This window comes from Streptomyces sp. NPDC091279 (assembly GCF_044757465.1).
Classification (GTDB): domain Bacteria; phylum Actinomycetota; class Actinomycetes; order Streptomycetales; family Streptomycetaceae; genus Streptomyces.
The window spans coordinates 1-57,671 of the sequence record NZ_JBIVVA010000004.1; the positions used below are offsets into that span (position 1 = coordinate 1).

Below are 57,671 nucleotides of genomic sequence, written 5' to 3' on the forward strand. Positions count from 1 at the left end.
GACGACACCTCACGAGCCCGGTGACACCACCCCCCAGGTCATGCCTTCGACAGGGGGACACAGTCATACCGGGCCCGGAGGCCAGCGGCCCTCTTACAGGACCGCGAAAAACATAACGGGGGCAGAGGCTGACAGTTGGGCCGAGTGGGCCGGTTCGGAGGCTTAGACCGAGTGAGCCGGTCCAATGAGCTGGGGCGGACGGCCAGCCCGAATTGGCCGATTCGAGGCGCAGGGCCTGATAGTTGGGCCGAGTGGGCCGGTTCGGGCGCCTAGACCGAGTGAGCCGGTTCAGCGAGCCGGCGTGGACGGCCAGTCCGAGTGAGCCGGACGCTCAACCTAAGTGAGCCGGTTCGAGCCGGGTGGGCTAGCGGGCCGATTCGAGGCGGAGGGCCTGATAGTTGGGCCGAGTGGGCCGGTTCGGAGGACTAGACCGAGTGAGCCAGGTCGCGCGACTGGGCTGAGTGCGCCGGGCAGAGCGCGCCGGGTCGATCGCCCAGTCCAAGTGAGGCGGATCGCGCAGCCGGACAGAGTAGGCCGAGCTGAGCGGCTCGCGTCGAGCAGACCGGAGCGGACGCCCAGCCAGAGTGAGGCGCCAATGGTCCAGCTGGCCAGGCCAAGCCAGGCAGGTTTGGGTTTGGTGGGCCGGGACGTTCAACACGAGTGGGTTGGGTTGAGCGGCCGGGTTGAGCGTGCAATGGTCGGCCCCAGTCTGAGTGAGCCGGGTCAGCCAGCCAGGTCGAGCGGGCCAGGGCCGAACCTCATCCCGAGTGAGCTGCGCCGGGCGGCTGTGTCGAGTGGGCCGCCTACGACGCCCGGCCCGAGCGAGCGGGTCCGAGTGGCCGGTGGAGCGGGTCGGCGCCGAACCCCAGCCCTAGCGAGCCGGGCCGTGTGGCCGGAACGAGAGGGCCAGAGCCGAACCCCACTCCGAGCGACCCGGTCCGAGTGGCCGGATCGAGTCGGCCAGAGCCGAACCCATCCCGAGTGACCAAATCCGGACGTTCAGATCAAGTAAGCCAACACCGCCCCCAGCCCGAACTGCTCCCAGCCCGATTGACCCCAGCCCAACAGCCCGCACAAGCGGGCCAACCCGACTGACCCGAGGCGATCGACTGAGCCAGGACGATCGAGTGGGCCGGGGTGGACTGCCCCGAGGCGAGTTGGCCGGGATGAACCCGCCCTCGGGATGAGCCCGCTCCCGGAACCGCCCTCGGGATGAGCCCGCCCCCGAAACCGCCCCAGGATGACCCGCCCCCGAACGCCCAGCCCATGCACCGGACCCGGCCCCCATAACACCCCCCACCCCCTCCGCACCCCCGGTGAACCAGGCGGGCCCCCGCTGTCATGCATCGGGATGAGTCAGGGCGCGGGGTGAGGGTACGCGGGGGAGTAGTCCAGAGCGGACATCCCGACGACACACCGGAGACGCAGATGAGCGAGCCGTACCCCGCCCCCGTTCCGCCCGGACCGACACCCGGCCCGGCACCGACCCCGGACCCGTATCCGTCGCCGGGACCCGAGCCCGCACCGCCCGGTCCCGCGCCGACCCCGCAACCGCCGCCGCGCCCCGCACCGGTACCGCCGACCCCGGAGCCCGCCCCGCCGGGTCCCGCGCCGACCCCGAATCCCAACCCCGATACGGGCCCGCCGCTGACCTGAGCGCCCTTGTCACGCGGAACGGTGTGTGGACGCCCGCCCGGGTATCCGCACACCGCTCCCGGCACGGGCCCGCCGCTGACCTGAGCGCCCTTGTCACGTGGAACGCTGTTGGATGCCCACCCGGGTATCCGCACCGCGCCCCTGGCGTGGGCCCACCGCTGACCCGAGCGCACCGTCGCGAGTAACGGTGTTGGACGCCGCACAGGTATCCGCACCCCGCTACTGGCACGGGCCCGCCGCCGACTTGAGCGGCCTCGTCACACGAAACGGTGCTGGATGCCCGCCTGGGTATCCAGCACCGTGCCCCGTCACAGTCCCGCTGCTGATCTGAGCGCGTCGTCGCCCGGACCGGCGTTGGACGTCCGCGCAGGCATCCGCACCCCGCCCCCGGCAAAGTCCCGCCCCTGACCTGGGCACCCCGCCGTGCGGAACGGCGTCGGACGCTCGCCCGGGTATCCGCGCCCCACTCCCCGCACGGGCCCGCCGCCGACTTGATCGGCCCCCTCACGCGGAACGGCACTGGACGCCCGCCCGGGCATCCGCACGCGCCCCGGCACAGTTCCGCTGCTGATCTGAGCGCCCCGTCGCCCGGACCGGCGCCGCACGCCCGCCCAGGCATCCGCACTCCACTCCCGCACAGTCCCGCCCCTGACCTGAGCGCCCCGCTGCACGGAAGGGCGTCGGACGCTCGCCCGGGTATCCGCGCCCCGACTCCCCGCATGGGCCCACCGCCGACTTGAGCGCCCCGCCGTACGGAACGGCACTGGACGCCCGCCCGGGCATCCGCCCCCCCGCCCCCGCCCCAGTCCCGCCGCCGACCTGAGTACCCCGCCGCACGGAACGGCACTGCACGCCCGCCCAGGCATCCGCCCCCCGCCCTCGCCCCAGTCCCGCCCCTGACCTGAACACCCCGCCACGCAGAACGGCGCCGCCCGCCCAGGCATCCGCCCCCCGCCCCGGCGCAGTCCGCCGCCGACCTGAGCGCCCCGCCGTACGGAACGGCATAGGACGCCCGCCCAGGCATCCGCCCCCCCCCGGCCCAGGCACGGGCCGCCCCGACACACCCCCCCGCCGGCCTCACCGCCCCGGCACGCGGAACGGCGGTGGATGCCTCATCTGGCATCCACCGCCGTTCCGCGCATCCGCTGCGCGGTGCCGTTACGCGGGGACCTCCGTGCGGTCGCCGCCCCACAGGGTGTGGAAGGAACCCTCGCGGTCGGTGCGGCGGTAGGTGTGGGCGCCGAAGAAGTCGCGCTGGCCCTGGGTCAGCGCGGCCGGCAGGCGCTCCGCGCGCAGGCCGTCGTAGTAGGCGAGGGCCGCCGCGAAGCCCGGCGTCGCCACACCCTGACGGGTCGCGGCGATCAGGACCTCACGCCAGTCGTCCTGGGCGTCCGCGATCTCCCGCGCGAACGTCTCGTCCGACAGCAGGCTCGGCAGGTCGGGCCGGGCGTCGTAGGCGGCGCGAATCCGGTCCAGGAACGCGGCCCGGATGATGCAGCCACCCCGCCAGATCGAGGAGACCGCACCGAGGTCGATGTTCCAGTCGTACTCGTCGCTGCCCGCAGCGATCTCGTGGAAGCCCTGCGTGTACGACACGATCTTCGACGCGTACAGCGCCTGCTCGACCCGGTCCGCGAAGGCCGCCGCCTCCGCCTCGCCCAGCGCGGTGGGCGTCGGCCCGGCCAGGTCACGGGACGCCTCGCGCAGCGCCGCGTGCCCGGAGAGCGAGCGGGCGAACACCGCCTCGGCGATGCCGGAGACCGGGACGCCGAGGTCGAGGGCGATCTGCACGGTCCAGCGGCCGGTGCCCTTCTGCTCGGCCTGGTCGACCACCACGTCGACGAACGGCTTGCCGGTGTCCGCGTCCACGTGGGACAGCACCTCGGCGGTGATCTCGATCAGGTAGGAGTCGAGGCGCCCGGTGTTCCAGGTGCGGAAGATGCCCGCGATCTGGGCCGGGGTGTATCCGGCCACGTCCCGCAGCAGCTGGTAGGCCTCGCCGATCAGCTGCATGTCGGCGTACTCGATGCCGTTGTGGACCATCTTCACGAAGTGCCCGGCGCCGTCGGGGCCGACGTGCGTCACGCAGGGCGCCCCGTCGGCCGCCTTCGCGGAGATCTTCTCCAGCATCGGGCCCAGCGAGTCGTAGGACTCGGAGGGGCCGCCCGGCATGATGCTCGGTCCGTTCAGCGCGCCCTCCTCGCCGCCGGAGACGCCCATGCCGACGAAGTGGATGCCCTGCTCGCGCAGTTCACGTTCCCGGCGGCGGGTGTCGGCGAAGTGCGCGTTGCCGCCGTCGATGATCATGTCGCCGGTCTCAAGCAGCGGCGCGAACTCCTGGATCACCGCATCGGTCGGCTCGCCCGCCTTGACCATGACGACCAGCCGCCTCGGGCGCTCCAGCGCCGCCACGAACTCCTTGGCGGTCTCGGCCGCGATGAAGTCGCCCTCCTGCCCGAACTCCTCGACCAGAGCGTGCGTCTTCGACGCCGTCCGGTTGTGCAGGGCGACGGTGTATCCGTTGCGCGCGAAATTCCGGGCGAGATTGCGCCCCATCACCGCGAGTCCCGTGACGCCGATCTGGGCTGAAGTGCTCATACGGTTGGCTCCTAGTGCATCCGTCGGCCGGTCACGCCGGTCGACATCGTCAGTATTGCCCCACCGGCCATCCTGTCGTGTCGCTCGACGGGGCGCATGTCCGGGGTACCCGATGTGACACAGGCAGATACGCGCGAACACCCCCTCCCGCCTCACCCTTTTCTCAACTCAGGTGCGTTTCCGGGCACTTGCCGGGGGCCGATGACGTGGGGAGGCCGATTCGCGGTCTTGTCACGGCCGGTCAGGGGCCCTAATTTTGGGCCCTTCCGACGCCTGTCGATGGGGGCTCCAGAGATGGCCGTACGCGGCCGGCACCGCCGGTACCAGCCCAACAGGATCAACCGCGCCTCACTCACGGTCACGGCGGGCGGTGCCGGACTGGCGCTGCCGCTCATCAGCGCGGGCACCGCGCAGGCCGCCGACATCACCACCTGGAACAAGATCGCCGCCTGCGAATCCAGCGGCGACTGGAACATCAACACCGGCAACGACTTCTACGGCGGCCTTCAGTTCACCCGCTCGACGTGGGCGGCGTACGGCGGCACCGCGTACGCGTCCCGCGCGGATCTGGCCACCAAGGACCAGCAGATCGCCGTTGCCGAGAAGGTGCTGGACGCTCAGGGGCCCGGTGCCTGGCCGGTGTGCTCGGCGCGGGCCGGACTGACCCGCGGCGACGCCACCCCGGACGTCCACCCGCAGGGCACCACCACCGAGCAGGTCGCCCAGAAGAACCAGCGAACTCAGCAGCCCCAGGCGGCTCAGCAAGCTCAGCAGGCGCGTAAGTCCTCCGTGCGGGACGTGCAGCCGCAGACCACGCCCCAGTCGCGGGCCGGGACCGCCGAGATGTACACGGTCGTGCACGGCGACAGCCTCTCCCGGATCGCCGAGGCCAAGGACGTCGACGGCGGCTGGCGGGGCCTCTACGCCGGGAACCGGACGACCATCGGCGCGGACCCCGACCTGATCCTGCCGGGCCAGCGGCTCGACCTGCACGGCAAGGCCACCTCGGCGCCCAAGTCCCCGCAGAAGAAGGCCAAGAAGCCGCAGAAGGCCCAGAAGGCCGAGAAGCCGGAGGTGAAGGAGCAGGAGAAGAAGAAGGCCGCGCCCGCCTCTTCCGGTCACGCGCTCGTCGCCCCGGTCGGCGGCTCCATCGGCACCCCGTACCACGCCTCGGGCTCCTCCTGGTCGAAGGGCTACCACACCGGCGTCGACTTCCCCGTGCCCACCGGTACGTCCGTGCAGGCGGTCGCCAGGGGCGAGGTCGTCAGCGCGGGGTGGGGCGGCTCCTACGGCTACCAGGTGGTCATCCGGCACGCCGACGGCCGTTACTCGCAGTACGCGCACCTCTCGGCCATCTCGGTGCGGGCCGGGCAGAGCGTGGGACAGGGGCAGCGGATCGGGCGTTCCGGCGCCACCGGGAACGTCACGGGCCCGCATCTGCACTTCGAGGTGCGGACCGGGCCCGCCTTCGGTTCCGACGTCGACCCTCTCGCGTACCTGCGCGCCGGCGGCGTCAGGATCTGACGCGTACCCGGTGCCGGTCGGTGGGCGGCACCGGCGGGAGGTAGGTGCCGCCGTAGAGCGGCCCGTAGAAGCGGAAGCGCCGGTGGTCGGGGACATCGTCGACGAACGGGTCGTCGTGCTCGTCGTCGAACGACGGTGTCCCGGGCCCCGGACGACCGGCCGCCGTGTGTTCCACGGCCGTACCGGACTCCGCGTCCCGCCCGTTCGCCCTGGCCGCGCGGGCCGGGACGAGCACCTCTGAGGGCAGCTCCGCCCGGATCTCGTCGCGGATCACCTCCCCACCCCGCCCCGGAGGTGTCCCGGGAAGCCGCTCGGCGGCCGGTGCCGTCGACTGGTCCGGGAGCCCGGGCAGCAGTGTCCCGGTGGACCCGGGGACGGTCAGGGCGTCGTCGTTCGCCGTCTCCGACCGGGTCCCTGCCTCCGTGCGCTGGATGCGTTCCGTGGTGAGCAGGATCAGGCCGCCCGCCGCGACCACCGCGCAGCTCAGGGCGAGCGCCGTGCCCGTGGAGCCGTACCGGAAGGTCTCGCCGAACATCGTGATGCCGACCGCGGCCGCCACCACCGGGTTCACGACCGTCAGTGTGGCCAGCGGGGCCGCGAGGCCCGCGCCCCGGTAGGCGGCCTGCGAGAGCAGCATGCCGGCCGTGGCGAAGACGCCTATCAGGGCCAGGGACGGCAGGTCCGCCGTGGCCACCCCGCCGGTCCAGTCGATCGCGACGGTCTTGGTGAACACCGAGGACATGCCGAAGGCGATGCCGGAACCGGTCGCCAGCAGCATGCTGCGCACCGCCGGATGCCGGTGGGCCGCCCGGCCCGCGATCATCAACGCCAGCACCGCGCCGCCGCTCACCACCGCCACCAGGACCCGCTGGACCGTGCTCAGCGAGAGCCCGTCGGAGGTGCCGACCAGGGCCAGCAGACCGGCGAGACCCACGGTCGCCATGACCGCCCCGCGCCAGGCCGTGGCCCCCGCCCGGCGGCCCACGAACAGCGCGGCCATCGGCAGCGCGCACACGATCGTCAGCGCACCGAGCGGCTGCACCAGGCTCAGCGGGCCGTAGGCCAGCGCGACCACGTGCAACAGCCCGCCCAGGCCGTTCAGCGCGACCGCCGCCCACCAGATCGGGCGGCGCAGCGGCGCGAACTGCTGCCCCGGCGAGTCCACCGCGACCTGCTCCTGGACGATCGCCCCGCCCGCGTACGCCACGGCGGACACGAACGACAGGAGCACGGACAACGCGAGGGCGCTCATGAGCGGCAGCTCCTCTGCGAGGGACAGGGGCGGTGACCCCGGCGCGGCGAACGTTCGGCCTTCATGAACAACACGATGCCCTCTCCCGCTGTTCCCGTCGTCAGCCCTGAGCAGGCAATGTGTCCTACTGCCGATGTAGTAGCGATCGGGCGCCGTCCTCCCCAGGTCGGGTGGACACGGGTGGAGATCCCTCCGTGTCATCGCCCGGAGGCCTTGGTACTACTGCTCTTCGTGGACCTCGACCCCGAACTCACCGCGCTGGCACCGCTCGGCGCCTTCTTCGTACTACCCACGGGCGCGGCCGCGACCACGTCGCTGCCGACGTTGGCCGACACCTACGCGCACCGGACGTCGGATGTTTACGGCGATCCCCTGGATTTCCGGGTCCGTAAGGTCGCCGACGCGCTGCACGCCCCCGAGCCGAGGATCGCCGCCTCGATCGCCCAGCAGGGCCTCGCCGCCCGCCTCTGGTCGGTGGCCCTCGGCAGCGCCGTTCTGTACGGCCGTATCCCCGATCTGGAGCCCGGGCTGCTGTGCTGGGACCCTGACGGCAGCGCCCCCGACGACCTGCGGCTGACCGAGCTGCGCCCGCTGCCGGGGGACGCGGCGCAGCTCGCGGACACCGTCCTGCACGGTCACCTCGAACCGCTGGCGGCGGCGCTGCACGCCCGTTTCCGGGTGGCGCCCGGGCTGCTGTGGGGCAACGCCGGTTCGGCGCTGGCCGGGGCGGCCCGGCAGCTGCACCGCTGGGCGCGCCCGCACGGCCGCACCGACGTCGCCGCCCGCACCCGCGCCCTCACCGTCCGCCTCTTCGCGCATCCCCTGCTGGCCGGTTCCGGCACCCTCACCGGTACGGAGTTCCGGCGCCGCAGCTGCTGCCTCTACTACCGGGTGCCCGGCGGCGGGCTCTGCGGGGACTGCTGCTTCACCCGGCCCCCGGGCCCTTCCGCGCACGGCGCATCTGGGTGACCATGAGGGAACTGCCGAGACACCAGGGGGCGACCGGTGCGCGTGGGACTGCTGACCCGGGAGTACCCGCCGGACGTGTACGGCGGCGCGGGCGTCCATGTGGAGTTCCTCGCACGGGAGTTGACCCCGCTGGTCGACCTGGAGGTGCACTGCTGGGGCGAGGGCCGCGGGGTCGGCGTCCGGCGTCACCGCTCCTGGGCCGCCCTCGACACGGCCAACGACGCGCTGCGCACCTTCTCCGTGGACCTCGCCATGGCCGCCGGACTCGAAGGCCGTGACCTCGTCCACTCGCACACCTGGTACGCCAACCTCGCCGGTCACTTCGGCAAGCTGCTGCACGGCATCCCGCATGTGATGACCGCCCACTCCCTGGAGCCGCTGCGGCCCTGGAAGGCCGAGCAACTCGGCGGTGGATACGCCCTGTCGAGCTGGGCCGAGCGCACCGCGATCGAGTCGGCCGACGCGGTGATCGCCGTCTCGGGGGCCATGCGCGAGGACATCCTCGCCAGTTACCCGGCGCTGGACCCGGCCCGGGTGCGGGTCGTGCACAACGGCATCGACACCACCCTCTACCGCCCCGACCCGCGCACCGACGTCCTGGACCGCCTCGGCCTGGACCGGGGCCGCCCCTACGTGCTGTTCGTCGGCCGTATCACCCGGCAGAAGGGCGTGCCCCAACTGCTGCGCGCCGTACGGGACATCGACCCGCGCGCCCAGGTCGTGCTGTGTGCCGGCGCCCCGGACACCCCGGAGATCGACCGTGAATTCCGCGCCTTGCAGCAGGAGTTGAGCCGGGTCCGGGAGGGTGTGCACTGGATTCCGCAGATGCTGCCGCGCCCCGAGGTCATCCAACTCCTCACGCACGCCGCCGCGTTCGTCTGCCCGTCGGTCTACGAGCCCCTCGGCATCGTCAACTTGGAGGCGATGGCCTGTGGCACGCCCGTGGTGGCGTCCCGGGTCGGCGGTATCCCGGAGGTCGTCGAGGACGGCGGGACAGGGCTGTTGGTGGAGCCCGGCGACGGTTTCGAGGCCGGGCTCACCCGGGCCCTCGACACCGTTCTCGGTGATCCGGAGGGTGCCCGGCGGATGGGTGAGGCCGGACGGGCGCGCGCGGTGGGGGAGTTCGGCTGGGACGCGGTCGCCCGGCGGACGGTCCGGCTCTACGAGGAGGTTCTCGGGCAGGGGTAGCGGAAGCCGGGCGGGTCTCGAACAGGCTTACTCCGTACGGCTCCAGGGCAGGCATGGGGAACCAGGGGTGACCAGGGTGAGGGGAGCGGCCGTGCGTCGTGGTGGACCTTCGGTACTCGGGATCGTACTGGCGGGCGGGGAGGGCAAGCGTCTGATGCCCCTCACCGCGGACCGCGCGAAACCAGCGGTGACCTTCGGCGGCACCTACCGCCTCGTCGACTTCGTCCTGTCCAACCTCGTCAACGCCGACATCCTGCGCATCTGCGTGCTGACGCAGTACAAGTCGCACTCGCTGGACCGGCACATCACCACCACCTGGCGGATGTCCAGTCTGCTCGGCAACTACGTCACCCCCGTCCCCGCGCAGCAACGGCTCGGCCCCCGCTGGTACTTGGGCAGCGCCGACGCGATCCTCCAGTCCCTGAACCTGGTCCACGACGAACAGCCCGAGTACGTCGCGGTGTTCGGCGCCGACCACGTGTACCGGATGGACCCGCGCCAGATGCTCACCCAGCACGTGGAGAGCGGGGCCGGGGTGACGGTGGCGGGGATACGCGTGCCGCGCGAGGAGTCGTCGTCGTTCGGCGTGATCACCCCCGGCTCCGACGGACAGTCCGTGGAACGGTTCCTGGAGAAGCCGCCCGACCCGCCCGGGCTGCCGGGCGACCCGGAGCGGGTGTTCGCGTCGATGGGCAACTACCTCTTCACCACGAAGGTGTTGATCGAGGCGCTGCACCGGGACGCGGAGGACGCGCGGTCCGTGCACGACATGGGCGGTTCGATCCTGCCCCAGCTCACCGACCGGGGCGAGGCCGGGCTGTACGACTTCAGCGCCAACCATGTGCCGGGCGAGACCAGTGGGGACCAGGGCTACTGGCGGGACGTCGGCACCCTCGACGCGTACTACGACGCCCACATGGACCTGATCGCCGAGCGCCCCGCGTTCAACCTGTACAACCGCAGCTGGCCGGTCTACACGCACTCCAACCAGCTCTCGCCCGCCCGGTTCAGCGCGGGCGGCATCGCGGGCGAGTCGATCATCAGCGCGGGCTGCCTGATCCGCGGGCAGGTGATGCGGTCGGTGCTGTCACCGGGGGTCCGGGTCGACCCGGGGGCGGTGGTGCAGGGGTCGATCCTGCACGACAACGTCCGTATCGGCCGGGGCGCGGTGGTGCGCGGCGCGGTGCTGGACAAGAACGTCGAGGTGCCGCCCGGCGCGACCATCGGCGTCAACCCGGAACGGGACGCCGACCTCTACACCGTCTCCCCGGGCGGCGTGATCGCCCTCGGCAAGGGCCGCCTCGTGACGTAGCCGCCGTGGGGACCGTCGTCCACCGTCCGGAAGAACGGCGTCGGCGTGCTCCGCCCTGCCCGCGGGCCTGGCCCGTGAAGGATCTCCCGTGGGTCACGGGACGCCCGGTCACCGGGCCTTTTGTCATGTTCCTGGACAGGGGCCCGGAGCCGTGCTCTGATGCCAACTCCCGTTCCCTGCAACGAGGCAAAGGCCGAAGCAACGAGCCGCCACCCTTCCTCATCCGTCAGTCAAGGAGGATTCGTGCGCATCGGATCACCCGGACCACTCAGGTCACTCAGACAACGCCTCGCCCTGCTGCTCGCAGCCGTACTCGGTGTCGCGGGGCTCAGCGCGACAGTCACCGCGGACGCGGCCGTCAACCCCGTCGAGGTCCATGGCCTCAAGGGCGAGTACTACACCCAATCGGCCCCCGGCGCCTTCGACTTCCACGCGCTCAAGGCGACCGGATTCGACCCGCAACTCGACTTCGACACCCTGGAGCCGCGCTTCACCTCCGCCACCGGACAGTCCGACGACGTCAACGTCCGCTGGACCGGCAAGATCGTCCCCGAGAGGACCGGCGCCACCACCTTCTCCCTGGTCGGCGACAACGGCTTCCGTCTCTGGATCGACGACAGCCTCGTCATCGACCACTGGGTGGACGACTGGGACAGTGAACAGACCTCCCGGCCGGTCGAGTTGACGGCGGGTCAGAGCTACCACATCAAGGTCGAGTACTTCGAGCACTACGGAGGCTCCAACCTCCACCTGCGCTGGACCCCGCCCGGCACCACCAAGTCCGCCGTACCGCAGTCGGCGTTCCGGCTGCCCGACGGCTTCGACTACGGCGGTGCCCTCGCCACCACCGTCCGCGCCGACGGCCGCACCCTCCAACTCGACTTCTCACGGCCCCTGTCCACGCCCCCGGCCGGTGTCACCGACCACCTGGACGCGGTGATCGGCGGCGCCACCTGGCCGCTGGCCGACGCCCGACTCGACCCGGCCGACCCCAGCTCGCTGCTGGTCCGCCTCAAGGAACCCGTCGTCGGCAACAGCACCGGCACGGCACCGGGACTCGCCGACGTACGCTACGACGGCGAAGGCGGCCTCACCCGCGAGGACGGCAACGTTGTCAGCTCCTTCTGGAGCAGCGGCGGCAACCGGTCGACGTACGAGCTGCGCACCCCGTGGGCCGACGACGTCTCCGCCGACAACGCCCATCCCGAGTACCCACGGCCCCAGTTGACCCGCGCCTCCTGGAAGAACCTCAACGGCTCCTGGCAGTTCGCCGCCGCCCGGGCCGGTGAACAGCCGCCGGTGGGGCGGGAGTTGGGCGAGAAGATCCTCGTCCCCTACCCGGTGGAGTCCCAACTGTCGGGCATCGAACGGCACGAGGACCGCATGTGGTACCGGCGCACCTTCACCGTCCCGGCCGACTGGAGGATCGGCACGGCCAAGCGCCTCCGGTTGAACTTCGGCGCCGTCGACTGGCAGGCCGAGGTGTACGTCAACGGCACCGAGGTGGCCCGACACCACGGCGGCTACGACAAGTTCAGCGCCGATGTCACCGACGCCCTCAAGCCGGGCCGCACCCAGGAACTGATCGTCGGCGTCCACGACCCGACGGACGCGGCCGACGGTGAGAACCCGCCGCTCGGCAAGCAGCGCCTGGACCCCAGCGGCATCTGGTACACCCCGTCCTCCGGGATCTGGCAGACCGTGTGGATGGAGCCGGTCGCCGCCGACCACGTCGACTCGCTCAAGCTCACCACCGACGTGACCGCCGGCACCGTGACCGTCCAGCCGCAGGGCGTGCGCTCCGGGCTGCCGGTGACAGTCACCGCCTACGACGGGAAACGCCGGGTGGGCACGGTCACCGGCCGCAGCGGCGGCCCGCTGACGCTGCGCATCCCGGACGCCCGCCTGTGGTCGCCGGACGACCCGTTCCTGTACGACCTGAAGGTGAGCGTCGGCGCCGACCGGGTCGGCAGCTACGTCGGGCTGCGTTCGATCGCCGTCGAGCAGGTGAACGGCGTGCCGCGCACCGTCCTCAACGGCAAGCCCGTCTTCATGATGGCCACCCTCGATCAGGGCTTCTGGCCGGACGGCCTGCACACCGCGCCGACCGACGAGGCCCTCGCGTACGACCTGAAGCTGCACAAGAAGCTGGGCTTCAACGCCGTCCGCAAGCACATCAAGGTGGAACCCGACCGCTGGTTCTACTGGGCCGACCGGCTGGGCCTCATGGTGTGGCAGGACATGCCGGCGATGACCGCGGGGGTGAACCCGTCCGCCGCCTCCCGCGCCGCGTACGAGCGCGAGATGAAGCAGCTGATCGACGAGCACATCAGCAGCCCGTCGGTCGTCATGTGGGTCACCTTCAACGAGGGCTGGGGCCAGTACGACGAGGCCCGCATCGCCGACCAGGCGAAGGCCTGGGACCCGACCCGGCTGGTCAACGGCATGTCCGGCATCAATCTGGGCGTCGACGGCGGCACCGGCGACATCCTCGACGAACACGGCTACCCCAGCCCCGCTCTGCCGCCGAACCCCGACGGCAGACGGGCCCTGGTCAGCGGCGAGTACGGCGGCCTGGGGCTCGCGGTGCCCGGCCACGCCTGGTCGGTGCAGCAGTCCTACGTGGACGTCGACCCCGCGACCTACACGGACGACTACCTCACCAAGCTCGCCGAGGTGCACGCCCTCGCCTGCCGGGGCGGCAACGGCGCCGTCTACACGCAGATCTCGGACGTGGAGGGCGAGTTGAACGGACTGGTCACCTATGACCGCAGGGTCGTCAAGCCCGATGTCCGGCGGATCGACGCGGCCCAGCGGGCGCTGATCGCGGACGCCTCCCGGGCCACCCCGGCCGGCTGCGCCTGAGCCGACCCGGTCCTGGGCGGTCGCGCCTGACCCCGGGCGGCGCCCGACGGCAGCCTCACCGCTGCCGCCGGGCGCCGCCCGTGCCGCGTCCCGCCCGGCCTCCGGGGGCGCGGGCTTCGCGACGCCGTCCGGCAGGGAACGACGTTCGATCGCGACGACGACGAGGTGGCCCCGGCCGTCCCCGGGTCGGCCGGACGGCTGACGTGCCGTGCGCGCCGTGCCGTCCCGGTGGCACGGTCGGCCCGCGCCCGTCGGAGTGGGGCGCCACGGACCGGATGACGCCGCCGGTACCGGGGAGACACCAGACGTCCCATGCGTCCCGTCCGCCCCAGACGAGCGGACGTAATCTGACGTTAACTGAGCGTAGCTTGATCGTACTTGACCGTAATCGACTCGGAGCGCTTGACTGCTTGCTCACCCCGTCGTCGACGCGAGGCAAGCAATTGACTTCCGACCTGCTCGCTCCTCTCGATCTGGCGTTCTGGAACATCGAGTCCGCCGCGCACCCCATGCACCTCGGCGCCCTCGGCGTCTTCGCGGCCCACTCGCCCACCGCCGGCGCCCACGCCGCCGACCTGCTCGCCTCCCGGGCCGCCGCCGTGCCCGGCCTGCGCATGCGGATTCGGGACGTGTGGCAGCCGTTCACCTTCGCGCCCCTCGCCTTCGGCGGCGCCACCCGGGAACCCGACCCGGACTTCGACCCCCTCGCCCACGTCCGGCTGCACGCCCCCACCGCCGACTTCCACGCCGACGCGGGCCGCCTCATGCAGCGCCCGCTGGAACGCGACCGGCCGCCCTGGGAGGCGCATGTGCTGCCCGGCGAGGACGGGGTCTCCTTCGCCGTCCTCTTCAAGTTCCACCACGCCCTCGCCGACGGGCTGCGCGCCCTCACCCTGGCCGCCTCCCTGCTCGACCCCATGGACCTGCCCGCCGCCCGCGCCCGCCCCGAGCCACCGTCGCGCGGTGTGCTGCCCGACGTGCGCAAGTTGCCGGGGCTGGTCAAGGGCGCCCTCTCCGACGTGGGCCGGGCGCTCGACATCGGTGCCTCCGTCGCCGTCTCCGGTCTCGGCGTGCGCTCCTCGGCCGCGCTCACCGCCGAGGCCACCGGCACCCGCCGCACCGCCGGGGTGGTCGTCGACCTCGACGACGTGCACCGCGTCCGCAAGAGCGTCGGCGGCACCGTCAACGACGTCCTCATCGCCGTCGTCGCGGGCGCCCTGCGCCGGTGGCTCGACGAACGCGGCGACGGCAGCGAGGGCGTCGCGCCCCGCGCCCTGATCCCGGTCTCCCGGCGCCGCCCCCGCACCGCGCACCCGCAGGGCAACCGGCTCTCCGGGTACGTGATACGGCTCCCCGTGCACGACCCCGACCCGCTCGGCAGGCTCGGCACCGTGCGCGCCGCCATGGACCGCAACAAGGACGCGGGACCGCAGCGCGGCGCGGGCGCCGTCGCCCTGCTCGCCGACCATCTGCCCCCGCTCGCCCACCGGCTCGGCGGCCCGCTGGTCGGCCAGGCCGCCCGGCTCTGGTTCGACATCCTGGTCACCAGCGTCCCGTTGCCCAGCCTCGGTCTGCGGCTCGGCGGCCACCCCGTCACCGCCGTCTTCCCCTTCGCCCCGCTGGCCCGTGGCCAGTCCCTCGCCGTCGCCGTCTCCACCTACCGGGGCGGCGTCCACTACGGCCTGGTCGCCGACGCGGCGGCCGTGCCCGACCTGGACCGGCTGGCCGCCGCGCTGCGCGAGGAGGTGGCCGCGCTGCTCACCGCCTGCGGCTCCTGACGAGACGGTTTGGTGACAGGGCCCGGCGCTGGCGTAAAATTCCCCGTTCGACAGCGGGTGCGATCCAGGCACCGCGACGGCAGACCAGGGAACGGCAGCGGCCATGACGGTGACAGACAACGGCGCGACGACCACGGAAGAGGTCGTGTTCGGGCCCGGCATCGACCCCGAACGGCTCGCCGTCTGCCTCGACGTGCTGGCGGAGCTCGACGACCTGGAGGTCGACCACCCCGACGCGATCGCCGTGCGCCGGGCCACCGCCGGTATCTACCGCACGGTCAAGCAGCGCCGCCGTCAGGAGCGCCGGGCCTCCAAGACCGCCCACGACAAGGCTGTCACCGAGGCCACCGCGACCGGCTCCGCGCAGCGCATCGACGACGAGACGGAGGGCATCCTGCCGTCGTCGGTCACCGAGGAGGGCCAGATCGCGGGGATACTCCAGCGGCCCCGCTCCTGCTACACCTGCAAGGCCCGCTACGTCGAGGTCGACTACTTCTACCACCAGCTCTGCCAGACGTGCGCCGCCGAGAACCGCGCCCGCCGCGAGGCCCGCACCGACCTCACCGGCAAGCGCGCGCTGCTCACCGGCGGCCGGGCCAAGATCGGCATGTACATCGCCCTGCGGCTGCTGCGCGACGGCGCCCACACGACGATCACCACGCGCTTCCCGAACGACGCGATCCGCCGTTTCAAGGCCCAGCCCGACAGCGCCGACTGGATTCACCGGCTGAAGATCGTCGGCATCGACCTGCGCGACCCGGCCCAGGTCGTCGCCCTCGCCGACTCGGTCGCCGCCGAGGGGCCGCTCGACATCCTGATCAACAACGCGGCGCAGACCGTCCGCCGTTCCCCGCAGGCCTACGGCGAGCTGGTCACCGCCGAGTCCGCGCCGCTGCCCGCCGGTGAGCTGCCCGCCGCCGAGGTGATCGGCACCTTCGGCTCCGGCGCCGTCGCCGCCCTCCCGGTCGCGGGCGGTGGCGCCCTCACCGCGCAGGACGTCACCGACCTCGCCCTGGTCTCCGGATCGGCCTCCCTGGAGCGCATCGCCGCCGGTACCGCCATCGACGCCGGTGGCCTGGTGCCCGACCTGCACGACACCAACAGCTGGATTCAGGCGGTGGAGGAGGTCACGCCCGTCGAACTCCTCGAAGTGCAGCTGTGCAACTCGACGGCGCCGTTCATCCTGATCAGCCGCCTGCGCGCCGCGATGTCCGCGGCCGGGGCCCGCCGGACCTACGTCGTCAACGTCTCCGCCATGGAGGGCGTCTTCGGCCGTGGTTACAAGGGCGCCGGGCACCCGCACACCAACATGGCCAAGGCCGCGCTGAACATGCTCACCCGCACCAGCGCCCAGGAGATGTTCGAGAAGGACCGCATCCTGATGACGGCCGTCGACACCGGCTGGATCACGGACGAGCGCCCGCATCCCGACAAGGTCCGGATGGCCGAGGCGGGCTTCCACGCCCCGCTCGACCTGATCGACGGGGCCGCCCGGGTATACGATCCTATTGTGCGTGGAGAACAGGGCGAGGACCTGTACGGCGTCTTCCTGAAGGACTACGCGCCCGGCAAGTGGTGAGTCGCCGTCCCTGACCGGTGACCCGATGCCGCCCGCGAATCCGGCCCTGCGGAGCAGCCGCGCCGGGAGCAGTCATGGCCAGTCCGGTCGACCCACACCGCATCGATCCGCGCGCCTTCGGTGACGCGCGCAACCACTACCCGACGGACGAACAGTTCTATGGCAACGACCGTCCCGCCGACCGCGTACTGCCGGAGGACCGGCCACGCGGCGGCGTCACGGGCACGGCGGCCCGACACCGCAGCACCTGGACCACGGTGGCCATCGTGGCGGCGATCGTACTGATCGTCCTGGCGGGCATCGCCCTGTTCCCCTGACGGGGCGGTCCCTCACCTAGGGACTCAGGGTGCCCGGCGCGGAGTGGGCAGGAGGACTCCGCCCGGGTACCTGTCCATTGTCCGGGGGCGGGAGGGTCCCTGTCACCGTTCTCCGGGACGATCTTTGCGCCCGCTGTGCGCCTCTAGGGTTGCGGTCGGCAAGCACAACGCACCGACACGACCCGGGAGTTGAAGTGGCGCACGACGTTGCCGCGCTGGCGGCGGAACTCACGGACATGGCCGCGGCCGATCAGCGGTCCTCGGCCCGGGCGAACAGCGATGACCCGGCCGAGCAGCTGGCGTGGCGACGGCTGACCGCGCGCCACGGCGACCGGCTCGGCGAGATCCTGGACGCGTACGGCTGGCCGACGGCGGACCTGGTCGGCGAGGAGGCCGCCCGTGCGGCGTGGCTGATCGCCCAGCACGCCGACCGGCAGCTCGACGTCCAGCGGCGCGCGCTGCGGCTGCTGGGGCAGGCGGTGTCGGCGGGCTTGGCCGGCCCGCGCGAGCTGGCCTTTCTGCACGACCGCACGATGGTCAACGACGGCCGTCAGCAGGTCTACGGCACCCAGATCGCCGGTGTGAAGGACGGGGCGCCGATTCCCTGGCCGTGCGAGGAGCCCGAGCGCATGGACGAACTCCGCGCGGAGGTCGGCATCGAGCCCTTCGACGCCTACGTCTCCCGGTTCGCGACGCCCTGACCCACCCTCCCGAGCGGGCAGGGCCTCGGCCCGGCGGAGTAGGACACCTGTCCGAGGCGGCAGGGCCGCAGGACCGAGGTGTTCCGGCCGGGGTGCGGATGAGATGGGCGCATGACTGATTCCGTGTCCCTGCCGGTGGCCGCCGTCCGCGAGCGCCTGGCCCAGGAGAAGAACGTGTGGCTGTGCACCGTCCGCCCGGACGGGTCGCCCCATGTGACGCCGGTCTGGTTCGTCTTCCTGCACGACACCTGGTGGATCGGCACGGACGAGGGCTCGGTCAAGGTCCGCAACCTCGCGACATCCCCGCGGGTCTCCCTGGCGTTGGAGGACGGCGGGCTTCCGGTCGTGGCCGAAGGGGAGGCGGCGTTGCACCGCGGCCCGTTCCCGACGGACATCGTGGACGCCTTCACCGCGAAGTACGACTGGGACGTCGCCGCCCCACGCACCCCGCACGAGGCCGCGTCCTGCTCGAAGTCCCCGTGGGGCGCTGGCTGTTGGCCGGAACGGCTCAATGACCGTGTGAGCACGGCCCGTCAATCCACCGCCCCCAGCCGGGAGTTGCGGGCCGCGAGGAGTTCCAGGACGGTGCGCCAGTCTTCCAGGACTCCGGCGTCGAAGCCGGTGTGGCGGCACTCCTCGTCGGCGTGGCGGAGGCGGAGGAGGTCGTCGTCGGCGTGGTCGGTGCGGTGGTGGGCGCGGACCAGGCGGGCGACCCGGGTGCCGAGCAGTCCGCGCACGGCGTCGGCCGCGCGGGCGGACGCCGTGACAGGGCTCTCCTCACCCCGGCACAGCAGCGGCCCGATGGCGTGCACCAACCCCGCCACCTGGAGTTCCTTGTCGGCGGGGCGTCTGCGCCGCAGCAGCGCGGCGGTCCGCAGCGCGTGCTCGTGCAGGTCCACCCGGCCGCCGCGCGTACCGGGGGCGTGCCACGAGCCCCGGCACGCGGACAGCAGATCCATCAGCTCTTCGACACTGCGCAGCTCCATGCGCCGGTCCCTTCGCCGGACGAGCCGTTGCCGCGCGTCAGCAGATCATGGCCGCCTTGCGATCCGGCCAACGGCACCTGAACGGTCCGACCCCCGGACCGGGCTCGGGACGTGCGGGCGGAGCCGCCGCTGTGCGCCGTTCGAGTGAACCTGGATCGAGTCGCCCGGCGACCATGACGGGCATAGCATGTCCCCTGATTGCGGGCGGACTTGGGACAGTTACACATTGTTTCCACGCGCTATCGAGCGGACAGCCGCTCATCTGGTTAATGTGGACCGGACGGGCAGAAACACCGGGTTCCATCCACACCCACGTCCGTCCCGGGGCAAGCCGGTGCACAGCGGCCTGCTCGTACGAAAGACCGGCGCCACCGCGTCCGAACTGTTCTCGACCCACCACCCGCAGGGGTGTCACAGGTCGGACCGCGGAAGGGTCCGGCCCGCCCCGAGGGTGACCCGACACATAAGGAGTGCGCGGTGACACCAGAAGAGACGACGACCGACGACGAACGCCCCGAGGAACGCACGGAGCGTTCCGGCCGCCCCGGCGGACAGCTCGGCAGCCTCGACGTGTGGGCCAGGTCGGCCCCGATCCGGCTGGCCGGCTACGAGGACGACCTCGCCGAGCCGCACATCCTGCCCAGCGTGGACTGAGCGCCCCGACCCCTCACGACCGCCGACCGCATGGGCGTGCCAGACTCACGCCCATGCTGATCAGAGGAGCCGCGGCCGACGACTGGCCGCGCATCTGGCCTTTCTGGCACCGGATCGTCTCGGCCAGCGAGACCTACTCCTGGGACCCGGACACCTCCATGGAGGCGGGCCGGGCCCTGTGGATGAACCCCGCCAAGCGCGTCTACGTCGTCGAGGACGAGTCCGGCACCGTCGTCGCCTCGGCCTATGTCACCCCCAACTACGGCGGCCCCGCGGCCCGCACGGCCAACGCCGGTTTCATGGTCGACCCCGACCAGGGCGGCCGGGGCTACGGCCGCGCCCTCGCCGAGCACATCCTCACGGCGGCCACGGCCGACGGCTACCGGGGCATGGTCTTCAACGCCGTCGTCGAGACCAACCCGGCGGTCCGCCTCTGGACGTCCCTCGGCTTCACGATCGTGGGCACGGTCCCGGACGCGTTCGACCATCCACGGCACGGCTGGGTGGGCCTGCACGTGATGCACCGCGCGCTGTAACCGGCGTGCGGGCAAGGGGAGTTGCCCACGCCGGTCGCCGGTCGCCGGTCGCCGGTCGCCGGTCGCCGGTCGCCGGTCGCGGGGCCGGTCCCGGTGTTCAGCGGCTTGAAGCCGTCGTCGGGCGCATCCCCTCACCCCCGCCGCCCCTCGGTGCCTACTCCAGCGGTGCCGTGCGCTGCCACGGGTGACGCTGCTCCATCTGCGCCGCCAGGGCCAGCAGGGTCGCTTCCGTGCCGGGGCGGCCTATCAGTTGAACGGCGCAGGGGGCGCCCGACGGGAGCGTGCCGAACGGGACGGACATCGCCGGCCAGCCGGTGAGGTTCCAGGCCGGGGTGAGGGGCGAACAGCGGCTGTTGGCCAGCACGTTGCGCAGCCAGCCCCGCTGGTGCCACGGCTCGGCGCCCGGCACCTGACCGGCCAGCGTCGGGGTGAGCAGCACATCGTGCTCGGCGAAGAACGGCTCCATCCGGCGCCGCAGTTCCTCCCGGCTGCGGCCCGTGCGGACGCCGTCCACGAACCGTCGGCCGATGGCCGCGTGGACCCGGGTGCGCCGGGCCAGCTGACGCGGGTCGAGGCCCTCGGCGTCGACGGCCGTGCCCGCCGTCCAGTACCGCAGGCCGGTCGTGCCCAGGCTCGCCGGATACGGCGGATCGGCACGCCGGACCTGGTGACCGGCCTTGATCAGCACCCCGGCCGCCTCCCGGGCGGCGTCCGCGAACGGCCTGGTCACCGGGGCGATGGGCAGCGGGCTGCGCAGCGAGACGGCGACCTTGAGCGGGGCGGGCTCCGCCGGGTCCGCCACCTCCGTGTCCGCGAGGACGGCGAGCATCAGCCGGGTGTCCTCGACCGTCGTCGCCAGCGGACCGTTCTCCGCCAGGCCGAACCAGTCGCCCTCACCTATCCCGGCGGGCACCAGCCCGTGCCCGGGCTTGATGGTGACGAGACCACAACTGGCCGCCGGGACCCGCAACGACCCCATGCCGTCGTTGCCGAGGGCGATCGGCGCCATACCGGCGGCGACGGCCGCGGCGCTGCCACCGGAGGAACCGCCCGCGGTCCTGGTCAGGTCCCACGGGTTGCGGGAGGTGCCGTGGACGCCCTCGGTGGTGCAGAACACGCAGAGTTCCGGCACGTTGGTGAGGCCGACGACCACCGCGCCCGCCGCCCGCAGCCGGGCCACCGTGACATGGTCTGCGTCGGCGGGCGTCCGCGAGGTCGCGGCCGAGCCGACCCGCAGGGACTCGCCGCGCACGGCGACGTTGTCCTTGACGGCCACCGGCACGCCCGCCAAAGGGAGTTGGGCCAGATCGCCGCGCGCGGCCACCTCGTCGGCCTCGGCGAGCGCGGCCTCCGTGCGGACCGTGCGGAACGCCCCGACCCGGCCGTCGAGCCGCTCGATCCGGTCGAGATGCTCGGCCACCACCTCCCGGGGTGTGACCCGCTTCTCGCGTACGGCGGTGGCGATCTCGACGGCGGTCCGGCCGACCCAGGCGGTCACGGCGGCTCCTTGGAAGGGGGGAAGGGGGAAGGGGGGGCGATCTCTTCGGGGGAGGGGGGGAGACAGCGGGAGAGGGAGGAGATGGTGGGGGAGGGGAGCGGTCGGTAGGGAGAACTGGTGCGTCACACCCGTGAGTTCGACTCGTGCGTGCGAAGAAGCACTCTGCCTCGCCGACGGCCCCACGTCGAGAGCGACCACCCCGAGGTACCGGCACGTACCGGACACGTCGGCTCTCGGCGGGCGATGCCGTCACCCTCCCGGGGCCTGCCGAGGGCCCGCGCTTGGGCATTCGGGCGGCTCCTCTTGGACTTTTCACGGGGCGCCGCTCGCGCCCGACCCGGCGCTGAGCAGCAGGTCACCCGATCACTCGGTCAACCGGCAGAGCGGGCAGTGCCGTTGACAGGTCTCCGGGGCCCGTCCAGTCATCAGGCCCCCGAGGACGCGCGGGGCTGCTCAGGAGGTCGTGTGTGCATGGCTGAGGTGAGACGGAGAGTGCTGCGGCTGCTCGGGGTCGCGGCGGCGCTGACCCTGTGGGTGGCGCCGGTTCCGGCGGTCGCGACGGAGGTGGCGGCGGCCCCGGTCACGGTGCCCGCGTTGGCCGACTGGGCGCCGGGTGGCCGCCGCCCTCGCCGACGATCTCCGCTCGGCGGGGCACGGGAGCGTGCCGGTCGTGCGGAGCCGGTCGCGGGCGGATACCGGCTCGTCGGCGCCGTCACGCGGATGACCGTGAGCCCCTCCGACGGTGGACGGCTCGTCCAGTACCCGCCCGGCCAACGCCCCCCTGCCGTATGGCAGTTGACCGCCCGCTGATCCGAGGAGCACCCGCCATGGCCGTCTCCAGACGCCTGTTCGTCGCCGCAGCCACCGCCCTCACCGCGACCGGCATCCCCCTCCCCGCCGCCCGAGCCGCCGCACCGGACACCCGCTCCCGCATCCCCGTCTCCCCGCACGACACCGAGGCCGACCTCGTCCGCACGGCCTCCCAAGTCCGGCCCACCGCACGGCAGATCGCCTGGCAGCGCCTGGAACGGACCGCGTTCCTGCACTTCGGCGTGAACACCTTCACCGGCCTGGAATGGGGCACCGGCGACGAGGACCCCGAGGTATTCCAGCCCACCGGACTCGACACCGACCAGTGGGCCAGGGCCCTGAGCGACGGCGGTTTCCGGCTCGCCGTCCTGACCGTCAAACACCACGACGGCTTCGTCCTCTACCCCTCCCGGTACACCGACCACACGGTGGCGTCCAGCAGTTGGCGCGGCGGGCAGGGCGACGTGCTGCGCGCGTTCGCCGACTCGATGCGCCGGTACGGCCTCAAGGTCGGCGTCTACCTCTCACCCGCCGACGAGAACCAGTACCTGCACGGCGGCTACGCCAACGGCAGCGCCCGCACCGCCCGGACCATCCCCACCCTCGTCCACGGCGACGACCGCACCCCGCCGCGCTCGTTCACCCTGGACGCCACCGACTACGGCGCCCATATGCTCAACACCCTCTACGAGGTCCTCACCGAGTACGGTCCCGTCGACGAGGTCTGGTTCGACGGCGCCCAGGGCCATATCCCGCCCGAGAAGGTCGAGGCCTACGACTGGGACAGCTGGTACACCCTGGTGCGGGCCCTCGCCCCGGACGCGGCCATCGCCGTCACCGGACCCGACCTGCGCTGGGTCGGCAACGAGAGCGGCCTGGCCCGCGAGGACGAGTGGAGCGTCATCCCCGTCAAGGAGAACCCCTACGGCCGCACCGACTGGGCGTTGGCCTACGACACCGCCGACGAGGGCAGCCGCGCCGCCCTCGTCACGGCCCTGCCGCACACCGACTACCTCCAGTGGTGGCCCGCCGAGTGCGATGTCTCCCTGCGGGACGGCTGGTTCTACCACCCCGAGCAACAGCCCAAGAGCGTCGAGGAGTTGACGGAGATCTACTTCGGGTCGGTGGGCCGCAACGCGGTGCTGCTGCTCAACGTCCCGCCGGACACCGCCGGGTTGCTGCCCGCCGCCGACGTGACGCGGCTGCGCGAGTTCCGCGAACGGGTGGAACGCGAGCTGCCCGAGGACCTCGCACGCCGGGCCCCGACCAGGCGGGCGCCCGGCCTGGTCACCGTCGACCTCGGCCGGGAACGGGAGGTGGACCGGGTGCGGCTGGCCGAGGACGTGCGGCACGGCCAGCAGGTGGAGGCGTTCGTCGTCGAGGCGCATCGCGACGGCGCGTGGACGCGGGTGAGCGGCTCCGGCACCATCGGCGCGAGCCGCATCCTGCGGTTGCCCGCCCCCGTCTCCGCCCGGCACTGGCGACTGCGGGTCACCGGCGCCCGCGCCGCCGTTCACCTCGCGGAGTTCGGGCTGTACCGGTCGCGACTGTGAGCCGCTCCGGGGCCAAGTCGGCGGTATAGCAGCTCAGTTGATACCCGCTCCTGACGTGCGGATCAGCGAGGCCTCCGGTGGCGGGCGGGCGCGGCTCGCCGGGGAACTGCATGGCATCATCGACGCCGACGAGGTCAGCGCCGGTGCGGACGGGATCTCGGTGCGGGTCGCGCGGACCTTCGGGGCGTCCGGGGTCACCCAGCGGCTGACCCTCGCACCGGGGGAGCGGCGGCTCGTGGTGGACACGGAGGTGGACTGGCACGAGACGGAGAAGTTCCTGAAGCTTGCCTTCCCGCTCGACGTGCACGCCGAACGGTACGCGTCGCAGACCCAGTTCGGGCATGTCCACCGGCCCACGCACACCAACACCGGCTGGGAGTCGGCCAAGTTTGAAGCCTGCGACCACCGGTTCGTGCAACTCGCCGAACCTGGCTGGGGCGTGGCCGTCGTCAACGACTCGACCTACGGCCACGACGTCACCCGCACCGTCCGCACCGACGGCGACTCCGGGAGCGGCGGGGCTACTCCTGAAGTGGTCTGTCTACAAGTGGTCTGTCCACAAGTGGTCTGTCTACTGCGGGAGGTGGGAACGCAGCCATTGCTCGACCTCGCCCACATGGGCCGCCGCAGCCGCTCTCGCCGCCTCCGGGTCGTGGGCGACGAGGGCGCGGTGGATCGCCGCGTGCTCACGGCGGGTGCGCTCGATGACGCCGTCCTCCTGGTAGCCGCGCCAGACGCGGGCCCGGAAGGTGCGCGAGGAGAGGCCCTCCAGGATCGCGGCCATCGTGTCGTTGCCCGCGGCCGCCGCGATCTCCCGGTGGAACGCCAGATCGTGGGCGAGGATCACGTCCGGATCGTCGGTGGCGTTCATCGCCGCGAGGTGCTCCGCCACCGCAGCCAGCCGGTCCGGCGTGATCCGGGCCGCCGCCAGCGCCGCCGCCGTCGACTCCAGGATGCGGCGCACCTCCAGCAGCTCCACCAGACCAGGCCCGCGCGACAGGTCGGCGACCACCCCGAACGTCTCCAGCAGGTCCCCGGCCTCCAGGCGCGTCACGTAGATGCCCGAACCGTGCCGCGCCTCCAGCACGCCCAGCACGGTCAGCGCCCGGATCGCCTCCCGCATCGAGCTGCGCGAGATGCCCAGCTGGACCGCGAGTTCACGCTCGGTCGGCAGCCGCTGGCCCGGCTCCAGGCTGCCGTCGCCGATCATCGCCTTGATCCGCTCGATGGCGCGCTGCGTCACCGTGGCCTTCTGCGGAGCGGGCCCGGTCGGTGTCTGCCCGGCCAGGGTCTTGTCCACGGGCCCACTCCTTCGTTCGCCGGTGCGCCGCAGTCTAACTAGCCAAGTGGTCCGACCACTATGGCTCGGATGCGTCCCCGGGGCACCACGGGACGGGAGAAAAACGCGGGCGTGGGGTGTTGTGGGCGCGAAGTGGTCTGATAAATATGCGGGCAGCCGTTCCAGTTCCCTGTGCGACAACGAGCCCGCCCCGCCCCCCGGCCGCGCTCAAGGACCGACCCCGCGCCTGCCCCGTCCCCGACCGAAAGGCACCCCGTGGCCGCGACGCCCGCCCGCATCATCGCCGTCGACACCCATGACATCCGGTTCCCGACCTCGCGCGAGCTGGACGGCTCCGACGCGATGAACCCGGACCCCGACTACTCGGCCGCCTATGTCGTGCTGCGCACGGACGCCGGGGACGGTCTTGAGGGGCACGGGTTCACGTTCACCATCGGGCGGGGCAACGAGGTGCAGGTCGCCGCCCTCCACGCGCTGCGCGACCATGTGATCGGGCGGAGCGTCGACGAGGTGTGCGCGGACCCGGGATCGGTCAGCCGGGCCCTCGTCGGGGACAGCCAACTGCGGTGGCTGGGGCCGGAGAAGGGCGTGCTGCACATGGCGATCGGGGCCGTCGTCAACGCCGTGTGGGACCTCGCGGCCAAGCGCGCGGGCACACCCCTGTGGCGGCTGCTCGCCGACGCCGACCCCGCCTGGCTGGTCGGCCAGATCGACTTCCGCTACCTCAGCGACGCGCTCACCCCCGAGGAGGCCCTCGACCTGCTGCGCCGGGGCCGGGCGGGCGCCGCCGAACGCACCGCCGACCTCCTCGCGCGCGGCTACCCGGCCTACACCACCTCGCCGGGCTGGCTCGGCTACAGCGACGAGAAACTCACCCGGCTCGCCCGGCAGGCCGTCGCCGACGGCTTCCGGCAGATCAAGCTGAAGGTCGGCGCCGACCTCGACGACGACGTCCGACGGTGCAGAGTCGCCCGCGAGGTCGTCGGCCCCGACGTGCGGGTGGCCATCGACGCCAACCAGCGCTGGGACGTCGCCGAGGCGATCCGCTGGACCCGGGCCCTCGCGCCGTTCGACCCCTACTGGATCGAGGAGCCCACCAGCCCCGACGACATCCTCGGCCACGCGGCGATCCGTGAGGGCGTCGGACCCGTGAAGGTCGCCACCGGCGAGCACGTCCAGAACCGCATCGTCTTCAAACAGCTCCTCCAGGCCGGTGCCCTCGACATCCTTCAGATCGACGCGGCCCGCGTCGGCGGGGTCAACGAGAACCTCGCGATCCTGCTGCTGGCCGCGAAGTTCGGCGTGCCGGTCTGCCCGCACGCCGGCGGGGTCGGCCTGTGCGAACTCGTCCAGCACCTCTCGATGTTCGACTACGTCGCCCTCACCGGCACCACCGAGGACCGCGTCATCGAGTACGTCGACCATCTCCACGACCACTTCCTCGACCCCGTGGTGATCCGCGAGGGCCACTACACGGCACCCACCGCGCCCGGTTTCTCGGCCGCCATGCGCCCCGGGTCGATCGCGCGGTACACCTACCCCGACGGCGCCTTCTGGGCCGCCGACCTCGACACACAGAAGGGACGGGCGGCATGACCGACTTCACTGGACTGAAAGCCCTGGTCACCGGCGGCGCCTCCGGCATCGGCAGGGCGACAGCCGACCTCCTCGCAGCGCGCGGCGCCCAGGTCGCCGTCCTCGACCTCGACCCGTCCCCGGTGACCGCACCCCTGCTCGGCTACCGGGCCGACGTCACCGACGACGCGTCCGTGCGGGCCGCCGTGGCCGCCGCCGTCGCCGACCTCGGCGCCCTGGACGTCGTGATCAACAACGCGGGCATCGGCGCCCAGGGCACGATCGAGGACAACGACGACGCCGAGTGGGCCCGGGTCCTCGACGTCAACGTGGTCGGCATGGTCCGCGTCGCCCGCGCCGCGCTGCCGCACCTGCGCGGCTCCCGGCACGCGGCGATCGTCAACACCTGCTCCATCGCGGCCACCGCCGGACTCCCGCAACGCGCCCTGTACAGCGCGACCAAGGGCGCCGTGTACTCCCTCACCCTCGCCATGGCCGCCGACCACCTCCGCGAGGGCGTCCGCGTCAACTGCGTCAACCCCGGTACCGCGGACACCCCGTGGATCGGCCGCCTCCTCGACCAGGCCGCCGACCCCGCCGCCGAACGCGCCGCGCTTGAGGCCCGCCAGCCCAGCGGACGGCTCGTCGCGGCCGACGAAGTCGCGGGCGCCATCGCCTACTTGGCGAGCCCCCTGTCCGGCGCGACCACCGGCACCTCCCTCGCCGTCGACGGCGGCATGCAGGGCCTGCGGCTGCGACCGGCGACCCGGTGACCCGGCTCGGCGCAGGGCGCGTCGAGGTCGGCCCGCTCGGCTTCGGCGCCGCCGCCCTCGGCAACCTCTTCACCGAGGTCGGCGACGAGCAGGCGCACGACGCGGTGACCACGGCCTGGCAGCAGGGCGTCCGCTACTTCGACACCGCCCCGCACTACGGCCTCGGCCTGTCCGAACGGCGCCTGGGCGCGGCCCTGCGCGAGCACCCCAGGTCGGCGTACACCCTGTCCACCAAGGTGGGCCGGCGCCTGGAACCCGCCCCGGACGGCACCGGCGACGACCTCGCCGACGGCGGGTTCGCCGTCCCCGCCGACCAGCGCCGGGTCTGGGACTTCAGCGCCGACGGAGTGCGCCGCACCCTGGAGGCGAGCCTGACGCGGCTCGGCGTCGACCACATCGACATCGTCTACCTCCACGACCCCGACGACCACGCCGACGAGGCCTTCCGGCAGGGCTACCCGGCCCTGGAACGGCTGCGCGCCGAGGGCGTCGTCGGCGCCATCGGGGCCGGCATGAACCAGACCGGGATGCTCACCCGGTTCGTCCGCGACACGGACGTCGACGTCGTCCTGTGCGCCGGGCGCTACACCCTCCTCGACCACAGCGCCCTCGCCGACCTCCTCCCGGCCGCCCAGGAACGCGGCACGTCCGTCGTCATCGGCGGCGCCTTCAACTCCGGCCTGCTGGCCGACCCGAGACCCGGCGCCACCTACAACTACGCCTACGCACCGGCCGAGTTGCTCGACCGGGCCCTGCACCTGCGGTCCCTCGCCGAGCGGCACGGCACCACCCTGCGGGCCGCCGCCCTCGCCTTCTGCGCCGCGCACCCGGTGGTCGCGAGCGTCCTGGTGGGCGCCCGCTCCGCCGCCGAAGTCCGCGACTGCGCCCAGCAGTTCACGACACCGGTACCGGCCGCCTTCTGGCAGGAACTGCGCACGGAGGGCCTGCTGCCACCGGAGGCACCGCTACCCACGGAACAACCGTCGTGAGGGGGGCGCGGTGAGAGGGGAGCCGTGGTGAGGGTCGCGCTGCACACCAAGGTCAAGGCGGACCGCATCGCCGACTACGAGGCCGCCCACCGCGAGGTCCCCGAGGAACTGACGGCCGCCATCCGCGCGGCCGGAGCGGTCTCCTGGACGATCTGGCGCAGCGGCACCGACCTCTTCCACCTCCTGGAGTGCGACAACTATCCACGCTTGCTTGCCGAGTTGGAGGCGCTGCCCGTCAACGTGGCGTGGCAGGCGCGGATGGCGGACCTGCTCGACGTCGTCCACGACTACTCCGCCGAGGGCGCCGACGCGGGCCTGCCCGTGGTGTGGGAGCTGCCATGACGATCGACGCCCACCACCATGTGTGGGACCTCTCGATCCGCGACCAGGACTGGATCACGGGACCCGAACTCCAGCCCCTGCGAAGGAACTTCACCCTGGCCGACCTGGCACCCGAGGCGCGGGCCGCCGACGTCACCGGCACGGTCCTCGTGCAGACGGTCACCGTGCCCGAGGAGACCCCGGAGCTCCTCGCCCTCGCCGCCACGCACGACCTGGTCGCCGGGGTCGTCGGCTGGACCGACCTCACCCGCCCGGACCTCGCCGACACCCTCGCCCGTCTGCGCGCACTCCCCGGCGGCCGGTACCTCAAGGGCATCCGCCACCAGGTGCAGGGCGAACCCGACCCCGGCTGGCTGCTGCGCCCCGACGTCCGCCGAGGCCTCACGGTGCTCGCGGCAGCGGGGCTCGCCTACGACCTCGTCGTCCTCCCGCACCAGCTCCCCGCCTGCGTCGAGGCCGCCGCCACCCACCCCGAACTCCTCTTCGTCCTCGACCACTTGGGCAAACCTCCCCTCGCGTCCGGCGCCCTGCAACCCTGGGCGGCCGACCTCCGCGCCCTCGCCGCCCGCCCCAACACGCTCGCCAAGCTCTCCGGCCTCCCCACCGAGGCCGACCCCGCCTCCTGGACGACGGACGAACTGCGGCCGTACGTCGACACGGCCCTGGACGCCTTCGGCCCGGCCCGCCTGATGTTCGGCTCGGACTGGCCGGTGTGCACGCTGGCCGGGACGTACGGTGAAATGCTGGACGCGGCAAGGGAGTTGACGGCCACGCTCAGCCCGGAGGAACGGGCGGAGGTGTTCGGGGGAACGGCCACCCGGACCTACGGGCTGTGAAGCGACGCCGTGTTGCGCAGCTCGCGTCCGCCGTCGTCGCCGTTGCCGCCGCTACCGTCGTTCGCTCGTGAGGCGGGTCGGTGGGAGGTACTCGCGCACGAAGGTCCGCTCCCACCACGCCCCGGTCTCCCTCAACTCCCGCCAGCTGGTGTACCGGTAGCGGTAGAGGCGGGCGCGCAGGTAACGCGGCGGGGCGTCGGGCGGGAAGGGGGAGCGGCGCAGCAGACGGAGGGTGGCACGGTCGTTCTCCAGCAGCCGTTCCACCAGCCTCCCGAACCATTCCTCCGCGTACGCCGGTGACAGCGCCGCGAACCACATCATCCAGTCCAGGCGCAGATGGTAGGGCGCGAACTGGCGTGGCAGCCGCCGTGGATCACCCGGCTTGCCCTTGAACTCGTAGGCCCGCCAGTCCCCGTCGGCACGCGGCACCTCGTCCGCCGTTCCCTCGATCACGATCTCGTGGCGGACCCGGCTGACGCTGCCGAACGCGCCGTAGGTGTTGACCAGGTGGAGCGGGTCGAAGGAGCGGTTCATGACCTGGCGCCGGGAGACCAGGTTGCGGACCGGGCGGTAGCTGAGGGCCAGCAGCAGCGCGCCGACCACGAGGACCAGGACCTCGAACCAGAGCGGGGCGGCCGGGGCGGTATGTCCGGCGGCGGGGAGGTGGACCGCCGACAGGGCGAGGGTGATCGTGATCCAGTTCAGCCAGGCGAAGTTGCCGGACAGGATCAGCCACAGCTGGGTGACGATCATCAGGCACGCGGCGATCGACGCCACCGGCTGCGGGGCGAACAGGAAGAAGGGCACGACGAGTTGGGTGACGTGGTTCGCCGCGGCCTCCGCCCGGTGCACGGGGCGCGGCAGATGGTGGAAGAACCAGCTCAACGGGCCCGGCATCGGCTGGGTCTCGTGATGGTGGTAGAGACACGTGAGCTTCCGCCAGCACGCGTCGCCGCGCAGTTTGATCAGACCCGCGCCGAACTCCACCCGGAACAGCACCCAGCGCAGCAGGAACAGCACGACGACCGGCGGCGCCACCGTGTCGTTGCCGAGGAACACGGCGAGGAAGCCCACCTCCAGGAGCAGCGACTCCCAGCCGAACGCGTACCAGGTCTGACCGACGTTGACGATCGACAGATACAGCGCCCAGGGCAGCAGCCACAGCAACATCCCGGCCCAGAGCGGGAGGTGTGAGTCCGCCCCGGCCAGGAGCGCCACCGAGACCGCGCAGCCCGTGCCCGCCCAGAGGGCGAAGAAGCGGTCGGAGAAGTGGAGCTGGAACACGCTGGGCGCGTGCCGGAACGGCATCCTCGCGACCAGCCGTGCCACCGGCAGCAGTCCGCGTTCACCGATCAGCGGGCGGAACTGGAGGAGGGCCGTCAGGAACGCCACGAGGTAGACGGCGGCCAGCGCGCGCTGGAACATCAGCCGGCTCCAGCCGTACGCGGATGCGTCGAACCAGTCCACGGTCGTGGATACCTCCTCCTCGGGCTCCTCGGGCGCCTCATTCAACATCGTGACGCTGTGTGTGCCGCCGCTCCGGTTGCGTAACCCAAGAGGGTGACGCAGAGAATGAGAGGAACGGTTCGGAGCGTCTCCGGGAGGACCAGGAGGGTCACGTGCGGGTACCTGCCGGAAGCGTGGTCGTGGGGTTCGCGGTCTCAGCGGTGCTCCTTGTCGCCGGGTGCGGGGGTGAGGTGCGGGACACCGCCTCGGAGACGGTTGGGGAGGGCGTTGGGGAGGGTGTTTCCCGTTCCCCCGGGTCGGGTGAGCCGGGTCGGTCGTCGGCTTCCGCGCCGTCGTGGCTGGTCGCGCCCACGCGGCGGAGCCCCGTTGCAGACGACAGCCCCGCGCCGTTTCCGGGGCGCTACCCGGCCGTGAGCCGATTCGTCACGCCCCCGCCCCCTGCTGACGTAGCCTCTGCGACCTCGTCAGAGGCGCCGGAGACGACCGAGACACCGGAGGCCGCAGTGGCGGCAGAGGCGGCAGAGGCGGCAGAGGGAATGGCCGTCGGCCCCGAGGAAGCCCCCGCCTACTCGGACGAGTGGGATGACATCGGGCCCGCGTTCGTGCCCGAGGTGCCTGATCCGGTTGATGGGGGTGGGCTGATACCCGATGCTTCGGAGCCGGACGGTGTGTTCGACAGTCCTGTCCCCGTTCTGGGGTGGTGAGCGCGGGCGTACGCCCCGCGGTCGAATATTCGGCCGAATCCTGGCATGGTGGGCCCATGGCTGATCGGGGTGGGAGCGCCCTGTCACTCCCGGACGACTGGCCCGCCCACCCGGACCCGATCCTGGCGCTCAACCAGATGGGCAGCTTCGACTGGGACCTGGACGCCGGTCTGTTCCACATGGACGCCCAGGCCCACGAGGTCTTCGACCTGCGCCCCGACGAGTACGACGGCGACCCGGAGAGCCTCGGCGTACGGGTCCCGATCGCCGAGGGACGCCGCCTCGACACCCTCGTCGCGCAGGCCATCAAGGACGGCAGCGAGAACTACGGCGCCTACTTCCGCCTCCGCCGCCGTGACGGCACCCTGCGCTGGACCCACACCCAGGGCTACATCCGGCGGGACGAGACGGGCCGCCCGCGCCGGATCATCGGGATCGTCCGGGACGCCACCCGGGAACTGAGCGACACCGAGGCCCGCAGCGAGCAGGCCGCCCAGGACGCCGCCCGCCGCGAACAGACCAACGTCGTCCAGCTCACCACCGCCGCCCTCGCGCACGCCAGGACCGTCCAGGACGTCATCGACGTTCTCAAGGACACCCACGGCCTCACCCATCTGGGCGCCACCAGCCTCGTCATGGGCCTGGCCGAGGCGGGCCGCATCCGGCTGGTCGCCGAGGGACCGGCCGGCAGCTTCGTGCCCGGCACCCTCGTCACCGGCATCGAGGAGCCCTACCCGATGAGCGAGGTCGTGCGGACCCTCACCCCGCGCTTCATCGAGTCGCCGCAGGAGTTCGCCGAGCGGTACCCGATCCTCTGGCCGAACATCACCGACCTGAAGATCACCGCCGCCGCCTATCTCCCGCTCATCGTCCAGGGCCGCCCGATCGGCGCCATGGGCCTGCTCTACAACGACCGTCAGAGCTTCGCGCCCGAGGAACGCAACGTCCTGGTCGCCCTCGGCAGCAGCATCGCGCAGAGCATGCAGCGCGCCATGTTCTACGAGCAGGAGAAGGACCTCGCCACCAACCTCCAGCAGGCCATGCTGCCGCGCACCATCCCCAGCGTGCGGGGCGCCGACATCGCCGTCCGCTACCGGGCCGGCACCACCTCCGGCTCCCTCGGCCGGGACATCGGCGGCGACTGGTACGACCTGATCCCGCTGCCCGGCGGCCGGGTCGGTGCCGTCATCGGAGACGTCCAGGGACACGACGCGCACGCGGCGGCCGTCATGGGCCAGCTGCGGATCGTGCTGCGCGCCTACGCCGCCGAGGGACACACCCCCGGCGCCGTGATGGCCCGGGCCTCCGTCTTCCTCCACGAACTCGACACCGACCGCTTCGCGACCTGCCTGTACGCGGAGGTCGACCTGTCCACCGGCGTCGTCCAGGTGGTCCGGGCCGGTCACATCGACCCGCTCCTGCGCCACCCCGACGGGAGCTGCCGCCGCGCCCCGGTGGAGGGCGGCCTCCCGCTGGGCCTGTCCGCCGAGTTCGGGCGCCTGGACTACCCCGTCTCCACCGTCGAACTGGACCCCGGCACCACCCTCCTGCTCTGCACCGACGGCCTGGTCGAACAGCCCGGCATCGACCTCGACGACGGCATCCAGATCCTCGTCGCCCTCATCGCCGACGGCCCCCACGACGTCCGTGACCTCGCCGACCACCTGATCGAGGTCGCCGAGGAACGCGGCGGCGACGACGATGTCGCCCTCCTCCTGCTGCGCCGCCGGGGCCTGGACACGCCACATTCCGGCGGCCGCCTCCAGCAGCACGTGGCGCCCGGCGACCCCGAGGCCCTCACCGTCGCCCGGCACCTGATCCGGGCCGCGGTCCGGACCTGGGGCGCCGGTGCGCGGGCCGACGAGATCGAACTCGTCGCCGACGAACTGATCACCAACGTCCTCGTGCACACCGAGGGCGCGGCCGTCGTCACCCTGCGGGTGCTGACCGGCGGTGAACGCAGACTGCGGGTCGAGGTCGAGGACGCCTCCAGCGCCCTGCCGCGCCGCCGGGACGCGGGGGAGTCGGGCGTCACCGGACGCGGGCTGCTCCTGGTCGACCTGCTCACGGACGCGTGGGGCGTGGAGGCACGGGGCCGCGGCAAGTGCGTGTGGTGCGAGTTCCTGGTGCCGGGCGGCGACTGACCCCGGCGGCGCGACCGACCTGGCTGACCCCAGCGGCATCACCGGCCCCAGCGGCAGTACCGGCCCGAACCGCAGCACCGCCCCGAACCGCAGCACCGGCCCCGGTGGCATCGTTCGCCTCGAATGGCACCCTGGAGACATGCCGGAACTCCCCGAGGTGGAAGCGCTCAAGGACTTCCTCACCGAGCACCTGGTCGGACACGAGATCGTGCGGGTGCTGCCCGTCGCGATCAACGTCCTGAAGACGTACGACCCGCCGCTCAGCGCCCTGGAGGGCCACCGGGTCGCCGCCGTGCACCGGTACGGCAAGTTCCTCGACCTGGCGACGGACGGCGGCCCGCACCTCGTCACGCATCTGGCGCGGGCGGGCTGGCTGCACTGGAAGGACCGCCTCCCCGACGGACCGCCCCGCCCCGGCAAGGGCCCCCTCGCGCTGCGGGTCGCCCTGGAGACCGGCGAGGGCTTCGACCTCACCGAGGCGGGCACCCAGAAACGCCTCGCCGTCTACGTCGTCCAGGACCCGCAGCAGGTGCCCGGTGTCGCGCGGCTCGGCCCCGACCCGCTCGCCGACGACTTCGACGAACAGCGTCTCGCGGCGCTCCTCGCCCCCGAGCGGCGCCGCCTCAAGGGTGCCCTGCGCGACCAGAGCCTCATCGCCGGGGTCGGCAACGCCTACAGCGACGAGATCCTGCACGCCGCGAAGATGTCCCCGTTCAAGCTGGCGTCCTCCCTCACCGCCGAGGAGACGACCCGCCTCCACACGGCCCTGCGCACCACCCTCACCGAGGCCGTCGAGCGCTCCCGGGGTGTCGCCGCCGGGCGGCTCAAGGCGGAGAAGAAGAGCGGCCTGCGCGTCCACGGCCGTACCGGGGAGCCGTGCCCGGTGTGCGGGGACACCATCCGCGAGGTCTCCTTCAGCGACTCCTCGCTCCAGTACTGCCCGACCTGTCAGACCGGCGGCAGGCCGCTCGCCGACCGGCGGCTGTCCCGGCTGCTCAAGTAGGGCCGGACGCGGGTCACTTGGGGTCGAGCGTGACCAGGTGGTCGCCCTTGAAGGTACGCAGCTCGTAGCGCGCGACCTCGCCGGGGTGCAGATCCGAACTGCCCTGCATCGTGTGGGCGCGGGCGTCGTGCGCGGGCACGGTCCAACTGGTCAGCGTGTGCTCGGAGCCGTCCGCGGCGACGGCGATCAGATGACAGGAACGCGGGCCCGCGCCATCCTTGACCTCCAACTTCACCTCGCTGCCGTACACCTGGTCGGCGACCGTCAACCGGGCCCACACACCGCTGCGTTCATCGGTCGCCGCGACCTGCTCGCCGGTGCCCCCGCCCCCGCCGTCGCCCGCCTGCACGGCGAGCGCGGGCCCGCCGACCACGAGCACCGCCGCACAGGCGACCGCGTACAGCAGCCGCCTGCGCCCGGCCCGGTGCCGGGCGGCGACCTCGGTCACCAGCCGGTCCAGGAGGCCGGGGCCCGGATTGGTCATGGGGTGCACGAACCGCGGGGTGGCCCGGCGGTACAGCATCAACTGCCGTGTGACGGGCCCGAATTCGGTGACGTGCGCCGCGCAGCGCGGGCACTCCATGAGGTGGTCCTCGAAGCGGAAGGCGTCCGCCTCGTCCAGCACGCCGAGCGCGTACGCGGCGACGTCGCGATGCCTCTCCAGGGACCTCATGCCGAATCCTCGTGCCGTTGGGTGCGGGTGGGGTTACTCGTTGCTCCCACCCGTACGCACAGGGCCGTCGAATCACTCAAGGCAGGTACCGAATCGCAACCTTGGGGTTCGGAGCGGTCGACCCCATGGATTGGTCCCGGTCGAAAACCGGCCGGAAGAGATCGGCCGGAAGCCTCCGGCCGGACCGGACCTAGAAGAGATGGATGGCCAAGTGGCCCAAGGGCAGGCCGAGTTGCCACGCCTTCGTCCACACCTTCGGCCCCTCGTCCTCGCCGCCCGCCGGGGCGCCGCCCGGCACCGCGTTCAGGTCGGGCGCGAGCAACTCGGTCTCCTCCAGCCAGCGCCAGGCCTCCCGGGCCAGCTCCAGATCGGGCGAGGGCAGCCCGGACGCGAGCGCCTCGGCGGCGCGCCCCGCCATCGCCTCGCGCACCCACTCCTGCCACGGCTGGTCGTACGCCGTCAGCGACAGCCAGGTCTCCAACTGTGTGATCACCCGGATGCCGGACAGCTCGCCCTCGGTGTCCGAGAGGAAGACGGTCAGCGCCAGCGCGTCCCGCCCGGCCCGGAACTCGAAGGACGTCGGCGGCATCAGATCGCCCGTCCGCAACAACTCGTCGGCGATGTACTCGGCGTACAACCAGGCCATCGGGACGGTCAGTTCGCCGCCGCCGGTGCCGTCCGTGCTCTCGTGACCTCTGTGCAGCATCCCGTTCTGCCTTCCTCCGGTACATGCGCGTCGCCCGGACCCGGGCCCCCGGTCCGGAACACGGATGAGGACAGCCGATTACTCAACCGGGGTCCTCAGCAAGGCGCTTTACCGAGGTTTGACCGAGCCTTCGGTTTCACCGCAGGTCGGCCGCGTAACCGGGAAGCACCCGGCGCAGGGCGCGCAGCGCGTAGTACGCGCGGGACTTCACCGTACCGGGTGGGATTCCGAGGGTTTCGGCGGCTTCCGCCACACTCGCCCCTTGGAAGTACACGAGTACCAGCACGTCACGGTGGCCGGGAGTGAGTGTCTTCACAGCCTCGCGCACATCGAGGGCGGCGGCGGCCCGTTCGGCGTGGTCGGCACTGACCCGCGCGTTCTCCAGGATCGCGTCGCCCACCTCGGGCGGCCGCGCCTGCCGGGCCCGCCGCGCGTCGATGGCGAGCCGCCGGCCGACCGTCAGCAGCCAGGGCCGCACCGAGTCGAAGGCGTTGTCGCGCAGCGCCTCGGGGTGCTGCCAGGCGCGTACCAGGGTCTCCTGGACGAGATCCTCGGCCCGCTGCCGGTCGCCGTCGCAGAGCCGGAGCAGGAACGCGAAGAGAGGCCGGCCGTGCTCGCGTTGCAGTGCGACGAGCTCGTGCTCGGCGGTCGTCCCGTGCGTGAGAGTGGTTCCGGCCGTCATGGGCGATATGGCATCGCAGCGTGGCGATTTGTGACAGGGCGTACACGCTCCGGTGCGGCGGACGGTCGATCGCGTCGACGAGCGGTGCGACGAACGGTCCCGAACGCGCCTGCGCCCCGCTGCTGACAATCCGTCAAATGTGGCGGACGGGCTAATCGGTGGCCCCGGGTCGTTTGGGGGAGCCTCCGCGACCGTACCTATTTGTATGCAAATAGGACCACATTGGGGTGAGCTGATGATTGCACGCAGACGACAGGTTGCCCTGGCCCTGACGGCGATCCTCGCCGGAGGCGCCGCCTGCCAGGCCCAGCACCACGCACCGTCCCACGGCGCCGGGGCCCCGGCCGCCCACGGGTTCACGCTCCTCGCGTCCGGGGACGTCCTCCCGCACACCTCGGTCATCGACCGCGCGCGCTTCGACGCGGGCGGCGAGGGCTACGACTTCCGGCCCATGCTCGCCGACGTCCAACCCCTCGTCTCCCGCGCCGACCTGGCGCTGTGTCACATGGAGACCGTCTACGGCGCCGACGGCGACTACAGCGGCTACCCCGCCTTCAAGTCCCCGCCCGAGATCGCCCAGGGGCTCGCCGCCACCGGCTACGACGGCTGTTCCACCGCGTCCAACCACACCGTCGACGACGGCGCCGACGGCATCCGCCGCACCCTCGACGCCCTCGACCGGGCGGGCGTCCGGCACGCCGGGTCCGCCCGCACCGAGGCCGAGGCACGCACCGTCACCGTGCTGCGCGCGGGCCCCGCCAAGGTCGCCCACCTCGCCTACACGTTCGACACCAACGGCCTCCCGCTGCCACCGGGACAGCCCTGGGCGGTCAACCTCATCGACGAGAACAAGATCATCGCCGATGCCCGGGCCGCCCGCGCGGCCGGTGCCGACGCCGTCGTCGTCTCGATGCACTGGGGCACCGAGTGGCAGGACGAACCCGACCAGCGCCAACTCGACCTGGCCCGCCGCCTCACCGCCTCCGGCCCCAGGGACCGCCCCGACATCGACCTCATCCTCGGCACCCACGCCCACGTCCCGCAGGCCTACGAGAAGGTCAACGGCACCTGGGTGGTCTACGGCATGGGCGACCAGATCGCCGGCGAGATGTACAACGACACCGGCGCCCACGACCCGCGCGGCAACCAGTCCACCCTGGCCCGCTTCACCTTCGCCCCGCCGGCCGGCCCCGGCGCCCGCTGGCAGGTCACCAAGGCCGAGTACATCCCGCAGCTCTACGACATCGACGCGGGCCGGGTCGTCGACGTCGACAAGGCGATCGCCGACGGCGCCGACCTCCAGAGCGTCCGCGACCACATCAACGACGTGGTCCTCAGCCGGGGCGCCGCGAAGGACGGGCTGGTGGTGGGGAAGTAGGGGGCCGTACGGACGGCCCCTTGAGCGCCGGTCCACGGCGACGGGCGGGCACGACGCCGTCGTCGCCGGGCCCCCGCGAGCCGGACGGGGACGGCACCACCGTTGCCGATCGCCGTCCCGTGCGGCGGGCGGCTACGGCACCACCGTCACCGGCCAGCGGCCCGCCTTCACCAGACGGACCGCCACCGAACCGACGATGCGATGGCCCGCCTGCTCCGAGGCGCCGACCACCACCGCGTCCGCCGTCAGCTCGTCCGCCGCCTTGACCAGACCGGTGTAGGGGTCGCCGCGGAAGGTGTGGAACTCCCAGCGCACATCGAATATCCCCTTCGTGCGCTCCGTCGCCTCCCGGATGTGGGCCACCAGACTCTCGGCGATCTCGTCCGTCGTCTCCGCGACCGGCGCCCCGAGCGCCGCCCCCGCCGCCAGCACCGGCTGCACGTACACCACCGCGAGCAACGCGTGCTGGCGCCGGGCCAGACCTCCGGCGTAGGCCGCCGCCCGCAGCGAGGAATCGGAGCCGTCCACCCCGACGACGATGACCTTCGGGCCGTCCGTGCCCCGTTCGAACCCCTGCGCCTGCTGTTCCGTCACGGCCGTGAGGCTATCGGAAGCAGCCGCTCCGGCCGCCCGCCGGGTTCTCGACGGGCGCGCGGGCCCGCGACTTCCTAGAGTCGGAACCATGAGTGCCACCGCGGGGGCCGCACCGGCGAAGGATCTCCCCGGCCCCGGCCCCGGACGGCCGCCCGGGACCGACCGGCTGAGCCGGGTCCCCGAGAGCTTCGCGACCTTCTTCGGCGTCATCGGGCTGCTCTGTCTGCTGCTCGCGTTCATCCCGCCGCTGCGCGACCTGCTGCGCCCCGTCGTCCGCTTCCTCGACCTGGTGGCCGTCCCGGTCAGCGCCAACCTCGCCTACGCCGTCTTCCTCTTCCTGCTGGCCGCCGCGCTCGGCGCCCGCAAGAAGATCGCCTGGTGGCTGGTGGTCGTCTACCTCGGCCTGCTCGTCGTCACCGACATCGTCGGCGTCGTCGTCGGCCTGTACGACGACTCCGTGCCCTCCCTCGTGGTCTGCGGCTGCGCGCTGGCGCTGCTGATCGTGGCCCGCCGTGAGTTCTACGCGGCCTCCCGCCGGGCCGCCGTGCGCCGCGCCCTGAGCGTCCTGCTGGCGGGCCTGCTCCTCGCCGTCCTCGCCGGCTGGGGCCTGGTCGCGCTGTTCCCCGGCACCCTCACCGACGGACAGTGGCCGGCCTGGGCCGCCGACCGGGTCCTCGGCGGCCTCGCCCCGCCGCGCACCTTCTCCGGGCGCCCGCCGCACGTCCTGTACTTCCTGCTCGGCCTCTTCGGCGCCCTCGCCCTCCTCAACGCCGCCGCCACCCTCTTCCGTTCACAGCGCCTGGAAGCCGCCCTGCACGGCGACGAGGAGGCCCGCATCCGCGCCCTCCTGAAGGCCTACGGCGCCGACGACTCCCTCGGCTACTTCGCCACCCGCCGCGACAAGGCCGTCGTCTTCTCGCCCAGCGGCAAGGCCGCCGTCACCTACCGCGTCGAGGCCGGCGTCTGCCTCGCCAGCGGCGACCCCGTCGGCGACCGCGAGGCCTGGCCGCGCGCCATCGCCGCCTGGCTGGACCTGGCCCGCAGACACGCCTGGGCGCCCGCCGTGATGGGCGCCTCCGAGGACGGCGCCAGGGCCTTCGCCCGAGCCGGTCTCGGCGCCCTGCAACTCGGCGACGAGGCCATCCTCGACGTGCCCGGCTTCGACCTCGACGGCCGCGACATGCGCGTCACCCGGCAGGCCGTGCGCCGGGTCCGCCGCACCGGCGCCACCTGCCGGGTACGCCGCCACGCGGCCCTCACCGACGAGGAGATGGAAGCGGCCGTCGACAAGGCCGACGCCTGGCGCGACACCGAGACCGAACGCGGTTTCTCCATGGCCCTGGACCGCCTCGGTGACCCGGCCGACGGCGACTGCCTCCTCGTCGAGGCCCTCGCCGGCGACGGCCGACTGCTCGCCCTGCTCTCCTTCGTGCCCTGGGGCCGCGACGGCGTCTCCCTCGACGTGATGCGCCGCGACCGCAGTGCCCCCAACGGCGTCATGGAGTTCATGGTCGCCGAACTGTGCGCCGTCGCCCCGAAACTCGGCGTCCGCAGGATCTCGCTGAACTTCGCCGTCTTCCGCTCGGTGTTCGAGGAAGGCGCCCGGATCGGCGCCGGGCCGGTACTGCGGCTGTGGCGCCGCCTGCTCGTCTTCTTCTCCCGCTGGTGGCAACTGGAGGCCCTCTACCGCTCCAACGCCAAATACCACCCCCTCTGGTACCCCCGCTTCATCTGCTACGCCGACGCCGGTTCCCTCGCCCGCATCGGCCTCGCCTCCGGGATCGCCGAGGGCTTCGTCTCCGTACCGTCCCTGCGCACCCTGTGGGGCCGGGGCCACACCAGGGCCCCCGTCAGGCCCGCGACCACCGAGGGGCTGCCCCCGCTGTCCGCGCTCGGCCCCGACCAGGACGCCGCGACCACCCCCGACGCCCCGCCCGCCGCCCGGTCCGACCAGGTCAGGGCCCGCCTGCGCACCCTGGAACGGCTGCGCGCCGACGGCACCGACCCCTACCCGGTCGGCGTCCGGGCCCGCACCCACACCCTCGCCGGGATCAGGAACGGCGACGAGGTCACCGTCGCCGGACGCGTCCTGCTCGTGAGGGACTTCGGCGGCGTCGTCTTCGCCGTGCTGCGCGACTGGTCGGGCGACCACCAACTCGCCCTCACCCGCGCCGGGTCCGGCGCGGCCCTCGACCGTTTCACCGCCGACACCGACATCGGCGACCACATCACCGCCACCGGCCGCGCGGGCCTCAGCGACCGGGGCGAACCCACCGTCTTCGTCACCTCCTGGCAACTCCTCGCCAAATGCCTGCACCCGCTGCCCGACAAACACCGCGGCCTGACCGACCCCGAGGCCAAGGTCCGCCGACGCCACCTCGACCTCATCTGTGCCCCCGACGCCCGCGAGGTCGTCCGCGCCCGCTCCCGCGCCGTGCAGGGGCTGCGCCAAGGCCTCCTGGACCGGGGCTACCTGGAGGTCGAGACGCCGATGCTCCAGCAGATCCACGGCGGCGCCAACGCCCGCCCCTTCACCACCCACATCAACGCCTACGACCTCGACCTGTACCTCCGTATCGCCCCGGAGCTGTACCTGAAGCGGCTGTGCGTCGGCGGCCTGGAGAAGGTCTTCGAACTGGGCCGGACCTTCCGCAACGAAGGCGTCTCCTACAAGCACAACCCCGAGTTCACGATGCTGGAGGCCTACCAGGCGTACGCCGACTACGACGTGATGCTCGACCTCACCCGCGAACTGATCCAGGGTGCCGCCACCGCCGCGTTCGGCTCACCCGTCGCCCGCACGGACGGCACCGAGCACGACATCTCCGGTACCTGGCCCGTCAGGACCGTGTACGGCGCCCTCTCCGACGCGCTCGGCGAGGAGGTCGACGCGGACACCCCGCTGCCCGCGCTGCGCCGCCTGTGCGACCGCGCGCACGTCCCCTACGCCGACCAGGACGGGCGCGGTGACGTCGTCCTGGAGATGTACGAGCGGCTCGTCGAGGAACGCACCCGGCAGCCCACGTTCTACAAGGACTTCCCCACCGACGTCTCCCCCCTCACCCGGCAGCACCGCACCGACCCCCGGCTCGCCGAACGCTGGGACCTGGTGGCCTTCGGCACCGAACTCGGCACCGCCTACTCCGAACTGACCGACCCCGTCGAACAGCGCCGCCGGCTCACCGCCCAGTCGCTGCGCGCGGCCGGCGGCGACCCCGAGGCGATGGAACTGGACGAGGACTTCCTCGACGCCCTCGAATACGCCATGCCGCCCACCGGCGGACTCGGCATCGGCGTGGACCGGCTCGTCATGTTCCTCACCGGCCTCACCATCCGCGAGACCCTCCCCTTCCCGCTGGTCCGGCGCCGCTGACGGCGCTGCTCGGCCGAGCGGGTGCTTTCCTGCCGCCGCACCGGTACTGCTGTGGTGCGCCCCGGCGAGATCGGGCGACTGATGAGTCATGACGAAGGATCAGTTGCTCACGCGGCGCCGGGCCCTGCTGGCCGGCGCCGCCGCTCTGGGCGCGGCCGGCACCGCCGGCGCGCTGACGCTCGGCTCCGGCGACGCACCCCCCACCCGCGCCGCCGCCCCCGCCGCGGGCGCTCGGGCGGCCCGCCCCCTCAAGCCCTCCGCCTACCGCCTCCAGCCCCTGACCGGATACGGCGCGCCGCGCCGCGCCACCGCCCCGCTCGCGGTCCGCCACGAACCGTTCCTGCGCCTGTCCGGACACGGCCGCACCATGGTGCTCACCTTCGACGACGGCCCCGACCCGCGCTACACCCCGCACATCCTCGACACCCTCGCCGAGCACGACGTGCGCGCGATGTTCTTCGTGTGCGGGGAGATGGCCGTGGAGAACAAGGACCTGCTCGCGCGCATGTCCGACGAGGGCCATGTCGTCGGCAACCACACCTGGACGCACCCGCTGCTGACCCAGATGACCCGAGGTCAGATCCGTTCCGAGATGGAACGCACCAGCGACGTCATCGAGAGCGCCTACGGCGAACACCCCCAGTGGTTCCGCGCCCCCTACGGGGCCTGGAACCGGGCCGCCTTCCAACTCGGCGCCGAGATGGGCATGGAACCGATGGCCTGGACGGTCGACACCCTCGACTGGACCACCCCCGGCACCCGCACCATCATCGGCCGGGTCGAGGACGGCGCCGCCCCCGGCGTCGTGGTGCTCTCGCACGACGCCGGGGGCAACCGTTCCCAGAGCGTCAAGGCCATCCGGTCCTATCTGCCGGAACTGCTCGACTCCGGATACCACCTCACCGTTCCGCCGCGCCGGTTCACCTGACGGAACACGCGGGCGGCCGCCCGCCCGGTGGGGGAACGCTCAGCGGACCTCGACCAGGCGGGCGAAGGCGACGACGTTTCCGTCGTATCCGGTCTGCTTGGTGAAACCGCCGCCGCAGGTGATGACCCGCAATTCCGGGGCGCCTTTGGACGCGTAGACACGGTCGCCGGGGAAATTGTTCTTCTCGAAGACCTCGATGCCGTAGATCTCGAACACGGCCGTCTTTCGGTCCTTGCGGACCACCTCGACGCGGTTTCCCTTCTTCAGCGCCCCGAGCCCGTAGAACACGGCAGGACCCTGCCGGTTGTCGACATGGCCGACGACGACCGCGGTGCCCTTCTCGCCGGGGGAGACGGCGCCGGTGAACCAGCCCGCCAGGTTCGGGTCCTCCGGCGGCGGCGCGCCGACCCAGCCGTCCGGGTCGAGACCGACCTGCGTGACGGGCGCGTCCACCTGGATCGCCGGAATCCGCACCCGGTCCGGCACCGCGTACGCCAACGGCACCGCCTTGACGGTGGCCCCCGGCAGCCGGCTGTCCCGCGCCGCGGCGGAGGCGGGCTGCGGCGGACCGACGTCGAACTCTCCCGAACCATTCCGAAGGAGCGCGAGACCGGTCAGCAACACCAGCGCTATCACACCCCAAGGAGCACGCTTCTTGGGCTGCTGCTCCTCCTCTTCGGCCAGCTCGAACGCAGACATTCGACTTCCCCTCTCGACGCGGCCGTCGCCTCGCCATTCGCGCATACCAGAACGCTAAGTCCGGGGTGGAAAACCGGCGACGGGGGAGAAGCGAACGGGTGGCCTGCACGCCCTGCGCGCCTTTGTGAGGACGCGTTATACGCATTCCGTGTACGCCTTGTGCGCACATCCGTGCGCCATCCGAGTCGTGGTGCGAAGTTATTTTCTGACGGTCCGTGACCTGCGGTGATATCCCATGGCGCGGTAAAAGCCCGGCACACCGCTCACCAGGACGGACCATCGCCGAAATGCGCTTGCGCGCGGGGCGTCTGAGGGTCTGTCTGGGAGGCGCTTTCTCGCCGATCGACCGGGGAACGGCCCCCGGGGGCGTCTTCCGCGGAGGATCACATGCGTAGCACTCGTGCCCTGGCGGCCTCTGCCGTCACGGTCGCCGTCCTCGGGCTCGCCACCCCCGAGGCCGGCGCGTGGGACAACAACCCGAGCAACATCGTGGCCATGCCCAGCGCCATCGCCCGGGGCGGGCAGATGACGGTCACCGTCGACGGCTGCCGCGACGGCGGCACCATGAGATCACGCGCCTTCTCGGAGACCTCGCTGTCGCCCCTCAACGGCGCCAGGGAGACCTCGCGGGGCATCGCACGCATCCACGAGGACATCAGCCCCGGCTCCTACGACATCACCGTGGACTGCCGGGGGCGCACCCTGACCCGGCCGGCCGCGTTCACCGTCATCGGCGGTGTCCGGGGCGGGCTCGGTGGCAGCAGCACCTCGGGTGCCACGCCGGCCGACATGGCGATCGGCGGCGGTCTTGTGGCCGCCGCGGTGGTCGGCGGCGGGCTGTTCTGGATGCGGCGGCGGACCGAGCGCCGCATCTGACGGCGCGCGCGACAGGGGCCCGGCCTCTCCCCCTTCGGAGGCGGGCCCCTTTGTCGGGTCCGGGCCCGGTCGGCGCCGCGCACCCTGACGCGTGCGTTCCTCGTGTACGCCTGCGTCCCTTGTGCGAAACCCCCAAGAACCCTGACGCGCAACGGAGTTCGCCCCGGACCCTGCCCAGGGTCCGGGGCGAACACCGTGCACGGGACACCGGTCAGGCGGAGTCCTCACCCGAGCGGCGCCGTGAGAAGTGGTACGCCGCCCCGACCGAGCCCGCGACAAGGGCCGCGCCGAGACCGAGTTCCTTGAGGTCGAACCCGGCCACGGAGCCGCCCTCACCGGCGTGCACACCCCGGTAGGGGCCGTCGCGGTACCGGTCGCCGTCGTACTCCCCGTGGTCACGGCCCTCGTCCCGGTCATGGCCTTGGCCCTGGTCGTGCCCCTGGTCGTGATCGGGCTGTCGGCCGCCCGCGATCGTCACCTCCTTGGAGCCGCTCACGCCGTCACACGTGAACGTCACCTGGTACGCCGCCCGCGGCCGGGCGTCCCAGTCCACCGTCACCTGCGCCGAGGACTGCCCCGGGCGGATGGTGACGGTGTCGAAGACACCCGACGTGGCCGTCACCGGCCCCTTGCAGTGGCCCCGGTCCCGGTCGACATGGAGGGTGAGCCGGCCGCCCGCCGCGATCGTGGCGGGCTGGACACCGAACCCGAACGGGGTGTCACGGTCGCCGTTCGCGGAGGTGGACGGTGCGCAGAGCGTGAGGGCGCCGACGCCCAGCAGTACGGCCGAAGCGACGCGTATCGCGCGCATGGTGGTCCTCCAGGTCCCCGAGGAGCAGCCGCGGACCTTTTCCGCTCACGTCGTCAATGCACCTCGATGTCCAAAACGCTAGGAACACTTGTGCGTGCGCGCGATCGCAGTCGTGCGAATGGGGCAAGCGTGTGGGCCGCTCAGGGGACGGCCGGTCCTGCGGCAGGGGGACGCCGTCGGCGTGGCGGACGCCCCCCTCGGCTCCTCGGGTGAGGGACCGTCAGCCCTTGATCTGCGGGAAGAGATCCAGGAACGGCTGGGTCGAGGCCGCGATGCCCCGGCTGTAGGGCGAGTCGAAGTCCCAGATCAGGAACAGCAGGAACGCGATCAGCGCGGAGAAGAGCCCGGCCAGGATCAGTTCCCGGGCGGTGCGCCGGATCTGGAGCGCGAAGACCATGCCGATGGTGATGACGGCGCCGGTCAGCAGCCCGAACCAGACCACGTCGGGCATGGTCGCGCCCAGCGAGTTCTGCCGGTCGGCGCGCGCCTCGGCCGCCGTGCCGAGCTGGTCGAGGAGCGGCTGATAGGCCTGCGCCTCGAAGTCCGTCTTCGGCTGGTAGTCGGTGACGTCGTCGCGCAGTTGCTGGAAGAGCGCGTCGCCGCGCGCGGTCATCCGGTCGTGGTCGGCCATCGACCTCCACTCGGTGTGGACGACTTGTCCGACATAGGCGTTGACATCGTCCCGAATGCGGTCGCGGACGTCGGGCGGGTAGACCCGCACCCGCTCCGAGATCTCGTGCAGCGCGACGGCCTCCGTCTGGACGTGGTCCTGGGCGGTGCCGCGCGACTCCCACACCCCGGCCATGGCCAGGCCCAGGACGATGGCGTAGACGACGCCGATCCACATCGTCATGTACTCGATGACGTCCGGGGTCTCGCTGGTGTCCTCGTCGGCGTCCGCCCGGCGGGTGCGCACGAAGGTGACGGCGACGACGACGAGACAGGCGCCGAGCATCGCGAGGGTGAGAACAAGCCAATCCGGCAAGAGATGCCTCCAGATTCAGCGGGGCCGCAGAGCGGCGACGGCGATCACGGCGGGCGCCGTGATCAACAGGACATAGGTGACCGGCGACGTCGTCCCCCGGACCGGCCGCTGGGGCGGCCGCGCCTGGTAGTGCGGATACGTCACCGGCGTGACGGACGGCCGCGGGGAGGGCTTGGCCGACGGCTTCGCAGTCGGCGTCGGCGTCGGCTCCGGGGTCGGGGTGAGTGTCGGGGTCGGAGTGAGGGTGGGTGCAGGGGTGGGCGCCGGTGCCGGGAGCGGCGGCGCGGGCCGAGGGGACGGCGCGGGCGGCCTGGGCGTCGGGGTGGGTGTCGGGGTCGGCGTCGGCTCGGGAGTCGGCGTCGGCTTCGGGGGCGGGGTGGGAGTGGGCGTGGGGGTCGGGGTGGGCGTGGGTGTAGGGGTCGGGGTGGGTGTCGGGGTCGGGGGGCAGGGGGTGGGTTTCGGGGGCGGCGGCTTCGGGGTGGGCCTCGGGCAGGCCGGCGGCCAGGGCCGGTGATGGTGGTGGCCGCCCGCGATGGCCACCGCGTCGGTGCCGTCCGGGCCGGTCGACGCGTACGCGCAGGCGTCGGCCCTCGCCACACCGACCGGCGCGCCCACCAGCAGCCAGGTCAGTGCGACCAGCGCCAAAACCCGCGCGGCCAGGGCGGATTGGGTCGGTTCGGGTTGATGCACGACGGTGATCATGAGGCCTCGGACGCCCGGGAGCACCATGGCGGAGAAGGATTGCTTCGAATGGGGGAATCTGCCCGCACTGCGGTTTGATCCGCGCACACCCCTGTGGGCGGCAACTATGTACAGCTGTACGAAACAAGGGCCCCACGCGTCGGCCCCGAAAAGAAATGTGCGAGGCGGTTGAACACGACCGCCTCCTCCGTGCGTACCCCATGTCGTGCGGCGGCGCAGCAGGGCGCTGCAACACCGTTGTGATGATGGGGAGTTGACGATGAAGACCTCCTGGCGGAGCGCCTCACTCGTGGCAAGCGCGGTGGCGGTAATGGCGCTGACGACGGCGTGCGGTCAGGAAAGCGCCCCTTCCGTGGGCAGCCAGAACGTGGGCGCCTCGGCCCCCGCGGGCGGCATCGGCGGCGTCGGAACGGGCGCCAGCCCCAGCGCGAGCAACGGATACGGGGCCGACGGGCAGCAGGGCTCCGTGGGCCAGGCCGCAGCGGCCGGCAAACTCGCCGTCTCCCAGAACGCCGAGCTGGGCAAGATGCTCACCGACGGCGGCGGACGCACCCTCTACCGCTTCGACGACGACACCGCCGAGCCCCCCAAGTCGAACTGCGACGGCGACTGCGCCACCGCCTGGCCGCCGGTGCCCGCGGACGACGCCACGGCCGGCGCCGGGATCGACAAGGCCCTGCTCGGCGAGGTCACCCGCGCCGACGGCAGCAAGCAGCTGACCATCGGCGGCTGGCCCGCGTACCGCTACGCGAAGGACATCAAGTCCGGCGACACCGTCGGCCAGGGCGTGGGCGGCAAGTGGTTCGCGCTGGCCCCCGACGGCAAGAAGGCGACCCTCGCCAGCCTGCCGGGCCTGTCCACCCGCAAGGACGCCAAACTCGGCGAGATCGTCGTCGACAAGAACGGCCGCACCGTCTACCGCTTCCTCAAGGACGAGGCCTGGCCCAAGCCGGTCTCCGCCTGCACCGGTACCTGCCTGGAGAAGTGGCCGGCCGTCAGCCCCGTCGCGAACGACGACACCAAGGGCGTGCAGAAGAAGGGCCTGATGAGCTTCACCCGGCCCGACGGCGTCAAGCAGCAGACCATCAACTGCTGGCCCATCTACACCTTCTCCGGCGACAAGGCCACCGGGGACACCAACGGCCAGGGTGTGGGCGGCACGTGGTATGTCGTCGCACCCGACGGGAAGCCGATCGGCGCGCCCGCGCAGTAGCCGCTCAGCTCACCCGGGGCCACCATCCCGGGGTGCCGCGCACGCGACCGACCGGCCGGCCCGCGTCCTTCCGTACCGAACGGAAGGACGCGGGCCGTTTTGCTGTCGTTCAAGGGAATTCATCATCATTCCTCATGACCGGTGCCCGGATGAATTGGGCAAGTGCCGCAGGCAGTGACCGGGAACGGATGGTCAATTTCCGTTTCGACTCGCTCTGTTGGCAAGCGATCAGTAGCCTCAGCTCGAACACCGGATCGCCTACGCCGTGGAGAGACAGATGGAGCGTCCCGCCTGGGCCCCACGAAGCATCGACATCTCGGTGCCGAGTGTGTCGCGTATCTACGACTACTACCTGGGCGGTTCGCACAACTTCGAGGTCGACCGGGAAGCGGCGCGAAAGGCCATGGAGTTCCTGCCGGGAGTTCCCAAGATCATGCAGGCGAATCGGGCGTTCATGCGCCGCGCGGTGCGGTACGCGGCCGGGCAGGGCATCACCCAGTTCCTGGACATCGGCTCGGGCATCCCCACCTTCGGCAACGTCCACGAGGTCGCCCAGTCCCTCGTGCCCGGCGCCCGTGTCGTCTACGTCGACCACGATCCGGTGGCCGTCGCGCACAGCCAGGCGGTCCTCGACGGCAACGCGGACGCGGAGGTCGTCGCCGCCGACCTCCTGGGGCCGCAGGAGATACTCGCCAGCGACGCAGTACGGCGCCTGATCGACCTGAACCGTCCGGTGGCACTGCTCCTCGTTGCCATACTGCACTTCGTGGAAGACGTGGAGGAGGCCCGGGCGGCGGTGCGGGAGCTGCGCGACGCGTGCGCGCCCGGCAGCCTGCTGGTGCTCACGCACGCCTCGTTCGAGGGGGTCGCGGTGGCGCCGGAGCGGGCCGAGGGCTTCGTCGACGTGTACAAGGACATTCGCAACCCACTGATCATGCGCTCGCGCGAGGAGATCGCGCGGTTCTTCGAGGGGTACGAGATGGTGGAACCGGGACTGGTGCCGATGCCCGACTGGCGGCCGGACACTCCACCGGAGGACGAGGACCCCTACGCCTTCTCGGGGTTCGCCGGCGTCGGGCGCACGGCGTGAGCGCGGAGCCGGACGGGCCGGAGGGCAGACTGCGCAGGTTCGCGACGATCTGGAGCCGGGCCGTGTTCCCGGTGACGTCGACCTCGCTGACCCGCCCGGAGCTGGAAGAGGTGCTGCTGCCGCTCGCCCGGCGGCTGAGCGACGCCCTGCACACCCGGGGCCTGGACGCCGAGGAGGGCCGCGCGGTCGGCGCCGCCCTGGTCCGCGCGCACTGCACCGACCCCGAGGCGCTCAGCTCCACGCTGGACTGCGTCGACGCCTATCTCGTCCTGTACTGCGGGCGCGACGGCGACCCCCAGGATCTGCGGGCCCGCGCCTCACGCCTCCAGCACGCCATGGCCGCCGGGTACGCGCAGGCGCTGCGGGAGCGGACGTTGGCGGAGCAGGAGGCCATCTCGAAGGCCGCCCTGAAGGCACAGAGCATGGTCGCCGAGGCCCTGCACGCGAGCGAGGCCCGCTTCCGCGCGGTCTTCGAGGGCGCCGCCATAGGCATCGGCATCGCCGACCTGGACGGCAACATCCTCCAGGTCAACAAGGCGTTGCTGCGCATGTTCGGGCTCTCCGAGGAGACCATCAGGGGCCGCCGGGTCACCGACTGGACGCACCCCGAGGACGCCCCGCAGACCTGGACGCTCTACGACGAGCTGGTGCGCGGCGAACGCGAGCACTACCACCTGGAGAAGGCGTTCTCCCGTACCGACGGAACGGTCCTGTGGACCAACCTGACGGTCTCCCTGCTGCGCGACGCGGACGGCTCCCCGCAGTACCAGCTGGCCCTGATGGAGGACACCACCGAGCGCCGCCTGCTCAACCTGCGGCTGCGCTACGAGGCCACCCACGACGCGCTCACCGGCCTGCCCAACCGGACGTTCTTCTTCGAACGCCTGGAGAAGGCGCTCGGCGCCGGTACCGGCCAGCGCTTCGGCCTGTGCTACCTCGACCTCGACGGCTTCAAGACCGTCAACGACAGCCTCGGCCACGCCGCCGGTGACCGGCTGCTCGTCGAGGTCGCCGACCGGCTCCAGGCCTGCGCGACCGCCCCCGGCGAGATGGTCGCCCGGCTCGGCGGCGACGAGTTCGTGGCGCTGACCACGGGACCCGGTACCGAGAACGAGGTCGACGAACTGGCCTCCCGCATCATGAACGCCATGGTCGCCCCCATCAGCGTCGACGGCCGTGAACTGACCGTGCGCGGCAGCATCGGCATCGTCGAGGGCCCGGCGGGGGAGCGCAGCCCGGCGGAGGTGCTGCGCAGCGCCGACATCACGATGTACCGCGCCAAGTCGGCGGGCGGCAACCGTTTCGAGCTGGCCGACCCCGAGGCCGACGCCCGCGTCATCACCCGGCACGGCCTGACGACGGCCCTGCCGACGGCGTTGGACCGGGGCGAGTTCTTCATCGAGTACCAGCCGCTGGTGCACCTCGGCGACGGCAGTGTGCGCGGCGCCGAGGCCCTGGTCCGCTGGCTGCACCCGCAGCACGGGGTGCTCGGCCCCGACCGTTTCATCCCGCTCGCCGAACACACCGGCCTGATCGTGCCGTTGGGCCGCTGGGTCCTGGAGCAGTCGGTACGGCAGGCCCGCGAGTGGCGCGAACGGTACGCCGACGCCGGGCCGTTGCGGATCAACGTCAACCTGTCGCCCTGCCAGCTCACCCATCCCCGTCTGGTCCAGGACACGGTGGAGATCCTGGAGCGCACCGGCGTCGATCCCGGCGTGCTCTGCCTGGAGGTCACCGAGTCGGCCCTGATCGGCGCCGACGACGACCTTCTGAAGCCGTTGCGCCGACTGGCCGAGATGGGCGTCGACATCGCCCTCGACGACTTCGGCACCGGCTACTCCAACCTCGCCAACCTGCGCCGACTCCCGGTGAGCGTCCTCAAGCTGGACCGTTCCTTCACCCAGGGCATGCAGCAGTACCCGGCCGACCCGGTCGACCTGAAGATCGTCGAGGGCATCGTCGCCCTGGCCCACAGCCTCGACCTCTCGGTGACAGTGGAGGGCGTGGAAACCGGCGCCCAGGCCGACCAACTCCGCCTCCTGGGCTGCGACACAGCCCAAGGCTGGTACTACGCCCGCCCGGGCCCCCCAGAACACCTACACAACTTGACCCTGACAGACGCAACGTAGAACCAACGGGGGACGGGAGGCGCGCAGGGCTGCGGAGATGGAGTAGGGGGCGGGGGCTGCTGTTGATGCGCGGCGCAGCCGGGCTTTTAAGGGGCGCGGGGCTGTGTCTGATATGCGGCTCCGCCGCGTGGGCGCGAGCAACCACCCCACGACCGTGCGCCCGAATCGGCCGGAAGTCCCCACGGCGCAGCCGGGCATTTAAGGGGCGCGGCGCAGCCGCGCATTTAAGGGGCGCGGGGCTGTGTCTGATATGCGGCTCCGCCGCGTGGGCGCGAGCAACCACCCCACGACCGTGCGCCCGAATCGGCCAGAAGCCCCCACGGCGCAGCCGGGAAACCGAGGCGCCCGGGGCGCACCCGGCACGGCCCGCTACCGTTCCAGCAGCATGCGCTGAAGCTCCCGCGCCGCCCGAGGCGGAGCAACGTCACTGCGATGCGCCAACGCGATCGTGCGGGCCAACCCGGGCCGGGCCAGCGGCGTCACCCGCAACCCCCGCCCCACCCGCGTGGCAACCATCCGCGGCACCACCGCAACCCCCAGCCCCGCCCGCACAAACCCCAGCACCGCATCCATCTCCCCGCCCTCGACAGCGAACGACGGCTCGAACCCAGCGGAGCGACACGCGGCGACGGTCAACTCCCGCAAGTCGTACCCGTGCCGGAACATCACCAGCCGTTCCCCCTCCAGGTCGGAGATCCGCACCGCCCGCCGCCCCGCGACACCCCCACCCGGCGCGGCCGCCTCCGGCGACGACACCACCACCAGATCCTCCCGCAGCAGCTCCACCGTGGTCAGCGCGGGCGACCCCGGCGGCAACGGCAGCACGATCAGCGCGAGATCCAGCGCACCCCGCGCCAACTCCCGCACCAGGTCGTGCGATCCGCCCTCCTCCACCAGCAACTGGATGCCGGCATACCGGTCGTGGAAGGCGCGCAGCACATCCGGCAGCAGCCCGGTGCACAGACTCGGCGTCGCCCCCAGCCGCACCCGCCCACCGCGCAACTGCACCAGTTCCTGCACCTCGTACCGGGCCGTGTCCGCGTCGGCGAGGATGCGCCGGGCGAGCGGCAGCAACGCCTCCCCGGCGTCGGTCAACGTGATGTTGCCGCGCGCCCGCAGGAACAGCCCGGCGCCCAACTCCCGTTCGAGCGCCTTGATCTGCTGGGACAACGACGGCTGGGCCACATGGACCAGCTCGGCGGCCCGGGTGAAGTGGCGGGTCTCGGCGACGGCCACGAAGTACTGAAGCTGCTGGAACTGCACCCCACCACCATAGCCCCTGCCTATCGAAACCAGCCGGACCATGTCTTGGACCGATCGGCGTCCTCGCCCGTAGCGTGCTGGACATGGCTCTGGCAACGCGGACGGACCGACGGCCGTCGCTCGCACGCACCGTGTGGGACAGCTCCGTCGGCAAGAAGACGGTGATGGCCGTCAGCGGCCTGATCATGCTGCTCTACCTGGTCGTCCACATGATCGGGAACCTGAAGATCTACTTCGGGGCGAGCGAGTTCAACCACTACGCGCACTGGCTGCGCACCGTCGGCGAGCCGTTCATGCACGACGAGTGGACGCTCTGGCTGGTCAGGATCGTGCTGGTGGCCGCCGTCGTCGCGCACGCCACGGCCGCCTACCAGCTCAGCCGCCGCGACCTCAAGGCCCGCCCCACGACGTACGCGCACAAGAAGGCGCGGGCCAGCTACGCCACCCGCACCATGCGCTGGGGCGGGGTCATCCTCGGCCTGTTCATCGTCTGGCACATCCTCGACCTGACGACCGGGACCGTGCACAGCGGCGGCTTCCAGGAGGGCCACCCCTACCAGAACGTCGTCGACACCTTCTCCACCTGGTACGGCAACGTCATCTACATCGTCGCGATGCTCGCGCTCGGCCTGCACGTACGCCACGGCTTCTGGAGCGCCGCCCAGACCCTCGGCGTCGGCAGCCGCACCCGCGACCGCGCCCTCAAGGCCACGGCCAATGTCCTCGCAGCTCTGCTCACGGTCGGCTTCCTCGCCGTACCCGTGGGCGTCATGATCGGAGTGGTGAGCTGAACATGACGTACACCGACTACACGACCGGCGCCCCTGCCGTCGACACCAAGGCCCCCGCCGGGCCGATCAACGAGCGCTGGGACACCCGCCGTTTCGAGGCCAGGCTCGTCAGCCCCGCCAACCGGCGCAAGCACACCGTGATCGTCGTCGGCACCGGGCTCGCGGGCGGCTCGGCCGGTGCCACCCTCGCCGAACAGGGCTACCACGTCGTCCAGTTCTGCTACCAGGACTCCCCGCGCCGGGCCCACTCCATCGCCGCCCAGGGCGGGATCAACGCGGCGAAGAACTACCGCAACGACGGCGACTCCGTGCACCGGCTCTTCTACGACACCGTCAAGGGCGGCGACTTCCGGGCCCGCGAGTCCAACGTCCACCGGCTGGCACAGATCTCCGTCGAGATCATCGACCAGTGCGTGGCGCAGGGCGTGCCGTTCGCCCGCGAGTACGGCGGACTCCTCGACACCCGGTCCTTCGGCGGCGTCCAGGTCTCCCGCACGTTCTACGCGCGCGGCCAGACCGGCCAGCAACTCCTGCTCGGCGCCTACCAGGCACTCTCGCGGCAGATCGCCGCCGGGAACGTCGAGATGCACCCCCGCACCGAGATGCTCGACCTCCTCGTCATCGACGGGCGGGCCCGCGGGATCGTCGCCCGGGACCTCGTCACCGGGACGATCGACACCTACCTCGCCGACGCCGTCGTTCTCGCCAGCGGCGGCTACGGCAACGTCTTCTACCTGTCGACGAACGCCATGAACTCCAACGCCACCGCGATCTGGCGGGCGCACCGGCGCGGCGCCCACTTCGCCAACCCCTGCTTCACACAGATCCATCCCACCTGCATCCCGCGCACCGGCGACCACCAGTCGAAGCTGACCCTGATGAGCGAGTCGCTGCGCAACGACGGCCGGATCTGGGTGCCGAGGGCCAAGGGCGACGCCCGGCCGCCGCACCAGATCCCCGAGGACGAGCGCGACTACTACCTGGAGCGGATCTACCCCGCCTTCGGCAACCTCGTCCCGCGTGACATCGCCTCTCGCGCCGCGAAGAACGTCTGCGACGAGGGACGCGGCGTCGGACCCGGCGGGCAGGGCGTCTACCTGGACTTCGCCGACGCCATCGCCCGCATGGGACGGCCGGCCGTCGAGGCCAGGTACGGCAACCTCTTCGACATGTACCAGCGGATCACCGACGAGGACCCCTACCGGGTGCCCATGCGGATCTACCCCGCGGTGCACTACACGATGGGCGGACTGTGGGTCGACTACGACCTCCAGACCACCGTCCCCGGCCTGTTCGCGATCGGCGAGGCCAACTTCTCCGACCACGGCGCGAACCGGCTCGGCGCCTCCGCCCTGATGCAGGGCCTGGCCGACGGCTACTTCGTGCTCCCCGCGACCATCAACGACTATCTCGCCCGCCACCCCCACCAGGAGCCGGTGACCCCTCAACACCCGGTCGTGGAGGAGGTGTTGGCGGAGACCGAGGACCGTCTGAACCTGCTGCTCGCGGTGGACGGCGACCGCACCCCCGACTCCTTCCACCGTGAACTCGGGGAACTGATGTGGGAGTTCTGCGGCATGGCCCGCACGGACGCCGGACTGCGCAAGGCACTTGAGCGCATCCCGCAGATCCGCGAGGAGTTCTGGCGCCGGGTGAAGGTGCCGGGCACCGGCGAGGAGTTCAACCAGTCGCTGGAGAAGGCCAATCGGGTCGTCGACTACCTGGAGCTGGCCGAGCTGATGTGCCTCGACGCGCTGGCCCGCGCGGAGTCCTGCGGCGGCCACTTCCGCGAGGAGTCCCAGACAGCCGACGGCGAGGCCGCGCGCCGCGACGACGCGTTCGGGTACGCGGCGGCCTGGGAGTTCACCGGCACCGGTGCCGCGCCCGTCCTGCACAAGGAAGACCTCGTCTTCGAGTACGTCCACCCCACCCAGCGGAGTTACGCATGAGGCTCACCCTGCGCGTCTGGCGGCAGCGGAACGCCGACGCCGACGGCGCGATGTCCACGTACGAGGTGGACGGCATCTCGTCCGACATGTCGTTCCTGGAGATGCTCGACACCCTCAACGAGGAGCTGATCCTCAAGGGCGAGGACCCGGTCGCCTTCGACCACGACTGCCGTGAGGGCATCTGCGGGGCGTGCGGTGTCGTCATCAACGGGGACGCGCATGGGCCCGAGCGGACCACGACATGTCAGTTGCACATGCGATCTTTCGCGGACGGGGACACGATCGACGTCGAGCCGTGGCGGGCCGGGGCGTTTCCGGTGGTCAAAGATCTGGTCGTCGACCGGTCGGCGTTCGATCGGATCATCCAGGCCGGGGGATACATCACGGCTCCCACCGGGGCGGCGCCCGAGGCGCACGCCACCGCCGTGCCGCGGGATGCCGCCGAGTCCGCGTTCGAGCACGCGGAGTGCATCGGGTGTGGGGCGTGTGTGGCGGCGTGCCCCAATGGGGCGGCGATGTTGTTCACTTCCGCGAAGGTGAATCATCTGAACGTGTTGCCGCAGGGGGCCCCTGAGCGGGAGACACGGGTGTGGGACATGGTGGGGCGGATGGATGAGGAGGGGTTTGGTGGGTGCACGTTGGCGGGCGAGTGTGCGACGGCTTGTCCCAAGGGGATTCCCCTCGTGTCCATCACCCGCATGAACCGGGAGTGGCTCCGGGCCGCCCGCCGGGTGGGGGAGGGGTAGGGGGCAGGCGGTGCTGGCATCGTCGCCGGGCGTTGGTCGGATGGAGCCCCCCCTTCTCCTGGGGGAGTCGTTCAGGAAGCTCACACTCGGGCTCTCTGTGGGGGACACTCGAAGGTCAGGCTGGGTCGGGAGAACTGGGGCGGCGGGTCGAATGCCCCATCGGTCCGCCGACACCGGACCGCGACCAGGAGAGAGCCATGACCGGCGTTTCCACGCTCGACCGTCCCCTGAAGCCCGCCGCACCCCTCCGCTACACCGTCACCCTCGCCCGCGACGAAGCCGACGTACGGGCCGCGCAACGGCTGCGGCACGAGGTGTTCGCCGGGGAGATGGGCGCCCTGCTCGCCACCCCCCAACCGGGTTACGACATCGACCCGTTCGACGCCTTCTGCGACCACCTGATGGTGCGCGAGGAGACCACAGGGCAGGTCGTCGGTACTTACCGGCTGCTGCCCCCGGAGCGCGCCGCCGTCGCCGGACGCCTCTACTCCGAGGGCGAGTTCGACCTCAGCGCCCTCGACGCGATCCGCCCCGGCATGGTCGAGGTCGGCCGTTCCTGCGTCCACCCCGACCACCGCGACGGCGCCGTCATCGGCCTCATCTGGGCCGGCATCGCCCGCTACATGGTCGACCGGGGCCACGAGTGGCTGGCCGGATGCTGCTCGATCCCGCTGGCCGACGGCGGCGCCCTCGCCTCCGCGACCTGGGACCGGGTCGCCGACAAGCACCTGGCGCCCCAGGAGTTCCGGGTCCGCCCGCTGCTGTCCTGGGTCCCCGACCTGGCCGCGCCCGCCGCCCGCACCGAACTCCCCGCCCTGCTGCGCGGCTACCTCCGCCTCGGCGCCTGGGTGTGCGCGCCGCCCGCCCACGACCCGGACTTCGGCGTCGCCGACCTCTATGTGCTGCTGTCGATGCGCCGGGTCAACTCCCGCTATCTGCGGCACTTCCTCTCGCTCGTCCCGGCCTGATGAGCGGCTGGCTGCCCGGCGCGCCCTGCACCCCGGGGGCGTGCATCGAGACGGAGCGGGCCGGCACCTCCGCCGTCCCGCGCGCCGTGCTGCGGGTGACGGCCGTCGTCGCCCTGCTGCTCGTCGGGATCGCGCTCGCCGCGATCGGGCGGCGGCTGCCGACCCGGCTGGTGCGGGCCTGGTGCCTGGCGATCGTGCGGGCGGCG

General features: G+C 72.1%; 47 protein-coding genes and 2 pseudogenes (1 of these 49 running past the window's edge). 34 read left to right on the forward strand and 15 right to left on the reverse strand.

Going from position 1 to position 57,671, the window contains the following annotated elements; translation table 11 throughout:
• Positions 1-2,814 precede the first annotated feature (2,814 nt).
• The gene (gene gndA, locus ACIQOU_RS10440; RefSeq protein ID WP_401535830.1) at positions 2,815-4,254 is read right to left on the reverse strand and encodes an NADP-dependent phosphogluconate dehydrogenase; all 1,440 of its coding nucleotides are present in this window, start codon (positions 4,252-4,254) and stop codon (positions 2,815-2,817) included.
• 294 nt (positions 4,255-4,548) lie between these two features.
• Between gndA and ACIQOU_RS10445 the strand changes: the two genes are divergently transcribed.
• Positions 4,549-5,778, forward strand: coding sequence for a transglycosylase family protein (locus tag ACIQOU_RS10445; RefSeq protein WP_401535831.1), 1,230 nt, complete (start codon positions 4,549-4,551; stop codon positions 5,776-5,778).
• Here ACIQOU_RS10445 and ACIQOU_RS10450 read toward each other — a convergent pair.
• Complete coding sequence (locus tag ACIQOU_RS10450; protein WP_401535832.1) at positions 5,768-7,030, reverse strand: DMT family transporter; 1,263 nt, start codon at positions 7,028-7,030, stop codon at positions 5,768-5,770. The genes ACIQOU_RS10445 and ACIQOU_RS10450 overlap by 11 nt on opposite strands.
• 213 nt (positions 7,031-7,243) lie before the next feature.
• Here ACIQOU_RS10450 and ACIQOU_RS10455 point away from each other — a divergent pair, with 213 nt between their 5' ends.
• From ACIQOU_RS10455 to ACIQOU_RS10495, 9 genes and pseudogenes are all read left to right on the forward strand, one after another.
• Positions 7,244-7,999 (forward strand): (2Fe-2S)-binding protein, encoded by a 756-nt coding sequence (locus tag ACIQOU_RS10455; protein WP_401535834.1) that lies wholly within the window; start codon positions 7,244-7,246, stop codon positions 7,997-7,999.
• 36 nt (positions 8,000-8,035) lie between these two features.
• A complete protein-coding gene (gene glgA / locus ACIQOU_RS10460) occupies positions 8,036-9,187 on the forward strand; it encodes a glycogen synthase (RefSeq protein ID WP_401535836.1) in 1,152 nt (383 codons plus the stop codon).
• 91 nt (positions 9,188-9,278) lie between these two features.
• Positions 9,279-10,499: a glucose-1-phosphate adenylyltransferase gene (gene glgC / locus ACIQOU_RS10465; RefSeq protein ID WP_401535838.1), complete on the forward strand. Its 1,221-nt coding sequence runs from the start codon at positions 9,279-9,281 to the stop codon at positions 10,497-10,499.
• A gap of 159 nt (positions 10,500-10,658) precedes the next feature.
• On the forward strand, positions 10,659-13,364 hold the full coding sequence (locus ACIQOU_RS10470) for a PA14 domain-containing protein (protein WP_401535839.1): 2,706 nt from the start codon (positions 10,659-10,661) through the stop codon (positions 13,362-13,364).
• A gap of 443 nt (positions 13,365-13,807) precedes the next feature.
• Positions 13,808-15,142, forward strand: a complete 1,335-nt coding sequence (locus ACIQOU_RS10475) for a wax ester/triacylglycerol synthase family O-acyltransferase (protein ID WP_401535841.1) — start codon at positions 13,808-13,810, stop codon at positions 15,140-15,142.
• Positions 15,143-15,245: 103 nt separating this feature from the next.
• Entirely contained in the window at positions 15,246-16,721 is a 1,476-nt protein-coding gene (locus tag ACIQOU_RS10480; RefSeq protein ID WP_401535843.1) for an SDR family NAD(P)-dependent oxidoreductase, read from the forward strand.
• Positions 16,722-16,795: 74 nt separating this feature from the next.
• Complete coding sequence (locus ACIQOU_RS10485) at positions 16,796-17,038, forward strand: hypothetical protein (protein ID WP_401535845.1); 243 nt, start codon at positions 16,796-16,798, stop codon at positions 17,036-17,038.
• A 194-nt stretch (positions 17,039-17,232) separates the two neighbouring features.
• Positions 17,233-17,739 carry a DUF6624 domain-containing protein gene (locus ACIQOU_RS10490; RefSeq protein WP_401535847.1) on the forward strand — a complete coding sequence of 169 codons (507 nt, stop codon included), beginning with the start codon at positions 17,233-17,235 and terminating at the stop codon, positions 17,737-17,739.
• Between the two features lie 111 nt (positions 17,740-17,850).
• A pseudogene (locus ACIQOU_RS10495) lies at positions 17,851-18,051 on the forward strand (pyridoxamine 5'-phosphate oxidase family protein); the annotation flags it as partial.
• 221 nt (positions 18,052-18,272) lie between these two features.
• On the opposite strand, the gene ACIQOU_RS10500 reads toward ACIQOU_RS10495, so the two are convergent.
• Positions 18,273-18,725, reverse strand: a complete 453-nt coding sequence (locus tag ACIQOU_RS10500; protein WP_401535848.1) for a hypothetical protein — start codon at positions 18,723-18,725, stop codon at positions 18,273-18,275.
• Positions 18,726-19,202: 477 nt separating this feature from the next.
• Between ACIQOU_RS10500 and ACIQOU_RS10505 the strand changes: the two genes are divergently transcribed.
• Both ACIQOU_RS10505 and ACIQOU_RS10510 read left to right on the forward strand, forming a co-directional pair.
• A complete protein-coding gene (locus tag ACIQOU_RS10505) occupies positions 19,203-19,379 on the forward strand; it encodes a hypothetical protein (RefSeq protein WP_401535849.1) in 177 nt (58 codons plus the stop codon).
• 53 nt (positions 19,380-19,432) lie between these two features.
• Positions 19,433-19,915: a GNAT family N-acetyltransferase gene (locus tag ACIQOU_RS10510; protein ID WP_401535851.1), complete on the forward strand. Its 483-nt coding sequence runs from the start codon at positions 19,433-19,435 to the stop codon at positions 19,913-19,915.
• A gap of 154 nt (positions 19,916-20,069) precedes the next feature.
• Here ACIQOU_RS10510 and ACIQOU_RS10515 read toward each other — a convergent pair whose 3' ends face one another.
• Positions 20,070-21,413, reverse strand: coding sequence for an amidase (locus ACIQOU_RS10515; protein WP_401535852.1), 1,344 nt, complete (start codon positions 21,411-21,413; stop codon positions 20,070-20,072).
• 471 nt (positions 21,414-21,884) lie between these two features.
• Between ACIQOU_RS10515 and ACIQOU_RS10520 the strand changes: the two genes are divergently transcribed.
• The 3 genes and pseudogenes from ACIQOU_RS10520 to ACIQOU_RS10530 all read left to right on the forward strand — a co-directional run.
• Positions 21,885-22,223, forward strand: a complete 339-nt coding sequence (locus tag ACIQOU_RS10520) for a hypothetical protein (protein ID WP_401535854.1) — start codon at positions 21,885-21,887, stop codon at positions 22,221-22,223.
• A gap of 17 nt (positions 22,224-22,240) precedes the next feature.
• On the forward strand, positions 22,241-23,776 hold the full coding sequence (locus ACIQOU_RS10525; RefSeq protein ID WP_401535855.1) for an alpha-L-fucosidase: 1,536 nt from the start codon (positions 22,241-22,243) through the stop codon (positions 23,774-23,776).
• 115 nt (positions 23,777-23,891) lie between these two features.
• A pseudogene (locus tag ACIQOU_RS10530) lies at positions 23,892-24,290 on the forward strand (glycoside hydrolase family 38 C-terminal domain-containing protein); the annotation flags it as partial.
• A 57-nt stretch (positions 24,291-24,347) separates the two neighbouring features.
• On the opposite strand, the gene ACIQOU_RS10535 reads toward ACIQOU_RS10530, so the two are convergent.
• Positions 24,348-25,076 carry a FadR/GntR family transcriptional regulator gene (locus ACIQOU_RS10535; protein ID WP_401535858.1) on the reverse strand — a complete coding sequence of 243 codons (729 nt, stop codon included), beginning with the start codon at positions 25,074-25,076 and terminating at the stop codon, positions 24,348-24,350.
• A gap of 255 nt (positions 25,077-25,331) precedes the next feature.
• Between ACIQOU_RS10535 and ACIQOU_RS10540 the strand changes: the two genes are divergently transcribed.
• Genes ACIQOU_RS10540 through ACIQOU_RS10560 form a run of 5 tightly spaced genes read left to right on the forward strand, consistent with a single transcriptional unit; the run spans position 25,332 to position 29,591 of the window.
• Positions 25,332-26,672, forward strand: coding sequence for an L-fuconate dehydratase (locus ACIQOU_RS10540; RefSeq protein ID WP_401535860.1), 1,341 nt, complete (start codon positions 25,332-25,334; stop codon positions 26,670-26,672).
• Positions 26,669-27,424: an SDR family NAD(P)-dependent oxidoreductase gene (locus ACIQOU_RS10545; RefSeq protein WP_401535861.1), complete on the forward strand. Its 756-nt coding sequence runs from the start codon at positions 26,669-26,671 to the stop codon at positions 27,422-27,424. Before ACIQOU_RS10540 ends, ACIQOU_RS10545 begins: the two co-directional genes overlap by 4 nt.
• Complete coding sequence (locus tag ACIQOU_RS10550) at positions 27,421-28,413, forward strand: aldo/keto reductase (RefSeq protein ID WP_401535862.1); 993 nt, start codon at positions 27,421-27,423, stop codon at positions 28,411-28,413. The genes ACIQOU_RS10545 and ACIQOU_RS10550 overlap by 4 nt, the downstream gene beginning before the upstream one ends.
• A gap of 27 nt (positions 28,414-28,440) precedes the next feature.
• Positions 28,441-28,755: an L-rhamnose mutarotase gene (locus tag ACIQOU_RS10555; protein ID WP_401535864.1), complete on the forward strand. Its 315-nt coding sequence runs from the start codon at positions 28,441-28,443 to the stop codon at positions 28,753-28,755.
• Positions 28,752-29,591, forward strand: coding sequence for an amidohydrolase family protein (locus tag ACIQOU_RS10560; protein ID WP_401535866.1), 840 nt, complete (start codon positions 28,752-28,754; stop codon positions 29,589-29,591). The genes ACIQOU_RS10555 and ACIQOU_RS10560 overlap by 4 nt, the downstream gene beginning before the upstream one ends.
• Before the next feature lie 51 nt (positions 29,592-29,642).
• On the opposite strand, the gene ACIQOU_RS10565 is transcribed toward ACIQOU_RS10560, so the two are convergent.
• A complete protein-coding gene (locus tag ACIQOU_RS10565; protein ID WP_401536709.1) occupies positions 29,643-31,058 on the reverse strand; it encodes a lipase maturation factor family protein in 1,416 nt (471 codons plus the stop codon).
• Between the two features lie 760 nt (positions 31,059-31,818).
• On the opposite strand from ACIQOU_RS10565, the gene ACIQOU_RS10570 reads away from it, so the two are divergent.
• Together ACIQOU_RS10570 and ACIQOU_RS10575 are read left to right on the forward strand one after the other, a co-directional pair.
• Positions 31,819-33,906 (forward strand): SpoIIE family protein phosphatase, encoded by a 2,088-nt coding sequence (locus ACIQOU_RS10570; RefSeq protein ID WP_401535868.1) that lies wholly within the window; start codon positions 31,819-31,821, stop codon positions 33,904-33,906.
• A 139-nt stretch (positions 33,907-34,045) separates the two neighbouring features.
• Entirely contained in the window at positions 34,046-34,909 is an 864-nt protein-coding gene (locus tag ACIQOU_RS10575) for an Fpg/Nei family DNA glycosylase (protein ID WP_401535870.1), read from the forward strand.
• Between the two features lie 13 nt (positions 34,910-34,922).
• Here ACIQOU_RS10575 and ACIQOU_RS10580 read toward each other — a convergent pair whose 3' ends face one another.
• The 3 genes from ACIQOU_RS10580 to ACIQOU_RS10590 all read right to left on the reverse strand — a co-directional run bounded on the left by ACIQOU_RS10580 (position 34,923) and on the right by ACIQOU_RS10590 (position 36,970).
• Positions 34,923-35,582 (reverse strand): zf-HC2 domain-containing protein, encoded by a 660-nt coding sequence (locus tag ACIQOU_RS10580; RefSeq protein ID WP_401535872.1) that lies wholly within the window; start codon positions 35,580-35,582, stop codon positions 34,923-34,925.
• 190 nt (positions 35,583-35,772) lie between these two features.
• Entirely contained in the window at positions 35,773-36,288 is a 516-nt protein-coding gene (locus tag ACIQOU_RS10585; RefSeq protein ID WP_401535874.1) for a hypothetical protein, read from the reverse strand.
• Between the two features lie 136 nt (positions 36,289-36,424).
• Positions 36,425-36,970, reverse strand: a complete 546-nt coding sequence (locus ACIQOU_RS10590; protein WP_401535875.1) for a sigma-70 family RNA polymerase sigma factor — start codon at positions 36,968-36,970, stop codon at positions 36,425-36,427.
• Positions 36,971-37,205: 235 nt separating this feature from the next.
• On the opposite strand from ACIQOU_RS10590, the gene ACIQOU_RS10595 reads away from it, so the two are divergent.
• Positions 37,206-38,348: a CapA family protein gene (locus ACIQOU_RS10595; RefSeq protein ID WP_401535877.1), complete on the forward strand. Its 1,143-nt coding sequence runs from the start codon at positions 37,206-37,208 to the stop codon at positions 38,346-38,348.
• A gap of 132 nt (positions 38,349-38,480) precedes the next feature.
• On the opposite strand, the gene ACIQOU_RS10600 is transcribed toward ACIQOU_RS10595, so the two are convergent.
• A complete protein-coding gene (locus ACIQOU_RS10600; protein WP_401535878.1) occupies positions 38,481-38,942 on the reverse strand; it encodes a universal stress protein in 462 nt (153 codons plus the stop codon).
• Between the two features lie 88 nt (positions 38,943-39,030).
• On the opposite strand from ACIQOU_RS10600, the gene lysX reads away from it, so the two are divergent.
• Together lysX and ACIQOU_RS10610 are read left to right on the forward strand one after the other, a co-directional pair.
• Complete coding sequence (lysX, locus tag ACIQOU_RS10605; RefSeq protein ID WP_401535880.1) at positions 39,031-42,315, forward strand: bifunctional lysylphosphatidylglycerol synthetase/lysine--tRNA ligase LysX; 3,285 nt, start codon at positions 39,031-39,033, stop codon at positions 42,313-42,315.
• A gap of 88 nt (positions 42,316-42,403) precedes the next feature.
• Positions 42,404-43,243 carry a polysaccharide deacetylase family protein gene (locus ACIQOU_RS10610; protein WP_401535882.1) on the forward strand — a complete coding sequence of 280 codons (840 nt, stop codon included), beginning with the start codon at positions 42,404-42,406 and terminating at the stop codon, positions 43,241-43,243.
• A 39-nt stretch (positions 43,244-43,282) separates the two neighbouring features.
• On the opposite strand, the gene ACIQOU_RS10615 is transcribed toward ACIQOU_RS10610, so the two are convergent.
• Positions 43,283-43,942 carry a class F sortase gene (locus ACIQOU_RS10615; RefSeq protein ID WP_401535883.1) on the reverse strand — a complete coding sequence of 220 codons (660 nt, stop codon included), beginning with the start codon at positions 43,940-43,942 and terminating at the stop codon, positions 43,283-43,285.
• A 387-nt stretch (positions 43,943-44,329) separates the two neighbouring features.
• Here ACIQOU_RS10615 and ACIQOU_RS10620 point away from each other — a divergent pair, with 387 nt between their 5' ends.
• Positions 44,330-44,818 carry a hypothetical protein gene (locus tag ACIQOU_RS10620; protein ID WP_401535884.1) on the forward strand — a complete coding sequence of 163 codons (489 nt, stop codon included), beginning with the start codon at positions 44,330-44,332 and terminating at the stop codon, positions 44,816-44,818.
• Positions 44,819-45,029: 211 nt separating this feature from the next.
• On the opposite strand, the gene ACIQOU_RS10625 is transcribed toward ACIQOU_RS10620, so the two are convergent.
• The 3 genes from ACIQOU_RS10625 to ACIQOU_RS10635 all read right to left on the reverse strand — a co-directional run bounded on the left by ACIQOU_RS10625 (position 45,030) and on the right by ACIQOU_RS10635 (position 47,304).
• Positions 45,030-45,629 carry a hypothetical protein gene (locus tag ACIQOU_RS10625; protein ID WP_401535885.1) on the reverse strand — a complete coding sequence of 200 codons (600 nt, stop codon included), beginning with the start codon at positions 45,627-45,629 and terminating at the stop codon, positions 45,030-45,032.
• A gap of 220 nt (positions 45,630-45,849) precedes the next feature.
• Positions 45,850-46,614 (reverse strand): DUF4239 domain-containing protein, encoded by a 765-nt coding sequence (locus ACIQOU_RS10630; protein ID WP_401535886.1) that lies wholly within the window; start codon positions 46,612-46,614, stop codon positions 45,850-45,852.
• 15 nt (positions 46,615-46,629) lie between these two features.
• Entirely contained in the window at positions 46,630-47,304 is a 675-nt protein-coding gene (locus ACIQOU_RS10635) for a hypothetical protein (RefSeq protein WP_401535887.1), read from the reverse strand.
• 271 nt (positions 47,305-47,575) lie between these two features.
• Here ACIQOU_RS10635 and ACIQOU_RS10640 point away from each other — a divergent pair, with 271 nt between their 5' ends.
• The 3 genes from ACIQOU_RS10640 (at position 47,576) to ACIQOU_RS10650 (ending at position 51,748) form a co-directional block, all read left to right on the forward strand.
• Positions 47,576-48,529 (forward strand): SCO0930 family lipoprotein, encoded by a 954-nt coding sequence (locus tag ACIQOU_RS10640; RefSeq protein ID WP_401536710.1) that lies wholly within the window; start codon positions 47,576-47,578, stop codon positions 48,527-48,529.
• A 277-nt stretch (positions 48,530-48,806) separates the two neighbouring features.
• The gene (locus ACIQOU_RS10645; protein WP_401535888.1) at positions 48,807-49,619 is read left to right on the forward strand and encodes an SAM-dependent methyltransferase; all 813 of its coding nucleotides are present in this window, start codon (positions 48,807-48,809) and stop codon (positions 49,617-49,619) included.
• On the forward strand, positions 49,616-51,748 hold the full coding sequence (locus tag ACIQOU_RS10650) for a putative bifunctional diguanylate cyclase/phosphodiesterase (RefSeq protein ID WP_401535889.1): 2,133 nt from the start codon (positions 49,616-49,618) through the stop codon (positions 51,746-51,748). Before ACIQOU_RS10645 ends, ACIQOU_RS10650 begins: the two co-directional genes overlap by 4 nt.
• A gap of 369 nt (positions 51,749-52,117) precedes the next feature.
• On the opposite strand, the gene ACIQOU_RS10655 is transcribed toward ACIQOU_RS10650, so the two are convergent.
• The gene (locus ACIQOU_RS10655) at positions 52,118-53,011 is read right to left on the reverse strand and encodes a LysR family transcriptional regulator (protein WP_401535890.1); all 894 of its coding nucleotides are present in this window, start codon (positions 53,009-53,011) and stop codon (positions 52,118-52,120) included.
• 83 nt (positions 53,012-53,094) lie between these two features.
• Here ACIQOU_RS10655 and ACIQOU_RS10660 point away from each other — a divergent pair, with 83 nt between their 5' ends.
• The 5 genes from ACIQOU_RS10660 to ACIQOU_RS10680 form a co-directional block, all read left to right on the forward strand.
• Positions 53,095-53,802: a succinate dehydrogenase gene (locus ACIQOU_RS10660; RefSeq protein ID WP_401535891.1), complete on the forward strand. Its 708-nt coding sequence runs from the start codon at positions 53,095-53,097 to the stop codon at positions 53,800-53,802.
• A gap of 2 nt (positions 53,803-53,804) precedes the next feature.
• Positions 53,805-55,751 (forward strand): fumarate reductase/succinate dehydrogenase flavoprotein subunit, encoded by a 1,947-nt coding sequence (locus ACIQOU_RS10665; RefSeq protein WP_401535893.1) that lies wholly within the window; start codon positions 53,805-53,807, stop codon positions 55,749-55,751.
• Positions 55,748-56,497 (forward strand): succinate dehydrogenase/fumarate reductase iron-sulfur subunit, encoded by a 750-nt coding sequence (locus ACIQOU_RS10670; RefSeq protein WP_401535895.1) that lies wholly within the window; start codon positions 55,748-55,750, stop codon positions 56,495-56,497. The genes ACIQOU_RS10665 and ACIQOU_RS10670 overlap by 4 nt, the downstream gene beginning before the upstream one ends.
• Before the next feature lie 197 nt (positions 56,498-56,694).
• Positions 56,695-57,465 carry a GNAT family N-acetyltransferase gene (locus tag ACIQOU_RS10675; protein ID WP_401535897.1) on the forward strand — a complete coding sequence of 257 codons (771 nt, stop codon included), beginning with the start codon at positions 56,695-56,697 and terminating at the stop codon, positions 57,463-57,465.
• Positions 57,465-57,671, forward strand: the 5' end (the start) of a protein-coding gene (locus ACIQOU_RS10680) for a lysophospholipid acyltransferase family protein (protein ID WP_401535898.1). It continues 735 nt past the right edge of the window; only the first 207 of its 942 coding nucleotides appear in the window; it begins with the start codon at positions 57,465-57,467; the stop codon falls past the right edge of the window. Before ACIQOU_RS10675 ends, ACIQOU_RS10680 begins: the two co-directional genes overlap by 1 nt.

Excerpts from the sequence above, each read along its gene's own strand:
- gndA (WP_401535830.1), bottom strand. The coding sequence starts at position 4,254 with ATGAGCACTTCAGCCCAGATCGGCGTCACGGGACTCGCGGTGATGGGG.
- lysX (WP_401535880.1), top strand. The coding sequence starts at position 39,031 with ATGAGTGCCACCGCGGGGGCCGCACCGGCGAAGGATCTCCCCGGCCCC.
- ACIQOU_RS10445 (WP_401535831.1), top strand. The coding sequence starts at position 4,549 with ATGGCCGTACGCGGCCGGCACCGCCGGTACCAGCCCAACAGGATCAAC.
- ACIQOU_RS10620 (WP_401535884.1), top strand. The coding sequence starts at position 44,330 with ATGCGTAGCACTCGTGCCCTGGCGGCCTCTGCCGTCACGGTCGCCGTC.
- ACIQOU_RS10645 (WP_401535888.1), top strand. The coding sequence starts at position 48,807 with ATGGAGCGTCCCGCCTGGGCCCCACGAAGCATCGACATCTCGGTGCCG.
- ACIQOU_RS10510 (WP_401535851.1), top strand. The coding sequence starts at position 19,433 with ATGCTGATCAGAGGAGCCGCGGCCGACGACTGGCCGCGCATCTGGCCT.
- ACIQOU_RS10670 (WP_401535895.1), top strand. The coding sequence starts at position 55,748 with ATGAGGCTCACCCTGCGCGTCTGGCGGCAGCGGAACGCCGACGCCGAC.
- ACIQOU_RS10560 (WP_401535866.1), top strand. The coding sequence starts at position 28,752 with ATGACGATCGACGCCCACCACCATGTGTGGGACCTCTCGATCCGCGAC.
- ACIQOU_RS10665 (WP_401535893.1), top strand. The coding sequence starts at position 53,805 with ATGACGTACACCGACTACACGACCGGCGCCCCTGCCGTCGACACCAAG.
- ACIQOU_RS10480 (WP_401535843.1), top strand. The coding sequence starts at position 15,246 with ATGACGGTGACAGACAACGGCGCGACGACCACGGAAGAGGTCGTGTTC.
- ACIQOU_RS10485 (WP_401535845.1), top strand. The coding sequence starts at position 16,796 with ATGGCCAGTCCGGTCGACCCACACCGCATCGATCCGCGCGCCTTCGGT.
- ACIQOU_RS10675 (WP_401535897.1), top strand. The coding sequence starts at position 56,695 with ATGACCGGCGTTTCCACGCTCGACCGTCCCCTGAAGCCCGCCGCACCC.
- ACIQOU_RS10450 (WP_401535832.1), bottom strand. The coding sequence starts at position 7,030 with ATGAGCGCCCTCGCGTTGTCCGTGCTCCTGTCGTTCGTGTCCGCCGTG.
- ACIQOU_RS10640 (WP_401536710.1), top strand. The coding sequence starts at position 47,576 with ATGAAGACCTCCTGGCGGAGCGCCTCACTCGTGGCAAGCGCGGTGGCG.
- ACIQOU_RS10525 (WP_401535855.1), top strand. The coding sequence starts at position 22,241 with ATGGCCGTCTCCAGACGCCTGTTCGTCGCCGCAGCCACCGCCCTCACC.
- ACIQOU_RS10615 (WP_401535883.1), bottom strand. The coding sequence starts at position 43,942 with ATGTCTGCGTTCGAGCTGGCCGAAGAGGAGGAGCAGCAGCCCAAGAAG.
- ACIQOU_RS10580 (WP_401535872.1), bottom strand. The coding sequence starts at position 35,582 with ATGAGGTCCCTGGAGAGGCATCGCGACGTCGCCGCGTACGCGCTCGGC.
- ACIQOU_RS10585 (WP_401535874.1), bottom strand. The coding sequence starts at position 36,288 with ATGCTGCACAGAGGTCACGAGAGCACGGACGGCACCGGCGGCGGCGAA.
- ACIQOU_RS10520 (WP_401535854.1), top strand. The coding sequence starts at position 21,885 with ATGGCTGAGGTGAGACGGAGAGTGCTGCGGCTGCTCGGGGTCGCGGCG.
- ACIQOU_RS10470 (WP_401535839.1), top strand. The coding sequence starts at position 10,659 with ATGCCAACTCCCGTTCCCTGCAACGAGGCAAAGGCCGAAGCAACGAGC.
- ACIQOU_RS10575 (WP_401535870.1), top strand. The coding sequence starts at position 34,046 with ATGCCGGAACTCCCCGAGGTGGAAGCGCTCAAGGACTTCCTCACCGAG.
- ACIQOU_RS10545 (WP_401535861.1), top strand. The coding sequence starts at position 26,669 with ATGACCGACTTCACTGGACTGAAAGCCCTGGTCACCGGCGGCGCCTCC.
- ACIQOU_RS10625 (WP_401535885.1), bottom strand. The coding sequence starts at position 45,629 with ATGCGCGCGATACGCGTCGCTTCGGCCGTACTGCTGGGCGTCGGCGCC.
- ACIQOU_RS10660 (WP_401535891.1), top strand. The coding sequence starts at position 53,095 with ATGGCTCTGGCAACGCGGACGGACCGACGGCCGTCGCTCGCACGCACC.
- ACIQOU_RS10500 (WP_401535848.1), bottom strand. The coding sequence starts at position 18,725 with ATGGAGCTGCGCAGTGTCGAAGAGCTGATGGATCTGCTGTCCGCGTGC.
- ACIQOU_RS10595 (WP_401535877.1), top strand. The coding sequence starts at position 37,206 with ATGATTGCACGCAGACGACAGGTTGCCCTGGCCCTGACGGCGATCCTC.
- ACIQOU_RS10610 (WP_401535882.1), top strand. The coding sequence starts at position 42,404 with ATGACGAAGGATCAGTTGCTCACGCGGCGCCGGGCCCTGCTGGCCGGC.
- ACIQOU_RS10570 (WP_401535868.1), top strand. The coding sequence starts at position 31,819 with ATGGCTGATCGGGGTGGGAGCGCCCTGTCACTCCCGGACGACTGGCCC.
- ACIQOU_RS10590 (WP_401535875.1), bottom strand. The coding sequence starts at position 36,970 with ATGACGGCCGGAACCACTCTCACGCACGGGACGACCGCCGAGCACGAG.